The sequence below is a fragment of the Dyadobacter sp. genome, from assembly GCF_039919315.1.
Classification (GTDB): domain Bacteria; phylum Bacteroidota; class Bacteroidia; order Cytophagales; family Spirosomataceae; genus Dyadobacter.
Map to the genome: position 1 here is coordinate 1 of NZ_JBDSFX010000031.1, position 57,671 is coordinate 57,671.

At 44.9% G+C, this 57,671-nt stretch carries 52 protein-coding genes (1 of these 52 running past the window's edge); 26 read left to right on the forward strand and 26 right to left on the reverse strand.

Going from position 1 to position 57,671, the window contains the following annotated elements; all coding sequences use genetic code 11:
* Positions 1 to 1,691, reverse strand: a 1,691-nt coding sequence (locus ABIO93_RS08630) for a heavy metal translocating P-type ATPase (RefSeq protein WP_348066554.1), incomplete at its 3' end; no start/stop codon positions are given.
* A gap of 126 nt (positions 1,692 to 1,817) precedes the next feature.
* Complete coding sequence (locus ABIO93_RS08635; protein ID WP_348066556.1) at positions 1,818 to 3,269, reverse strand: PLP-dependent aminotransferase family protein; 1,452 nt, start codon at positions 3,267 to 3,269, stop codon at positions 1,818 to 1,820.
* 102 nt (positions 3,270 to 3,371) lie between these two features.
* Between ABIO93_RS08635 and ABIO93_RS08640 the strand changes: the two genes are divergently transcribed.
* The 6 genes from ABIO93_RS08640 (at position 3,372) to ABIO93_RS08665 (ending at position 8,885) form a co-directional block, all read left to right on the forward strand.
* Positions 3,372 to 4,304 (forward strand): EamA family transporter, encoded by a 933-nt coding sequence (locus ABIO93_RS08640; RefSeq protein WP_348066558.1) that lies wholly within the window; start codon positions 3,372 to 3,374, stop codon positions 4,302 to 4,304.
* On the forward strand, positions 4,297 to 4,758 hold the full coding sequence (locus ABIO93_RS08645; RefSeq protein WP_348066560.1) for a DUF1572 family protein: 462 nt from the start codon (positions 4,297 to 4,299) through the stop codon (positions 4,756 to 4,758). The genes ABIO93_RS08640 and ABIO93_RS08645 overlap by 8 nt, the downstream gene beginning before the upstream one ends.
* A gap of 15 nt (positions 4,759 to 4,773) precedes the next feature.
* A complete protein-coding gene (locus ABIO93_RS08650; protein ID WP_348066562.1) occupies positions 4,774 to 5,130 on the forward strand; it encodes a nuclear transport factor 2 family protein in 357 nt (118 codons plus the stop codon).
* A complete protein-coding gene (locus ABIO93_RS08655; RefSeq protein ID WP_348066564.1) occupies positions 5,131 to 6,525 on the forward strand; it encodes an aminotransferase class I/II-fold pyridoxal phosphate-dependent enzyme in 1,395 nt (464 codons plus the stop codon).
* 105 nt (positions 6,526 to 6,630) lie between these two features.
* Positions 6,631 to 7,080 (forward strand): hypothetical protein, encoded by a 450-nt coding sequence (locus tag ABIO93_RS08660; protein WP_348066566.1) that lies wholly within the window; start codon positions 6,631 to 6,633, stop codon positions 7,078 to 7,080.
* The gene (locus ABIO93_RS08665; protein ID WP_348066567.1) at positions 7,077 to 8,885 is read left to right on the forward strand and encodes a M64 family metallopeptidase; all 1,809 of its coding nucleotides are present in this window, start codon (positions 7,077 to 7,079) and stop codon (positions 8,883 to 8,885) included. The genes ABIO93_RS08660 and ABIO93_RS08665 overlap by 4 nt, the downstream gene beginning before the upstream one ends.
* Before the next feature lie 53 nt (positions 8,886 to 8,938).
* Here ABIO93_RS08665 and ABIO93_RS08670 read toward each other — a convergent pair whose 3' ends face one another.
* From ABIO93_RS08670 to ABIO93_RS08730, 13 genes are all read right to left on the reverse strand, one after another.
* Positions 8,939 to 9,238, reverse strand: a complete 300-nt coding sequence (locus ABIO93_RS08670; RefSeq protein ID WP_348066569.1) for a hypothetical protein — start codon at positions 9,236 to 9,238, stop codon at positions 8,939 to 8,941.
* A 4-nt stretch (positions 9,239 to 9,242) separates the two neighbouring features.
* On the reverse strand, positions 9,243 to 10,007 hold the full coding sequence (locus ABIO93_RS08675) for a ParA family protein (protein WP_348066571.1): 765 nt from the start codon (positions 10,005 to 10,007) through the stop codon (positions 9,243 to 9,245).
* Positions 10,008 to 10,317: 310 nt separating this feature from the next.
* The gene (locus ABIO93_RS08680) at positions 10,318 to 11,580 is read right to left on the reverse strand and encodes an MFS transporter (RefSeq protein ID WP_348066573.1); all 1,263 of its coding nucleotides are present in this window, start codon (positions 11,578 to 11,580) and stop codon (positions 10,318 to 10,320) included.
* 15 nt (positions 11,581 to 11,595) lie between these two features.
* A complete protein-coding gene (locus ABIO93_RS08685) occupies positions 11,596 to 11,835 on the reverse strand; it encodes a hypothetical protein (RefSeq protein WP_348066575.1) in 240 nt (79 codons plus the stop codon).
* A gap of 43 nt (positions 11,836 to 11,878) precedes the next feature.
* Positions 11,879 to 12,466, reverse strand: a complete 588-nt coding sequence (locus ABIO93_RS08690; RefSeq protein WP_348066577.1) for a TetR/AcrR family transcriptional regulator — start codon at positions 12,464 to 12,466, stop codon at positions 11,879 to 11,881.
* A 128-nt stretch (positions 12,467 to 12,594) separates the two neighbouring features.
* Positions 12,595 to 14,079 carry an N-6 DNA methylase gene (locus tag ABIO93_RS08695; RefSeq protein ID WP_348066579.1) on the reverse strand — a complete coding sequence of 495 codons (1,485 nt, stop codon included), beginning with the start codon at positions 14,077 to 14,079 and terminating at the stop codon, positions 12,595 to 12,597.
* A 5-nt stretch (positions 14,080 to 14,084) separates the two neighbouring features.
* Positions 14,085 to 14,534, reverse strand: a complete 450-nt coding sequence (locus ABIO93_RS08700) for a PIN domain-containing protein (RefSeq protein ID WP_348066581.1) — start codon at positions 14,532 to 14,534, stop codon at positions 14,085 to 14,087.
* Positions 14,531 to 14,791 carry a hypothetical protein gene (locus tag ABIO93_RS08705; protein ID WP_348066583.1) on the reverse strand — a complete coding sequence of 87 codons (261 nt, stop codon included), beginning with the start codon at positions 14,789 to 14,791 and terminating at the stop codon, positions 14,531 to 14,533. The genes ABIO93_RS08700 and ABIO93_RS08705 overlap by 4 nt, the downstream gene beginning before the upstream one ends.
* Before the next feature lie 53 nt (positions 14,792 to 14,844).
* Entirely contained in the window at positions 14,845 to 15,507 is a 663-nt protein-coding gene (locus tag ABIO93_RS08710) for a hypothetical protein (RefSeq protein WP_348066585.1), read from the reverse strand.
* The gene (locus tag ABIO93_RS08715) at positions 15,489 to 15,989 is read right to left on the reverse strand and encodes a hypothetical protein (RefSeq protein ID WP_348066587.1); all 501 of its coding nucleotides are present in this window, start codon (positions 15,987 to 15,989) and stop codon (positions 15,489 to 15,491) included. Before ABIO93_RS08715 ends, ABIO93_RS08710 begins: the two co-directional genes overlap by 19 nt.
* 103 nt (positions 15,990 to 16,092) lie before the next feature.
* Positions 16,093 to 17,115, reverse strand: coding sequence for a hypothetical protein (locus tag ABIO93_RS08720; RefSeq protein WP_348066589.1), 1,023 nt, complete (start codon positions 17,113 to 17,115; stop codon positions 16,093 to 16,095).
* A 62-nt stretch (positions 17,116 to 17,177) separates the two neighbouring features.
* A complete protein-coding gene (locus ABIO93_RS08725; RefSeq protein ID WP_348066591.1) occupies positions 17,178 to 18,191 on the reverse strand; it encodes a hypothetical protein in 1,014 nt (337 codons plus the stop codon).
* 18 nt (positions 18,192 to 18,209) lie between these two features.
* Complete coding sequence (locus tag ABIO93_RS08730; RefSeq protein ID WP_348066593.1) at positions 18,210 to 18,905, reverse strand: hypothetical protein; 696 nt, start codon at positions 18,903 to 18,905, stop codon at positions 18,210 to 18,212.
* A gap of 192 nt (positions 18,906 to 19,097) precedes the next feature.
* On the opposite strand from ABIO93_RS08730, the gene ABIO93_RS08735 reads away from it, so the two are divergent.
* Positions 19,098 to 20,018 (forward strand): sugar phosphate isomerase/epimerase family protein, encoded by a 921-nt coding sequence (locus ABIO93_RS08735; protein ID WP_348066653.1) that lies wholly within the window; start codon positions 19,098 to 19,100, stop codon positions 20,016 to 20,018.
* A gap of 48 nt (positions 20,019 to 20,066) precedes the next feature.
* Here the strand turns inward: ABIO93_RS08735 and ABIO93_RS08740 are convergent, their stop codons facing one another.
* Complete coding sequence (locus tag ABIO93_RS08740) at positions 20,067 to 21,068, reverse strand: alpha/beta hydrolase (protein WP_348066595.1); 1,002 nt, start codon at positions 21,066 to 21,068, stop codon at positions 20,067 to 20,069.
* A gap of 78 nt (positions 21,069 to 21,146) precedes the next feature.
* On the reverse strand, positions 21,147 to 22,310 hold the full coding sequence (locus ABIO93_RS08745; RefSeq protein WP_348066597.1) for an MFS transporter: 1,164 nt from the start codon (positions 22,308 to 22,310) through the stop codon (positions 21,147 to 21,149).
* A 365-nt stretch (positions 22,311 to 22,675) separates the two neighbouring features.
* Here ABIO93_RS08745 and ABIO93_RS08750 point away from each other — a divergent pair, with 365 nt between their 5' ends.
* From ABIO93_RS08750 to ABIO93_RS08760, 3 genes are all read left to right on the forward strand, one after another.
* Positions 22,676 to 24,157 carry a serine hydrolase domain-containing protein gene (locus ABIO93_RS08750; protein WP_348066599.1) on the forward strand — a complete coding sequence of 494 codons (1,482 nt, stop codon included), beginning with the start codon at positions 22,676 to 22,678 and terminating at the stop codon, positions 24,155 to 24,157.
* A 79-nt stretch (positions 24,158 to 24,236) separates the two neighbouring features.
* Positions 24,237 to 24,881: a hypothetical protein gene (locus tag ABIO93_RS08755; RefSeq protein ID WP_348066601.1), complete on the forward strand. Its 645-nt coding sequence runs from the start codon at positions 24,237 to 24,239 to the stop codon at positions 24,879 to 24,881.
* 169 nt (positions 24,882 to 25,050) lie between these two features.
* Entirely contained in the window at positions 25,051 to 25,668 is a 618-nt protein-coding gene (locus tag ABIO93_RS08760) for a DUF6134 family protein (RefSeq protein ID WP_348066603.1), read from the forward strand.
* A 24-nt stretch (positions 25,669 to 25,692) separates the two neighbouring features.
* On the opposite strand, the gene ABIO93_RS08765 is transcribed toward ABIO93_RS08760, so the two are convergent.
* The 7 genes from ABIO93_RS08765 to ABIO93_RS08795 all read right to left on the reverse strand — a co-directional run bounded on the left by ABIO93_RS08765 (position 25,693) and on the right by ABIO93_RS08795 (position 35,158).
* Entirely contained in the window at positions 25,693 to 26,832 is a 1,140-nt protein-coding gene (locus tag ABIO93_RS08765; RefSeq protein WP_348066605.1) for an efflux RND transporter periplasmic adaptor subunit, read from the reverse strand.
* A 24-nt stretch (positions 26,833 to 26,856) separates the two neighbouring features.
* Positions 26,857 to 30,117 (reverse strand): efflux RND transporter permease subunit, encoded by a 3,261-nt coding sequence (locus tag ABIO93_RS08770; protein ID WP_348066607.1) that lies wholly within the window; start codon positions 30,115 to 30,117, stop codon positions 26,857 to 26,859.
* 177 nt (positions 30,118 to 30,294) lie between these two features.
* Entirely contained in the window at positions 30,295 to 31,683 is a 1,389-nt protein-coding gene (locus tag ABIO93_RS08775) for a TolC family protein (protein ID WP_348066609.1), read from the reverse strand.
* Between the two features lie 154 nt (positions 31,684 to 31,837).
* Positions 31,838 to 32,749, reverse strand: coding sequence for an AraC family transcriptional regulator (locus tag ABIO93_RS08780; protein ID WP_348066611.1), 912 nt, complete (start codon positions 32,747 to 32,749; stop codon positions 31,838 to 31,840).
* Positions 32,750 to 32,941: 192 nt separating this feature from the next.
* Complete coding sequence (locus ABIO93_RS08785; protein ID WP_348066613.1) at positions 32,942 to 33,358, reverse strand: hypothetical protein; 417 nt, start codon at positions 33,356 to 33,358, stop codon at positions 32,942 to 32,944.
* A gap of 334 nt (positions 33,359 to 33,692) precedes the next feature.
* Positions 33,693 to 34,574 (reverse strand): bestrophin family protein, encoded by an 882-nt coding sequence (locus tag ABIO93_RS08790; protein ID WP_348066615.1) that lies wholly within the window; start codon positions 34,572 to 34,574, stop codon positions 33,693 to 33,695.
* The gene (locus ABIO93_RS08795; RefSeq protein WP_348066617.1) at positions 34,571 to 35,158 is read right to left on the reverse strand and encodes a 3'-5' exonuclease; all 588 of its coding nucleotides are present in this window, start codon (positions 35,156 to 35,158) and stop codon (positions 34,571 to 34,573) included. Before ABIO93_RS08795 ends, ABIO93_RS08790 begins: the two co-directional genes overlap by 4 nt.
* Positions 35,159 to 35,280: 122 nt before the next feature.
* Between ABIO93_RS08795 and nspC the strand changes: the two genes are divergently transcribed.
* Positions 35,281 to 36,438: a carboxynorspermidine decarboxylase gene (gene nspC / locus ABIO93_RS08800; protein ID WP_348066655.1), complete on the forward strand. Its 1,158-nt coding sequence runs from the start codon at positions 35,281 to 35,283 to the stop codon at positions 36,436 to 36,438.
* 125 nt (positions 36,439 to 36,563) lie between these two features.
* Here the strand turns inward: nspC and ABIO93_RS08805 are convergent, their stop codons facing one another.
* On the reverse strand, positions 36,564 to 37,463 hold the full coding sequence (locus ABIO93_RS08805) for a PIG-L family deacetylase (RefSeq protein WP_348066619.1): 900 nt from the start codon (positions 37,461 to 37,463) through the stop codon (positions 36,564 to 36,566).
* 383 nt (positions 37,464 to 37,846) lie between these two features.
* On the opposite strand from ABIO93_RS08805, the gene ABIO93_RS08810 reads away from it, so the two are divergent.
* The 5 genes from ABIO93_RS08810 (at position 37,847) to ABIO93_RS08830 (ending at position 45,643) form a co-directional block, all read left to right on the forward strand.
* Positions 37,847 to 39,511, forward strand: coding sequence for a CTP synthase (locus tag ABIO93_RS08810; protein ID WP_348066621.1), 1,665 nt, complete (start codon positions 37,847 to 37,849; stop codon positions 39,509 to 39,511).
* 85 nt (positions 39,512 to 39,596) lie between these two features.
* A complete protein-coding gene (gene yidC / locus ABIO93_RS08815; RefSeq protein ID WP_348066623.1) occupies positions 39,597 to 41,420 on the forward strand; it encodes a membrane protein insertase YidC in 1,824 nt (607 codons plus the stop codon).
* Positions 41,421 to 41,541: 121 nt separating this feature from the next.
* Positions 41,542 to 43,257 (forward strand): ABC transporter substrate-binding protein, encoded by a 1,716-nt coding sequence (locus ABIO93_RS08820; RefSeq protein WP_348066625.1) that lies wholly within the window; start codon positions 41,542 to 41,544, stop codon positions 43,255 to 43,257.
* 19 nt (positions 43,258 to 43,276) lie between these two features.
* A complete protein-coding gene (gene hemL / locus ABIO93_RS08825; protein ID WP_348066627.1) occupies positions 43,277 to 44,572 on the forward strand; it encodes a glutamate-1-semialdehyde 2,1-aminomutase in 1,296 nt (431 codons plus the stop codon).
* 60 nt (positions 44,573 to 44,632) lie between these two features.
* Positions 44,633 to 45,643 carry a glycosyltransferase gene (locus tag ABIO93_RS08830; RefSeq protein ID WP_348066629.1) on the forward strand — a complete coding sequence of 337 codons (1,011 nt, stop codon included), beginning with the start codon at positions 44,633 to 44,635 and terminating at the stop codon, positions 45,641 to 45,643.
* Positions 45,644 to 45,708: 65 nt separating this feature from the next.
* Here ABIO93_RS08830 and ABIO93_RS08835 read toward each other — a convergent pair whose 3' ends face one another.
* Entirely contained in the window at positions 45,709 to 46,488 is a 780-nt protein-coding gene (locus ABIO93_RS08835) for a class I SAM-dependent methyltransferase (RefSeq protein ID WP_348066631.1), read from the reverse strand.
* Positions 46,489 to 46,597: 109 nt separating this feature from the next.
* Here ABIO93_RS08835 and ABIO93_RS08840 point away from each other — a divergent pair, with 109 nt between their 5' ends.
* From ABIO93_RS08840 to ABIO93_RS08885, 10 genes are all read left to right on the forward strand, one after another.
* Positions 46,598 to 46,921 (forward strand): hypothetical protein, encoded by a 324-nt coding sequence (locus tag ABIO93_RS08840; protein ID WP_348066633.1) that lies wholly within the window; start codon positions 46,598 to 46,600, stop codon positions 46,919 to 46,921.
* Between the two features lie 414 nt (positions 46,922 to 47,335).
* Positions 47,336 to 48,703, forward strand: coding sequence for a histidine--tRNA ligase (gene hisS / locus ABIO93_RS08845; protein WP_348066635.1), 1,368 nt, complete (start codon positions 47,336 to 47,338; stop codon positions 48,701 to 48,703).
* A gap of 52 nt (positions 48,704 to 48,755) precedes the next feature.
* Positions 48,756 to 49,619 carry an ATP phosphoribosyltransferase gene (gene hisG / locus ABIO93_RS08850; RefSeq protein ID WP_348066637.1) on the forward strand — a complete coding sequence of 288 codons (864 nt, stop codon included), beginning with the start codon at positions 48,756 to 48,758 and terminating at the stop codon, positions 49,617 to 49,619.
* Positions 49,620 to 49,624: 5 nt separating this feature from the next.
* Complete coding sequence (hisD, locus tag ABIO93_RS08855) at positions 49,625 to 50,893, forward strand: histidinol dehydrogenase (protein ID WP_348066639.1); 1,269 nt, start codon at positions 49,625 to 49,627, stop codon at positions 50,891 to 50,893.
* Positions 50,894 to 50,962: 69 nt separating this feature from the next.
* A complete protein-coding gene (locus ABIO93_RS08860; protein ID WP_348066641.1) occupies positions 50,963 to 51,391 on the forward strand; it encodes an antitoxin Xre/MbcA/ParS toxin-binding domain-containing protein in 429 nt (142 codons plus the stop codon).
* A complete protein-coding gene (locus ABIO93_RS08865; protein WP_348066643.1) occupies positions 51,392 to 51,844 on the forward strand; it encodes an RES family NAD+ phosphorylase in 453 nt (150 codons plus the stop codon).
* A gap of 31 nt (positions 51,845 to 51,875) precedes the next feature.
* Positions 51,876 to 52,946, forward strand: a complete 1,071-nt coding sequence (gene hisC, locus ABIO93_RS08870) for a histidinol-phosphate transaminase (RefSeq protein ID WP_348066645.1) — start codon at positions 51,876 to 51,878, stop codon at positions 52,944 to 52,946.
* 47 nt (positions 52,947 to 52,993) lie between these two features.
* On the forward strand, positions 52,994 to 53,515 hold the full coding sequence (locus ABIO93_RS08875; RefSeq protein ID WP_348066647.1) for a hypothetical protein: 522 nt from the start codon (positions 52,994 to 52,996) through the stop codon (positions 53,513 to 53,515).
* Positions 53,516 to 53,607: 92 nt separating this feature from the next.
* On the forward strand, positions 53,608 to 56,934 hold the full coding sequence (locus tag ABIO93_RS08880) for a UvrD-helicase domain-containing protein (RefSeq protein ID WP_348066649.1): 3,327 nt from the start codon (positions 53,608 to 53,610) through the stop codon (positions 56,932 to 56,934).
* A 144-nt stretch (positions 56,935 to 57,078) separates the two neighbouring features.
* Positions 57,079 to 57,671, forward strand: part of the annotated coding region (locus ABIO93_RS08885) for a CHASE3 domain-containing protein (protein ID WP_348066651.1) (this coding region is incomplete at its 3' end). Its footprint extends 571 nt past the window's final position; 593 of its 1,164 annotated nt are in view.

Genomic DNA, 57,671 nt, shown 5'->3' on the forward strand with positions numbered 1-57,671 from the left:
ACACCATCGCCTGCAAAAGCAATCATCTTGCCCTCGTCTTTGAGTTTTTGAACAATATTGACTTTGTCCTCTGGTAACAGATTTCCAAAACGCTGATCGATGTTCAATTGATGGGCGACATGAGCAACCACGGCTTCTTTGTCGCCGGATAGCATGACGGTTTCGATACCCAGCTTTTTTAATTCCGCTACCGTTTGCGCAGCGTCGCTTTTTATTTCGTCCGCAATGATCACATACCCGGCGTAAGTTCGGTTAATGGCCATGGCGACAATGGTTTCGGGAATGTCAGTGATTTCTTTGGGGTAGGAAACTTCGAATTTATCAAGAAGTTTGAGGTTTCCGGCCAGCAACGCGTCTTCTCCCACTTTTCCTTTCAGCCCATGTCCTGAAATTTCTTCCACATCTACGGGTTTTTTCAATGCCAACTCCTTGGCATATTCGACCACTGCTTTGGCAACCGGATGCGTAGAGTAACTTTCCAGCGACGCCAGCTGGGTCAGAAAATGCTGTTGATCCAGTGCTGTCTCTACTTTTTGCACTTTGAAAACACCTTTCGTCAAAGTACCGGTTTTGTCCGATACGACCACATTGACCTTTGTGATTACGTCCAGAAAATTAGCACCTTTGATCAATATACCATTCCGGGAAGCCAGGCCTATACCTCCAAAGTAACCCAATGGAATGGAAATCGTAAGCGCGCAAGGGCATGCGATCACCAGGAATACCATCCCGCGATAAAGCCATTGATTGAAATCATAATCTGCTACGAAAAAGTAGGGTACCAGGATAATCATTACTGCCAGCAAAAACACAATAGGCGTATATATTTTGGCTAATCTGCTGATGAGCAATTGAGTAGGGGCCTTTCTTGCGGTTGCTTCCTGGACCATTTCCAGTATCCGGGATAGTTTGGAATCCTTAAACAATGCCTTAACCTCAATCTCGACGATTTTGTCGGTGTTGATCATGCCGGCGAGTACCGGCTCGTTCTGCAATTTAACATCCGGGCGGGACTCGCCGGTAAGCGCAGCGGTGTTGAATGTGCCGGTCGCAGATGCCAGTACACCATCGAGAGCGACTTTTTCACCTGCTTTTACGAGAATCCGCTCGCCTATGAGCACCGAAGCTGGCGCTACCTGCAAATTCTGATCATTGCGGATCACGGTCACAGCCTCCGGGCGGACATCCAGCAATGCCTTGATTGAACGTTTCGAACGGCTTACCGCGAGGTCTTGAAAAAGCTCGCCGATCTCGTAAAATATCATTACCGCAACTCCTTCGCTGAACTCGCCAATGAAAAAAGCGCCGAAAGTGGCAATGGTCATCAATGTAAATTCATTGAAAAAATCGCCCCGCATCACTTTGCGGAATGCGGTGGCAATCGTTTTGTTTCCCGCGAGCAAATAGGCAATGACCATCAGACCGATCTCCAAAGTACGGTCAACCTTTATTTTGAATATAAATGTGGTGACGAGAAAAATGGCCAGAATCGAAAGGCTCAGCCAGAGCATCCACCGACTTTTGAGAATACCCGAATCTCCATTGCCATGCTCATGATCTCCGTGGTCATGGTCGTGATCATCAGCCTGTTGCTTGTCGTGCTGGTGGGCGGCTTTGGTGTGATCGTGGGGTTCCGAGGAGCAGCAATCGTCATGCTTGTGTGCGATATTTTTGTTTTCGTCGAGTTTCATGTAAGCGGAATCAAAAGATAATGGGATCATTCAGCCGTACCGGTCTCTAAATCAGGCAGGTTGAAAATAGTATTACAAAGATACTCCCAAACAGCGTGCAACAGGGTTTCAAGTGCTGAAAATCAACTACTTGCAATGTTGTTGCAGTGAGATTAGTTCTCCCAAGCGTTTCAATCCGGCGTCGATCACACCGTCGAAAGGCTTGCCGAAACTGATGCGAATGTAATTGGTAAACCGAGCGTCAGTGCTGAAAATTTGACCCGGTGCAATGCTGATATCTTCTTTGATAGCACTTTCAAAAACGTCAAAAGCATTGATACCAGCGTTCAATTCGATCCACAAAACGTAGCCACCCTGCGGACGCGTTACTTTGATATCGGCTGGAAAATATTCGGAAATCGCCTGCATGTACCGCAGACATTGCGTGTGTAAGGCCTTGCGTAACTTACGCATGTGCAGGTCGTAACGGCCGGTTTCGAAGAAAAGCGCGATGGCAGCCTGGGTAGGAGTGGCCGCGGAGACGGTTTGGGTGAGCTTGTTACTCAGTACTTTATCCATAAATCTCCCCGGAATGCACCAACCAACCCGATAACCCGGCGCCAATGTTTTGGATACGGACGAGCAGAGCATGACCAGACCATTTTTATCAAAACTTTTGCAGGTTTTCGGACGGGTTTTGCCAAAATACATTTCGCCATAAATGTCGTCTTCGATCAATGGAATCTCCCGTGCGGCCAGCATTTCCACAAGCTGCTTTTTACGCTGTTCAGGCATCAGCGAGCCGACGGGATTTGAAAAATTGGGAACAAACAAACAAGCCTTTACCGGCACCGTTTGCAATGCATTTTCAAGATACTCAAGATCGGCCCCGTCTTCGGGATGACAGGGAACTTCCAGGACTTTCAAGCCCAGGATCTTTAATACATTGAAAATTCCGAAATATACCGGACTTTCAATGGCAACTGTATCGCCGGGCTCTGTTACTGCTTTCAAACAAAATACCAGCGCTTCCATGCAGCCCTGGGTTGTCACGATCTGGTCTTCGGTAATGTTGCCATTCCAGTTAAAAGTCTGTCGGGCTATTTGCTTGCGGAGCTCGCTATTACCTTGAATTTCTTCATATTGCGTGCAGCTGGACGGGCTTTTTCGAAGAGCCTCCATCATGGCTTTGTTCAATTTGGCTTCCGGGATCAGCTCTACCGAAGGCGCTGAAACAGAGAAACGAATCATTCCTTCTTTCGTCAACGTTTTGTAAACCGTCCGGATCATATCGTCCACATTCGTTTTCTGAATGACGGGTACAGTCATGAGCGCCTCGGGCCGTTTTGGATATTGCGCTTTCGAAAAACGCACAAAGTAGCCTGATTTGGGCCTTGCTTCTACGATTCCTTTGTTTTCGAGCTCTACATAAGCTTTGTAGGCGGTACTGAGGCTAATGCCCTGTTCCTTGCTAAGTGCCCTGAGCGACATTAGCTTGTCGCCCGCTTTCAATGTCTTGTTTTCGATCTGCAATTCGAGACGTTCTGCAATCCTGGAATACAAAAAATCCTCTTCTGCCAACATCGTTTCCTTGATCATGACTGGAATTTATTAAATCTGTTATGCTTCAAAATAACAAAACTGAATCTGTTTTATTAAATTTAAAAGCGAGAATTTTGTGCAGAAATTAACTTGAAAGCGATGAACAACCTTTTGAAAGCCTATATAGCCCTCGGACTTGTCTGTTTTTTCTGGGGAACAACCTATCTGGCGGCGCGTATCGGTGTTTCCGGCTTTCCTGCGTTTTTCTTTATGGGCATCCGGAATGTGATCGCGGGGTTGCTGCTACTGTCCTTTCTCGCAGTCCGACAACGGTCATTTGCCTGGAAATGGGCCGAGATCCGAATGCAGATCATTCCCGGATTGCTGATGATCACATTAGGAACAGGCGTGGTAGGCTGGTCGGTACAGTTCATTCCCAGCGGTTTGGCGGCGTTGATCTACTGTACCATTCCCATTTTTACCATTGCGATCAACATGGTTTTCCTTAAAAACGAAAAAGTGAACGCCTGGATATTATCGGGAATGCTGCTGGGCCTTGCTGGTGTTCTGTTGATTTTTAAAGATAACCTGGAATATGTGCGCCAGCCCGATTCCCTAGCCGGAATGCTCGCGGCGCTGGCATCGTGCATTTTCTGGTGTTTTGGTGGACTATATACCAAAATTTACGTCGCCAAAACAGATGCATTTTTCAATGCCGCAATTCAGATGATAGCGGGCGGGTTAGGGTTGTTTGTTCTTAGTCTAGTGGAGGAAGATTGGCATAATCTGCCGGTTATGACGACCCAGTCCCTGCTCGCCCTGCTATATCTGATTCTTTTTGGGTCCATTCTGGCATTCGGATCTTATATATACGCTTTGTCGAAACTCCCTGCGGGCCTGACTTCCATATATGCTTACATTAATCCGCTGGTTGCATTGCTGCTCGGTTTTTTGATATTGGACGAAAAAATCAGCTGGCTTACATTCATTGCATTTTTGGTGACAGTAAGCGGCGTGTTTTTAGTAAATTATGGGTACCGCATTCAAAAGAGAGGATTAGAGAAATTAACCATTACTATTAGCCATGAATAAAGAAGCCTTCCTCACATTGTATATCAGGGACCTGAAAAAACTGCGGGTCGAGATTGAAAAGTATCCGTCGGAAGAATCGCTGTGGGTGCCACTGCCCGGCACGATTAACACCGGTGGAAATTTATGTCAGCATTTGATTGGCAATCTCAGGACTTATGTAGGCCTCACATTGGGTGGGGTTGCGTATGTGAGAAACCGTGACGCAGAGTTCGCCGACAGGGTTTTTTCCAAAGACCAATTACTGGAACAGATTGAACAGCTGCTTGAAATTATTCCGGGAATATTGGAGAAATTGAATGAAGCAGAAATGCATTCTGACTATCCCAGGGAGGTTTTAGATATGTTTCCGGAACAGCATGTGAGCCTCATTCTTCAACATTTGCTGGCGCATCTATCGTATCACATGGGTCAGATCAATTACCACAGCCGATGGGTATCGACGATTTTTAATTAATAAATCACAAAGAAAATGAATGAACAAATTGCGCAATCCTTCGCTCAGGAGTGGATTGCAGCCTGGAACAGCCATGACCTGGCGCGTATCATGAGCCATTATTCGGAGAATATTCAATTTCACTCGCCGTACGTCATCAGGCTGGGCATGAATGAACAAGGGCTGATCTCTGATAAGCCAACATTGGAAGCATATTTTAAAAAGGCGCTTGATGTGTACGAAGACCTGTATTTTGAGCTACATGAAATTTTAACAGGAGCTGGTTCGCTGGTGCTTTACTACACAAGTGTCAATGGCCGAAAAGCCGCTGAATTCATGCAACTGGACGAAACAGGAAAAATTAGTTTAGTAAAAGCGCATTACAATCAATAAATGGAAGCAGTAATAAAGAATGATCTCGCTGATCTTGAAAAGATATTGGGCGACGTAAAAGACACGGGGGTAGCGTTTCTAAAAAACTTAAATGAATGGCCTAATGATGCATCCGAGCAGAATATAGCGGCCAGTATATTGTCGGAGGACGGCATAGGTACAGCAGGTAGTCTGGCATTTTTCCAAAAGCATTACGAAAAGTTGATGGTAGCAAGCCCGGGGCCGCGTTATTGGGGGTTTGTAACAGGTGGAGCTACTCCTGCCGGCATCGCGGGCGATTGGTTAACAGCAGTTTATGACCAAAATACGCAAACGACTGACGGGACCGGGGATGTTTCAGCTGCCATTGAAAAGGAGACGATCAAATTGCTGTGCGACCTTGTACACCTGCCTCAGGATTTTAATGGTGGGTTTGTTACCGGTGCTACCATGTCCAATTTTACCGGTTTGGCCGTAGGCAGGCAGTGGGCCGGTGAGAAAGCGGGCAAAGACATTTCCAGGGACGGAATGACCAACGACATGATAGTTTTGGGAGCTACGCCTCATTCGTCGGTGATCAAGTCATTGTCAATGCTGGGTTTTGGTAGTAACAATTTGTTGAAAGTCAAGACATTGACTGGGAGGGAAGCGATTGATATACAAGATCTTGAAGAAAAGCTGATTCACTTCAAAGCAAAATCGGTGATCCTGAATTGCAGCGCGGGTACCGTCAACACGGTTGATTTTGATGACATTCAGGCGATTGTTGCTTTGAAAAAGAAATACAATTTCTGGCTACATATCGACGCGGCTTTTGGGGGTTTTGCTGCTGCTTCACCGGCTCACCGCCATTTGCTCAATGGATGGGAGCAGGCAGATAGTATCACGATCGACTGCCATAAATGGTTGAATGTACCTTATGACAGTGCCGTGATTTTGGTGCGGAAAGAGCATGACCGCTTGCAGATCAAGACGTTTCAAAATACGAATGCACCTTATCTGGGTGATCCTTCCGACAATTTTTCATACCTCAATTTCCTTCCCGAAAACTCGCGACGCTTCCGCGCATTGCCAGCCTGGTTCAGCCTGACCGCGTATGGAAGAAATGGTTTTCAATGGATCGTTGAAAATAGTATTGCGATGGCGAATGAATTAGCTAACCAGATTTCAGGAAGTACATTCCTGGAATTAGCCGCTCCTATGCGACTCAATGTGGTTTGTTTCAAACTAAAAAATGATCCGGGCAAAACCACGGCCTTTTTGAACCTGGTCAACAAACGAGGTAAGGTATTCATGACGCCCACCACTTTGGAAGGGAATGTGTGCATTCGCGCCGCATTTGTCAATTTCAGAACTTCAAAAGAGGACATTCAAATTGCCATGCGGGAAATGGAGGAAACCTATCGTTCGCTGTGATTTTGATTGGCAAAAATGTATTTTTACAAAAAGCCACGAGAACAGCTGCATTGAATGTATAGACTAATTTTTAACCTGATTTGCATAACTATGGGTTTACAATTAATGAATTGCAAATCAGGTGAGTCTGTGCTAAATAAGGAGGATATAAGTAATTACGATATAAGCACGAAGGATCATATTCTATTTTTTGAATTCAAGATTACAGATGGTGGAAAAGGGAAGCCGGAGAAAGTCAAATTCATCAAAGCTGTTTCAGGGAATGGCAAAATGAAGAACTTAGGGCAGAAAGTACTTTACCCATATCAGATTCATGTGATTCCGAGATATAACACTGGATTTTTGGAAACCGAAATCGCACTTGAACATCCTTTGCACAGATCTGTGGAAGTGCCTGGTCAGGATGGAATCATAACAAAAGAAAACGTAGTCGCGGGGGAAGGTACTTTATCTTTTCGTTTGCAAGAGCACCGGAATATGGATCGCGTTGAATTGTTTAGCATTACACCGGAAAGCGGCTCGACCAAAATCTACACGCTATATTTGAAGCAATGAAAACAACATTTACCACACTATTTCTTCTTTTGCTAAGCTGTGCCGGTTTTTGCCAAACCTACCCGGTGGATACATTATATAAAACCGGTCCGCTTGGTAACCGTATCAATGTGGTGATCCTGGGCGACGGCTTCACGAAGGAGGAACTGCCAAAATTTACAGCTGAGGCCAAAAAGTTCGCGGACTTTTTCTTGTCCTACGAGCCTTACAGTCGCTACAAGGACTATTTCAATTTCTTTTCAATTCCAACACCATCCAAGGAAAGCGGCGTTACCAATCCGGGAACCGCTCCCGACGCATACCCTGATCAGCCGGTAGGGAAAAAAAACACGTTTTATAGTGGCACATTCGGTTCTTCCATCCACAGGCTGGTTACCATTAATTACGCGGTCGCCCTTAATGTACTTGCTTCCAATCTACCAGAATTTGACCTGACCGTTGTGTTGATCAATACTACTTTTTACGGTGGTTCGGGTGGCGCAGTAGCAGTTCACACTTTGCATCAGCAAGCCAATCTGATCGGCGTTCATGAAATCGGTCACACTTTTTCACAACTGAATGACGAGTACTGGGCAGGATCAGGTTACGGCTGGGAGGCTCCTAATATGACGTTGAACAGTGATCCGGCCACGATTAAATGGAAAAACTGGCTCAATTCGAATGGTATCGGCATTTATAAGCATGCGGGTGACGGGGACGCGGCCAGCTGGCACAAGCCTACGCAGGGAGCCTGCCTGATGGAATTTCTGAATCAGCCATTTTGTGCAGTTTGCAAAGAAGCTACTACGGAAAAAATATTATCGCTGGTGATGCCGGTGGAGAAACTGGAACCGGACGCTGAGGGAGTGGTTATGCTGGATGGGTCAAAGACTTTTAAACTGAATTTGGTCGATCCGGTCCCTAATACAATAAAAGTAGATTGGATGCTGGACGGCAAAGTTGTAACCGGCGGCCCCAGCGAAATCACGCTTTCTCCGGATGACATTAATGGGTTCGGTGTGTTGATAGCGACAGTGTTTGATTCCACCAGTATGAGCCGGAAGGACAATATCCGTGATGTGCGATCCTGGAAGTTTGAATGGAACCTGCAATCCGACTCACCACAAGTTTTCAAGATCCGCGCATCCGCTGACAGTATTTGCATAGGAGAGGAAAGCGTATTGACTGCCTCAGGATGCCCCGGCACAATTAGCTGGTCAACAGGAGAAGCGGGAAAAATCATTACAGCGAAACCTAACGCTACTACCACCTATGAAGCATCCTGCAAAGTAGACGGTCAGCCGGCATCAAAAATAAGCAAAACGATTACAGTACTTCCGCTTCCCGCAGCCACAGCTTCAAACACCGGCCCTTACTTTGAAGGGTCAACCATTGCATTGACTGCCACTGGCGGCACCGAATACGCCTGGACCGGCCCGCGTGGTTTCACAGCCAAAACGCAATCTGCTTCTATTCCCCAGGCTTTTAAAGGTAGCGCTGGAGTTTATGAGGTGAATGTGACGAATATTTACGGATGCACAGCCAAAGCGACGACGGAAGTGAAAGTAGAGCCGCTCCTGGCGGTTGGCACCGTGGAGGAGCAGTGGGTACAGGTATCGCCCAATCCGGCCAAGGACTATGTGAAAGTAGTCACCAAACTTCCGGGTGAGTCACAGATCGTGATTTTTAATCAGGCTGGTAAGAAAGTGGGTAGTAAAACTTTCACCCGGCAGACTGAACTGAAATTGAATGCAGGCAGCGGCTTGTATTTATATCGATTTAGCAATGGAGAAAAAGAAATGTCCGGCAAGCTGATCATTGAGTAGCACAGGAAAAATTAGGTCATAAAAAAAGTCTCCGCGAGGAGACTTTTTTTATGTTATTCGACTGACTTAGGTTTTCTGCCAACTTTGGTCCGGTTACGGATTTTGTCGGGGCGGGGACGAATTTCTTTGTCCTGAAAATACAGTTTCAAGGATTCCAAAATAATGTCCTTTTGTGTGAGACCTTCCCAGTAGCCATAGTCTTTCATGTTCTCCATTAAAATGTAATCACAATCAAAAGTTACTTTGGTAGGAGCTCCTTCCGCAATCTCGCTCGGTTTGTCGGTGTCAAGCTCTTCCTGTACGTCGGAAACCAAGGGGAGAGGTGCAAAATCAAATTTCCTTTCCTTTGCCATAGTGTCAGTTATTAATTCGTTCTAAAATCTCTTTGGTTAATTTGTAATAATCCTCCGCGCCGTTGCTGTGAGGGGCATACTCAAATATGGTTGTTCCGTTTGCCTGCGCTTCTGAAAGTGCTATGTTGTCGCGAATGTACGATTCCATAAATACATCACCAAGTTGTTCTCTGGTGGCACTGATCAGTTCGTGGCTGATCTTTTTTCTGATCTTAGGATTATAGCGTGTGGCGAATACCCCGCCCAGGTTTGTACTCGGGCTGATCTTCTTGATTTCGGCTGAGTAAACCAGAAAGTTGCGTAAACCTTCATAGCTCAAAAACTCAGCCTGCAATGGTACATAATATTGGTGACACGAAACCAGTGCCAATCTCGTATTTCCGTATAGTGCCGGCGGGCAATCAATGATCACAAAATCGTAACGATCCTTTACTTTTTCCAGTGCGATCTTTAAGTTGAAAGGAAAAATCGGTGCCGACTTAATGGTATCCTCCCTGTGAATCATTTCTGCTGATCCGGGCAAAACATCAACATCTCCAACTCTTTTAACGATCTCATCAAACTCGTATTCCCCGGTGATGAACGACCCGCTGTCCTTCTTAAGTCCCGCATGGTTAATGCCGAAACTTTTGGTAAGACTGGCTTGTGCATCCAGATCGATAACCAATACTCTTGCATTGGCAAATTTGCTGAGACCGGCAGCAATGCTCTGGGCAGAAGTAGTCTTTCCTACACCACCTTTGTTGTTGACAATACTGATGATTTTCATTTAAAAGTATTATAAGTATAAAAAGATAATAGTTTATTTCAAGTTTAATATGTAAATAAACGTAAAATATTTTTATACCTAATCCGGATAAATAAAAAGTCTCAAAAGTTTTTTTCTTTGTAAATGTATTAATCTTTTTAAAAGAACAATAAGTATAGAAAGGATATTTTTTGGATTATTTTTAAAGTGCTGATTGTCAGATTATTTTTTGCATTGCCTAAACGCATTGTCATCCTGAGCGGAGTCGAAGGGCTTCCAGCACGAAGTCCTTCGACTCCGCTCCGCTGACAATCAATTGTTCAGAAAGTTATTAAACAACCGGATCCGGCGCAGCTGCCGACGCCGTCATTGCCAACTTAGCAGTCACATATTTGTGAATGCGGTACATGAGCAATGCAGTAATGATGACCGCCACTACGACAACATTGCCAAGTGTCGGGTAGTTTTCAATGAAACCTGTACTGCTTTCGGAAACTATAAATCCTGCAATTAGCGCGGCAATGCCCCCTGCAATTTGCTGGATCGATGAGTTGATACCCATGAAAGCGCCCCGGTCCTGAGGCTCGGGAACGGCTGTCATCAATGCAGAGGCGGAGATCATCCGGCCTGTGATACCGATGAATAATAGAACATTCAAACCAATGATGATCCAGAGCGGAGTGACGCTGAGGTTGCAATAAATGAGTGTCATCACACAGGTGATCGCGGATCCCGCCAGGAACACTTTGTACTTGCCGATCTTATCGCTGAGCTTCCCAATAAATGGACTGAACACCAGCATACAGATCCCGGTGATCATATACAATGTCGGTAGTTCGGTTTCTTTAATCCCAAGATTATTGACCCCAAACGCCGTACCAAAAGGCATTAACATAAAACCACCGGTAGCCAGTAAAGTAGTCGCAGCAAAAGCTTGAAGATAATCTGGCCGGGTGAGGGTTTTGCCCAGGTGCTGGAATGCATTGCCCTTTGCCTGAATTTTCAAATGCGCGTTGATCGGTTTCATGTAGGTGACAATGAGCAGGCCCACGACGATACTCAGCCCGACGATCATCAGGAATGGCGCGTGCCAGCTGAATGCTTTTGCAAGATATAACCCGATCGGAATACCCAGAACCTGGCTGCTGGCGAAGGCCATTTGTACAAAACCCATGACGCGGCCGCGGACATTAATGGCAAATAAATCGGTAATGATCGCGAAACTAATGGAGCTGATTACCCCGCCAAAAATTCCGGTGAAGATTCGGGCCATCAGCAGAAAATTGTAACTGGGAGCAATACCGCATAGGAAAGTACCGATCACGAAACCGGTATAAAAGAATAGTAACAGCTTTTTTCGGTCAAATTTATCTGCAAATCCGGCCGTGATCAGCCCGGAGGCCCCCGCACTGAAAGCGTATGCTGAAACGACCAGTCCAAACTGGCTGGTGCTGATCGATAGTTTGTCCAGGAGGATGTATCCCAGCGGCGAAAGGACCATGAAATCCAGTACAACCGTGAATTGAAGCGTGGCTAATAGGGCAATGATGAACTTTTCATAACCTGTAAATGTGCTTGTTTTTGTTTCTGACATGTGGCTAGTTTTGGTTTAGTCTGTTAATTCTTCGCATGCATAACCCGCTTTTTGTACGAGTTCGATCACCGGTCCGCAATCGGAATGTGTTGCCTCAATGCGTAGCACATTGTCAATATCGGACAAATCGACGTTCCATCGTGTGATCCCTACGCATGCATTGAGCAGGGGAGTCAGTGATCTGACGTCTTTTTTTCGATTGATATTGGTTCGAAAAACCAGTACAAAATCCTCTGTAGTATAGTTATCTTTCATAGCTAGTGGATTGATCAGGAACATGTTACAGCAACTTTACCTGCTAAGGCTTCAATGCTTTGAGAACGAGTCCCAGTGTTAGATTGATTTTTTCTTCGTCGAATAGGAACGGAGGGCGTCCGGGCATACTCGTCTTGGAAATATGAAACTTTACCAATTGATACAGAGGAGCGAAGGCTATCGACCAATAAATTTCAACAGGTAAAGGGATAATTTCGTTTCGTTCAATGGCTTTATGTACAAATCTTGACATAGCATCCAAAAATCGCCGGTCAATGGTCGATCTGTCGACCAATGGCGAATGCTTCAACTGTTCCATAAAGGTCATACTGTATGGATTTTGAAAGCAATAATTCATCCGGTTGAGCCACTGGACTTTCAATCCTTCATCAAAATGTGATTCAGGGTCAAAGTTATGCAAGGTTGCGCTTGCCATCTTCTGACTTTCTTCGGTATAAAGTCTCTGTATAAGGTCCTCCCGGTCTTTAAAATAGATGTAAATCGTCGCCACCGAAACGCCCGCAGACTTGGCAAGCTTGTGCATGCTGAGCCCATCGAACCCATGATTTACAATCATTTCGATCGCTTTTTCCCGGATCAGCGCCTCCTTATTAACATCCCTGGTTCTCAAATATTTGTGTTTTTATCCTAATACAAATATAAATGAACGTTCGTTTATTTATGGTCAGAAATTTTCCCTTTTCTGGCGCTTCACGGACTTTTTATAAAAAATGAGGACAAGAATTCAGGATATCCATATTAGTCCGAGATGTCCGTTATGATAAAATTTTCAATGGCTTTTTTATTGTAACCTTTGTATCCTCCCTGAAAATCCCTGCCTGCAATGGCGATGAAATCGGCCATTCGTTGGGAATTGAGTTGCGTCAGTAATGCTTGATAATCACCATCATACTTAATAAAATAGCCCGAATATACCGTCACAACAGGGTTTTCGTACAGTACAAAATTGGGTGCCAGGTTCATGGGTGAGAAGATGATCTTTTTGCCAAAAGAGCTATCCAATCCCTGGGCACGCCCGAATGCATACCAGGCCACCGCATTGGGCTTCCCATTATCACGACGATCGAGCGCCGGTTTTACTTTAAGAAAATAGGAATAAGTTTTAGGGAATTGCTCCTGCAATGTATTCTCATCGATAATGCGCTGTTTACCAGTTAAATCCTGCGTATAAGGGAACAATATATATTCCGTGACAGGGTCGCTGGAAGTTTTGAGCTTGGAGCCCTTGATGATGGGTTTTAAGCGTGTTTTTTCAAGGTATACGGCCGTTCCATTTTTATTGACTGCCTGGACAATACCGTCTTTTTCATCGACAATGGTGAAGAGATAAAGGCCATCCGCAAGGGTAGTTAACCCAACGGAAATCTGACAGATGTCGCCTAACCGCTGGCCTATTTTGTCTTGCTGTGGCAGAAATGACAGGTGCCAGGGCCGGTTCGTTTCCAATTCTGAAATGGATATTTGTCGGCCGTTGTATTCAAAATCAGTGTTTAAGCATTGCTGAAAAGAAAATTCGTCAGCCATGTTTTTTCCAAAAATCGTGATCGCAGAGTAAGTAGCCGTATTTCCAAAAACAGGAATAGCCCCGTAGTTAGTAATGTGGGACAGGTAATGAGACTGTTCAAAATAAGCACGAAGTGGCTTGCCACTTTCCGATGTTAACCATGAATTGGGTGTAATAAACCCGCAACTTCCGTCTTCCGCCAGTAGCATTGACGCTAACTGAAAGAATGCAAGATAGGCGTCCGTGGAGCCGCTTTTGCAAAACGAGAATTCTTTTTGGATGAATTTTCTTTGTTCCTCAGGCAGGTGTTGTATGCGTATGTAGGGAGGATTTCCTACAATAAAGTGATAGCGTTTTTTAGTATTTTTTTGCTTTAATGCATCGCATCTTTTCAAATTCCAATGGATCGAAATTCCGAGCGGCATTAGCAAATCGTCCAGATTCTGCCGACATAATGTAATGGCTTCTTTGTCGATATCCCAACCATGAATTTGCTCTAATCGGCTTGCAATCTGGTTAGCTGGGGTATTTTTGATGATATATTCGACAATCGGTACGAGGAATCTGCCATCGCCACAAGCGGGATCAAGAATGATTTTATCAGTGAAGTCGGAATCGTAAAATCCAGAATCTTTTAGGATTTTATCAACAATGTGAAAGGGAGTATAAACTTGTCCTAGTAGTTTTCTCTTCTCGTACGTGCGTGTCTGCGAAGCCATTCAATTTATAAGTCCATGCCTGGTTTTTTGTTCAAAACATCATTAATAAACTGAGCAGGGGAAAGAACCTTAATCTCGCTATCAGCATAAGGTTTGAAATCAGATAAATTGGAAGTTAGTAGGTAATCACATTGTGAACCAATGCCGTGCATATATTGGAAAGAGTCTTCTAAATCTTTAAAACTGGACTTCAGTCCTTTCAAAAAAAGATCTTTGTTGGTATTGCAGAGGTTAAGGATCTGCAAGTACTGTTCTAAAATATGCCGTAGGCCATTGCCTCTAATGCCATTTTTATGAAGCACAAAAGTGATAGTGTAAATGCAGCAAGGTGATATGAAAATCTCAATGCCGTGCATATTAGCCCAGTACATAATGTAGGAAATCTCTATTGGTTGACCAGTAAGGCGCATTAATGCATGATCAATGAGAATATTAGTGTCGAAGAAAAGCTTCATAAGCCGTAACGCTCATTAATTCGCAAATCCTTGATTTCGTTGTCGGTCATATGCTCTAAAACACCATTCCGGGCGCAGCCCATCAGCAGAAAAGGGAGCGACTTCATGAACTCCATTTGATCTGATTCATTCGTCTTGATTAGATTCGATAGACTTGGCAGAGTAGTATCTACGCCAACATTGTTCTCACTATGCAAGGAAAGATCCTTCGGTAAAGTAGCCGTAAATTTCGATTTTGGCTCCCTAGTATGTCTCATTTTTTAGGTGTGTTAGTGAAGTTTAGAATGATAAATGTACATATAAAATCCATTTACCGCAACGCACAAATCCGAAAGCCTTTTAGCTTTTTTACGTGGTCAGTCAACACCGGGGGATCGATATCCCGGAATAAAACTTCGTAGGTATTTTCATTAAATACAAAGGAAGTGCTATCTGATCTTAGTCTCTTAGTCCCCGATTTGTATAGCTGGCCGGTCTCGCCTTTTTCCAAAGAATGCTTATCTATGAAGCCAAGTAGCGATGCAATGGTTCCTTCGGTTTCAGATTGATGGAACGATATGCAGAAATAATGGGAGGTTTTTGAATTGGGTTTGTGAAGTTGAGAGGAAGGAATGTTTAGCACGTAATCGGAAGCGAGCATTCCGGTCTTGCGTTTCATGGATTTGATGTCGACGGAAAAAGCCTGATCATCCGACCTAATAAGAAAGTCCTGTCCCCAATCCTGGCCATCAACTGCCCCGAAAGATCGGGTGGGGCGGGGAAGATGGTAGCAGTCGGCGAACACCACTTCACCCAGGCTCCCGGTGAACCGCATCATGCGCGTCTGAGAAAGTTTGTTTTCGTGTCGGTCCCAAATATTGGAGACATGATGATGCCGAAGCGAATGCTCAACGAGCTGACGGGCAAAAATCTTCTGTTCATCGCTCACAGAGATTTGAATATACGAGGCGTTGGTCAGAACAGTTTGCTCCATGCAAATCTAATCGCTATCAAAGTGAGGACAAAGCCAATTAAAATCACACTAAATGGAACGTAAGTGAATGCTACTAAGTGGATTCTGTCGAAGAACCACATCACTCCGATCAATGCTGCGATCAAGGTAAGAAATCCGGAAATTTTGCCAAAACCAGGTATCAGAGAGAAAGGGATCTTGCTTTTGATCAACATCAGGGTAATGGCCATCGAAATGACGGGCAAAAATTGTAAAATGATGTTAGCCTGCCAAACACTCTGACGTTCGAATAGAAAAAGGTAAATATTGAGGGTAGCAGCAAAAACCCCGGGAATACACACGGCGTAAACCAATATAGCATAAATGTAACTCCAAAATTTAACGTCCGTACTGCCATGTGCTGCATTGCCGACTATCCATGCAATAAGGGGTAGTGCAAGAAAGTAAATTGTAATAGGCCATGGGGTTTCGGATATGGATTGAAAGAGTTGGGATAGTGTCATCTTATTAAAACAGAATGAAGTTACTGCAATGATAATAAAAAAACAGGAACATTGATTTACATTTGTAAAATCAATGTTCCTGCAAATAATTTAATATTGTAATTTACAAACCGAGCAAGAACCCGATTGTAAAATTAGCGTCCCAGTCGAAGACAAATTGCTGGCAACCAGTAGCGTCGGTCACAGCTTTATAAATGTTAACACCAGCTTTCGACTTGGCATTAGTCAGTTTGGAATAGGCTAGTGGAGCGCTTAAAGTAGTGTAACGTTCCTTGCCTTTACGAACTTCTTTGGCCATTTCGAAAGGCACACCACCTATGATAAAGCAAGTGTTTCTGAGATCTGCCGGAATCTGTTTCGCTTTGGCGCTTACTTCCTGATACACTTTGGAGTCGTCCGTGCCGTCCTGGAAGTACTTGGCACCATAAGATTCCAATGCAGAGACCTTGCCGTCTTTCACCCAGGAGATCTTGGTGTTACCTGAGCCAATGTCCACTACAAATGCCTTACCTGCGTATTCAGCGGGAAGTACTGATTTCAGCGCCAATTGTCCTTCTTGCTCCGGAGTCACCTGATTGACTACATAGCCCAACGATTTCAATACTCGGGTAATCTTCTGGGTTACATCGGCTTTCGCTGCTCCTGAGCTCACTACGAAGTGAATGTCCTTGCTCCCTACGCCATAGTCCAGCATGCTGCCTATGTATTTTTTCAACCCGATGCGCACATCTTCGTCGGTAGCCATATTTTCGGTAACGAGACTATTCCCGAATTCTGATTTTTCCAGGTTCCAGCGTTTTTCTTTATCTACTTTAATGATGAACGAGTTAAAGCCACTGGCTCCTAATTCCACTACGCCACGCAATTTCCCGTCTACTGGTGCCGGGGGAGTGTAGGTGAAAGACGCTGCTTCTGTACTGGTTGCTTCTGAATTTTCGGAACTGCTTTCTGTGGAAGTTGCATCCGACGTGGTATCAGTTGTTGCTTCCGTTTGCGGACTCTGTGCCTGATCCTGGGCTATTTGATCCAGTGCTTTTTTGCCTCCGAGGTATTTATATCCAAGGAAAATGGCTCCTAGAATGATGGCAGTAATGATCAATCTGCCTGCTACTGTCAGTCTTTTCATTTGTATAGATTTGTAAATTATTAGTTTAATTTATTAATATGTATTTGATTTAATTTACTAAATCAATCAAGTAAGCCTTTATAGCTTGAATCTTTCGGAACTTCTGTAGGACGGCTGGAAGCCTGTGGTGATTCAAGCTGGATCAATTTGAACTGACCTGAGTTATACGCTTCCAGCATCGCCTGGCCTTTATCGGACAGCAACCCGTTTTGAACATCGACTCCATTGATGAAATCCAGCGAAAGGTCCATGGCGCGTTTCATTTCGCCCAACTTCTGGCTCATGTCGTCCTGAATGTACTCCATTGATTCATCGAAATAGAATTTCTTATCCGGATTACCTTTGAAGATACTGATCGCAGTACGCAGGGCATTGGAGCTTTCCTTAACAATTCTATACTCAGCTTCTTTGAGTTTAACCTTAATTTCGGTCTCTTTAATAATGTAATCAGCGCTTTTATTCACTTTTTCCATGAATTCGAGCACCGTTTTCATATTGCGCTGCAAGGGAAAAAGCTTTTCGTTCATCTCCTGCAAGCCGGCTCCTTCGATAGTTGCCAGAGACGCCGTCTCTTTCATACCAGGGCGATCGAGCATAGTGCTCGCCTTGTTGGCTTCTGCGAATTTCTGCTTGATCTGCTCGTTATTTTCGTTGATATTCTTATTCAGCTTCACCAGCTGACCCGCCAACGTATTGATCTGTCCCTGCATTTTCTCCCTTTTCTCTTTCAGGTCGTCAATGTAGATCTTCATGATCGCGATAGGATCGAGTTTGATGATCAGGCCTGTAATGTTGCGCATGAAGGTTTTGAACAAAAAGAAAACAGCCGTGCGAACGTCTTTGCTGGTAAAGAGAAAGATAACCAGCGCCAAAATGGCCATTAAAAAGCCCAGGTACAGGGTATTCTTGGTAACTTCAATGAGGAACGCGGCTATTTTGTTCCAAAAGTATAGCGCAGCAGCTCCTGCCGCGCCCATGAAAAGCAAAGATGTAACGCCCTCAGGCTTACTCCAGTACGATCGCTTGGAGCCATCTTCCTGTGAGCCGCCTATCTGAGTGAAATCTGGTGTTGCCATTGTTGGTTGAATGTTAGGTTATTTAAGGTATTGGTTAATTTTACTCAGGTCAGATTGGATCTGCTCTACAAAACTGGCGTATGTAATTTCAAAGCTGTCTTTATTGGCTGTGATCTTCGCACTTTGTTCGGTGACTTCGCCGGATATCTGACCCAGGCGGTTCTTGTTTTCATCGATTTTCTTTTGAAGATCGGCAATCTGCTGGGTAAATGCCGCATTCGAGTCTTCCAGCTTTTTGTGCTCGTCCTGTAATGCCCCGACACGATCTTTGATGGCCTTTTCCACGTCTTTAAGGAATGAAGCCCTGTCTTTGTCGAGGATAGCCAGGTACTGATCGGCGGAGGTGCGGAGGATCGTAGTGTCTTTGATCCCGCCCATCACTTTGAAACTGGCCCAGGCGGCTTGAAACTGTTTTTCTTCTCCAAGTCCAAGCCCTTCCATACTTTGCAGCGCTTGCTTGTATTCAAAATAATCAGGGCCTGGCAGGTTTGCTTTTTCGAGGAGGCCTACAAAATGTTCGACAAATTTCCGGTCTACATTAGCCGTACCTGCGACATTGGGAACAGTGGTAGGGGCGGTAACGGTAGGGGCGGCGGCAGGTTTCGATGGCCCCGGGGTTGAATTTGTAACTGTTTCCTGCCTGACGGGTTCGTCACTTTCGTTGATAAAAAAGCTGAGTATTTTCTTTCCAATACCCGGTTCAGAATCTGCCATAAGCGTCTAAAGTGTTTAGATTCATTGATTTTATTAGGTCAATATTAATGAATTTAAAAGGATTTCATACCGTATGATATTTACCAATGGTATCCTGAATTGATGAAGCCTCGGAAAATTTGGATGGAATTTTGGGCAATTCTTGAAAGCTGGCCGTTTTTTGTGGAAGTTTACCTGAAAAACTGGATCCTTATGCTTAAACTAGGTTTTAATAGTGCCATACTCGCTGATTTTGGCCTCGAACATGTCATTCAATTTGCGGGTAATCATGGTTTTTCGTGCGTAGAAATGATGTGCTGGCCTGCAGACAATGCGGACAGTCGCAGATATGCGGGCGTCACGCACATTGATGTCAATGATCTTTCTGACCAAAGAATAAGTTATATCCGCCATTTGCTCAAAGAGGCAAATATTTTCATTTCAGCATTGGGTTACTATCCCAATCCCCTCGATCCGGACCTGGGCCGCTCGGAATACTATATTGAACATATTAAACAAGTAATTAAAGGAGCTGCTAAACTGGACATTCCGGTAGTGACTACATTCATCGGACGGGATCCGTCTAAAAGTATTAAAGACAACTTGGCCCGTTTTGCGGATGTATGGCCCGCGATTGTGAAGGTTGCGGAAGAATGTAATGTAAAAATCGGGATCGAGAATTGCCCGATGTTCTTTACCGATGATGAATGGCCGGGTGGTAAGAACCTGGCGATCAGCCCCGCCGTTTGGGACAGGATGTTTGAAATCATTCCCAGTCCGATCTTTGGGCTGAACTACGATCCGTCCCATATGATATGGCAAATGATGGATGAGCTGAAACCTATTTACGATTATAAAGACCGCTTGCACCACGTGCATTTAAAAGATGCCAAAGTGTATAAAGATAAACTGGATAGGGTAGGAATTCTCGCCAATCCGCTTGAATACCATTCTCCTAAGCTACCTGGCTTGGGTGATGTAAACTGGCGTGGTTTCTTCGCCGCGCTTACAGACGTCCGTTATCGCGGGCCGGTTGTGATTGAAGTGGAGGACAAAGCTTACGAAGGAAATGTGGCGGATGTACAAAGCGCTATCCTGACCAGCCGTAATTATTTGAAACAGTTTTTGGGTTAACTAACCCGATTTTGAATGCGCTGGTAATCCCTGCTTTATGCAGGGTTACTAACGCTCCAAAAACTTCATTAATGGTTGAATAAATCTGTCAAAATCTTCAATGTGAGGCAAATGACCGATGTTATCCAGCTCGACTAATTCACTGTTCCTGATTTTTGCCTTGGTTTGTTTGCCTAGCTCCGGGTAATTTCCAAGTGATTTTCTGACAGTTTCTGGCGCTAGATTTTTACCAACAGCACTACGGTCACGCTGCCCTATAATGAGCAAAGTCGGGGCGGTAATGTTTTCAAATTCGTAGCAAACTGGCTGGGTGTAGATCATATCGTAAGTCAGCGCGGAGTTCCAGGCAATGCGGGGATAATCTTTATTCAATGTCCAGCCTGCAAGCAGATTTACCCACGGCGTGTACTGCTCTTTCCATTTTCCATCATAATAACTGTTCAGCTGATAGTTTTTGATTGAAGTGAAATCGCTTTTCAGCTCAGTCTGATACCATTTGTCAATGGACTGGAAAGGTACTTTCAATTTATAATCTTCCAGTCCGATCGGATTTTCCAGAATGAACATTTCGACTAATTCCGGATACATGATTGTAAACCTTGTGGCGACCATACCGCCCATGGAATGCCCCAAAACAGTAATTTTGGTCACATTCAAATGATCCAGTATCCTTTTTGTATTGGCAGCTAATTCATGAAAAGAGTACTGAAAATGAACTGGTTTGGTAGATTTTCCGAACCCGATCTGATCAGGAATAATGACCCGGTAACCTCTATTTGTGAGCGCCGTCGCAGTTTGTTCCCAATAAGCCCCATTGAAATTCTTGCCGTGCAGCAGCATGATACTTTTACCATTCGGCTTGTCCGGTTTGACGTCCATATAAGCCATTTTCAGCTTTTCTCCTTGTGATTCAAATGCAATGTAAGAGACGGGAAACGGATATTGGTAGTTACTAAGATCAATGTCCAGATTTCGTAATGTGTCTTTTTGGGCTTTTAATTGAGGTACAAAAACAATCAATACCAGGAATGATGCTAGTAGGTTTTTCATTGGAATGGGGCTAAAATGTAAAAAGGATAACCTTTCGATTATCCTTTTTGCTACTGAAAATAATGTACCAGTCTGAAACTACTGGATCAATTTTGCTTTGGTTGACAAAAATGCCGTCAATGAAGCGAGCATGCCTACGATCGCGAATGACCAGCGGAGATCTGCGAATTGCGCTACGATCCCGATTAATGGAGGCCCGATTAAAAAGCCGATGAAACTGATAGAGGATACTGCCGCAAGTGCCATTCCTGCTGACATGGTGTTTGACTTTCCGGCCGCGCTATAAACCAGGGGTACGACAGACGAAACGCCGAATCCAACCAGCAGGAAGCCAAATGTGGCGGGAACTAAATAAGGAAGGAATACTGCAATGGCTAATCCGGTACCCATTAAAGCACCGCTGATCTGTAACATTTTTTTTCTGCCCAAACGGTTTGCCAACCAGTCGCCGGCAAAACGGCCGCCAGTCATCGTACCCATAAAGGCTACGTAACCAAGGGTGGTCAGAGAGGCTGGGACTTTAACAGCTTCCTGGAAATATACGCCACTCCAGTCGAACATTGCGCCTTCACAAACCATGGCGCAGAAGCCGATCAGACCAAGCATTAAAAGGTCGCGGTCGGGTTTTACAAACATGGGCTGCGCCTCTCCTTCATTTCTGTCGCTATCTGGCATGGTGTGCTTGTAGGCGGTAAAAATGACGCCGAATGCTGCCACTGCAATGACTAAAAAGTGAATATGAGGAGGTATACTAACTGAAATAAAGAAGGAGCCGATCATAGCGCTCACGAAACCTGCAAGGCTCCAAAGCCCGTGAAAGGATGCCATAATGGACTTGCCGTAAACCTGTTCCACCGCTACTGCTTGTGTATTCACGGCAATATTGGTAAGGTTACCCCAGAGACCAAAGGCAAAAAGCACGATCACCAGCTGTTCTGTTCTCGTTACAAAACCAATGAAGGCCAGCGTCACAGCGTATAAAATAGCTCCGATGAGGACCATTTTCTTGCTTCCGTAATGGGTCACCATCCATCCTGATATCGGCAAACTGGCCATTAAGCCAAGTGGAAGCGCTAAAAGTACAGTTCCCAAACCGCCTTCTGTCAGGTGCAGCATGTTTTTAATGTCGGGGATACGGCTTGCCCACGCCGCAAAACTTAAACCCTGAACGAAGAAGAAAGCTGATACGGCAAGACGCAGATACTTTCGGGAGTCGGATGGGGCAAAAATTGAATAATTCATAGGAGTGAAAATTTTGGCGAACAACGTGTGTGACTGAGAGTTCGTATTTATAAATATGATTTTTTTAATTTCTTGTTGTTATACTCTTTTATGCCTGAAAATGGACTATTCTTTTATCAAAACACTTACAGATGCAAAATTAACGCATTGGGTACAGATTTAATTCAAAAAAATTGTACTTTTTAAATAAAATTAAAAAGTATGTGTTGTACAAAACTAAGAAAGTGGAATATTGTAATATGGAATTGCAGTAGAATACGGACCAATTCTAAAAAATGGTAGATAAAATAGTCTGGATTCACTAAATTCACCCATCACCTTTTCACCAAATAATTCCTACAATGAGACTGAGTTTTACTTTAGTCATGAGCTTTCTTGCCCTGACGGCTTCTGCCCAGCAGGTTGAAACGGAGCGTATCAAAAAGATCAAGGCCACTTTGCCAGTTATTGAAAAACTGTATCAGGACTATTCGGAAAAGAATCATTTTCCCGGTCTGGCTTTCGGGCTGGTGGTCGATGGGGAACTGATACTTTCGGGGGCTAATGGTTTTTCGGAAATCGCCACTTCCGTGAAAGCGACACCCGGGTCATTGTTCAGGATCGCGTCGATGTCTAAAAGTGTGACGGCGATGGGCATTCTGGCACTAAGGAGAGAAGGGAAGCTAAAACTGGACGATCCCGCGTACTTATATATCCCTGAACTGAAAACAATGCCCTCGCTAACAACTGACGCTCCGCCGATTACAGTCAGGCATTTGCTGACCCACGCCGCTGGCTTTCCGGAGGATAATCCATGGGGCGACCGGCAGCTGGATACCAAAGATGAAGAGCTGATCGCGTTGATCAAAAAAGGAATATCGTTTTCCAATGTGCCCGGAATCACTTACGAATATGCCAATCTGGGCTTTGCTATGCTGGGAAAGATCATTACCAATGTTTCCGGTAAGCCGTATCAGGAGTATATTAATGAGGTGATTTTTAAACCGCTTGGGATGAATAATACAATCTGGGAATATTCCAAAGCGCCAAAAGAGCTGCTGGCGCACGGCTATCGCTACGAAGATGATGTGTGGAAAGAAGAGGAGCTTTTACACGACGGTACTTATGGCGCAATGGGCGGGTTGATCACGTCTATTGATGATTTTGGTAAATATGTAGCTTTTCATTTGTCGGCATGGCCACCCAGCTCTCTACCTGAAACGGGCCCGGTCTTGCGCAGTGATGTTCGGGAAATGCAAATGCCCTGGAATTTCAGTGGTTTGAATGCCTCGTACAAGTACCCAAGCGGCCGGGCCTGCGCAATGATGTCTGCGTATGGATATGGCCTGCGGTGGAGCAGGGATTGTGCTGGCAGGACTGGAATAGGGCATACAGGCGGGTTACCGGGGTTTGGAAGCCAGTGGCAGATCCTGCCGGAATATGGCATTGGAATCATCGCACATGCAAACCGTACCTATGCGGGTATGGCGACCATTAACACGGCTGTTTTGGATACGATCATTTCAATGGCGGGGCTCAAACCACTTCCTGTGAAAGTTTCCAATATTTTGAAACAACGCAAAGAACAACTTGTGAAGCTGGTGCCGGACTGGAAGAATGCTGAGCAAAGCGGTATTTTTGCTGAAAACTTCTTTCCTGACCGTTCTGTATCACATCGTAAAAAGGAGCTGGATGCGCTACTGGCCAAAACGGGAAACATGACCGGATCTACTGATATGAATGCCGAAAATCAGTTGCGTGGCACATTCCTGCTCAAAGGGACTAGCGGCGATATTCGGGTATATTTTACATTATCGCCTGAAAACCCCGCATTGATCCAGCAGCTGGACTTTTCATTGGCCAAATAATCACAAGTATCAAAAATTTTAAGAAAGGAATAGGGGGGATGTTTTTCTGAATTGTCTGAGAACAAAACAATCAGAAATCATGAAAAATATCTTCTTATCATTCACTTTCATTTTATGCCTTGCGGCGGTAACAGATTCGGCTGCGCAGGAAAACCAGACCATTTTCAGAAACTCCGGTATCCGCAGGTCTGGCGGCTATGCTGCCATCTCCAATAAGTTTACAAAGATCAATGGCGACTTTGCCAATATGGCTGAAATTTACGGAGGCTGGTTTGTGAATCAGCGTTTCATGTTGGGAGTGGGTGCAGCTGCTACCACTAATTACATCCCGGTACCGCTTGAAAGTCAGCAGTTTCCAGGTAGAAAAATGACTTATCAGTATGGACAGTTGGGTTTAATGACCGAGTATGTGGTTGCCTCAACCAAAATGGTCCATGTTAACGTAAATCTATTGACAGGTACTGGATTTACAGTACAATATGACCGCCACGATACGGAGAACTGGGATGATTTTGATTGGGACGAACGCTATGATGACGATGATGTCAAATGTTTCTTTGTGATGGAGCCGGGTGTTCAGGTTGAATTTAATGTATTAAAATGGATGAGATTCAGTCCTGGCGTATCTTATCGTAAGGCTTTTAATGCAAAAGCAAATGGTTTGACCGACAGCGATCTGAGCAATATCTCGTACAATCTTACATTGAAATTCGGCAGGTTCTGAAACGGTTAGGGGGAACTGATGATTTGTGGTATATTATGTCTCAATTGATCCACAGTTCCCAAAATAGAGGTTGGGTAAAGTGTTGATAATGTTGATCAAAGGCAATAGGAATAAAATTTGTACTGTTATATAAGTATTGCACACTATTTCCCGACTAAACCGTAATAAGATGAGCATTTCAGGATTTGTAGTTTTTGGATGTTTACTCCTATCTGCATGGGCCGCCAAAGCTCAGAATGTGTATGATGTGATCGTTGCTGGCCGTACGATAGGTTCATTAAAAGTCTTTGACGACAAGGGAAAAGACAATACCGAAACCCATCGAATCGAGTCAGATTTCAAGATTATGTTTTACAAAGGCAAGTATTCCACTCAGACTAACTATTCGCAGGGGAAACTGGTTTCGGCCACTTGCGCGCACCATGTGAATGGGGACCTGAAAGAGCGGACGCAAACCAAAAGCAGCGTCAAATCGCTGTATGAGGTATGGTTTTCGGGAGAGGATGCGAAGGATAAGCCTAAAATTGAGTTCAACAGCCCCATTAAAAGTACGATTACCGGCCTGTATTATAAAGAGCCAATCAATATCAGCGAGGTGTATTCTGAGCGGTATGGCAAAATGTGCAGCGTGAAAAAGCTGTCGGAAGGCAAATACGGCGTTTCATTACCGGACGGAAAAGAAGGAATATATTCTTACAAAAACGGCCTTTGCCGCGAGGTAAAGACCGATCTGGCGGGGTTTAAACTGCGCATCGTATTGAATGAAGGAAAAAATAGAGTGAACTAAGCTTACAGCTGGTTCACTCTATTTTTATAATGAAACCTGCTTCGTATTTTTCACCTCTGCATTATTCCTGATTTCTTCATTAGCAACTTTCACGAGCACGTCACCTTCCTGAATGTCTCCAAAAATCTCCGTCTTATCGTCGCTGCTCGTTCCGGTTTTGATCGGTACCCACAATGCTTTCTGATCAACCACCTTAATGACATAAGTTCCCTGTGTTGAATTGAGAACAGCTGACTTTGGAATAGCAAATGAGTTCGCATCACCAGTCAATGGGATAGAAACTTCGGCAATCATACCGGGTAAAAGTTTTCTATCGCTGTTAACTACGTCCATTTCTGTTCTTTGCGACCTTAAACGAAGGTCGAGCGCACCTGCCAGGCGGGATACTTTGGCAGGAAAGTTCTGATTGGGTAACGATTTTACGCTGAAAGTTACCTCACTTTTGTTCTTCAAATAACTGGTATACGCTTCCGGAACGCTCACTACCAGCCTCAATTTGCGTTGCTCGACCAATGTAAACAATGGAAATTCCGAACCTTTGCCCGACGGGCCTACATACGCGCCTGTACTCACATTACGTGCGGTGATCACGCCGCTGAATGGTGCGCGGATTTCCAGGTAATTTCTGGTATCCGTAATTTCTTTACTGGTTGATCTGGCCGCATCTAATTGCGCGAGGTCAGAGTTCTTTTTGGCCAAAGCTACGTCCAGGTCGTTCTGTGAAACGGTACCCGGTGTTTTGCTGGTTTCCAGCAAACGGTCGTAGTTCGCTTTGCTTGCCTGGTAAATAGCCTCCTGCGATTTCAGCCGCGATTCACTACCTATCAGCTGCGACGTAAGCTCAGGCGCTTCCATGGAGGCGAGTAGCTGGCCTTGTTGTACTTCTGAGCCCACGTCGGCATGAAGCTTCTTGACAAAGCTGCTCACTTTGGCATACAAATCGACTTGCTGAAAAGCGATCAGCTCGCCTGGGATCTGCAAATTGGATGCTAGTGAATGCTTGTGCAATGCAAATGTTTCCAAAGCGGTAGTCTCAACGGACGCAGTTTTCGCTGTTGCCTTTTTATTTTCCTCTTCCTCCGCTTTGGAAGAACCGCAGTTTTGTAATACCGGCGCGGTGGCGGCGACCAGTACGGTCAGGGCGATGTGACGTATATTTTTCATTGTCTTATCAGTTCGATTCTTAGATTATTTGGCCAAAGGAACATAAAACTTGCTTTCTTCATCTTCGGGATCAAGCGAAACACTTTGGGTCGTAGCCTTGCCCTGTCCCCATGCGAAAGCCAGCGGCAGGATAAACAAAGCTGCAAAAGTAGATGCAACCAGCCCTCCAATCACTGCCCTTCCAAGCGGAGAAGACTGATCACCCGCTTCTCCCAACCCGCTCGCCATCGGGATCATACCTGCTACCATGGCCACAGCCGTCATGACAATCGGACGGAGGCGCAAGCCAGCAGATTCCTGCGCCGCTTCAATGGCATCACCGCTATGTCTTCTGAGCTGCTCGGCATTGGTAATCAGCAACACCGCATTAGAAATTGAAACGCCGACTGACATAATAATGCCCATATAGGATTGAAGGTTCAATGTGGAGCCGGTTAACAGTAGTAATGTAAGAGAGCCTAAGATCACAGCCGGAACGGTTGCCAGCACAATCGCGGATACCTTGAATGACTGAAAGTTAGCGGCTAGCATTAAAAATATCACTATAATGGCTACCACCAGCCCATTTTGCAAGCTGTCCAGGGTGTCGGTCAGGGTCTGGCTCATACCGATCAGATCCACTGTCAATCCCCTCGGAATTTCGCCCAGTGACGCTAACGTTTTCTGAACATCCGCTTTTGCAGTTCCTAAGTCAATGTTGTTGAGGTTAGCCGTCACAGACAAAACAGGCATAGATCCCAGGTTATCATTTTCCCCGTAGGTAGTATCTGGTGTGATGGTGGCAACGTCGCCTAGTACCGGACGATTGGAATTACGAAGCAATGAAATTTCGCTTATGTCATTGACACTATTCATCTTGCTCTCTGGAATCTGAACCTGTACATTGTAGCTGAGGCCTGCTTTTTCATCTACCCAAATATTTTTATCGGTATATCGGGAGGAAGAAGTTGAAGCAGTCAGTGATCTGGAAATATCATTCATATCTACACCCAATTGCGCCGCCCGGATGCGGTCCACCTCAATTCGTATAGCCGGATATTTGTTGGATTGGCCAAGCTGGATATCCCGGAGATAACTGATTTGTCTCAAACCTTTCATCACTTTCTTGGCATACTCTTCATTCACCTGCTTGTTACGGCCAGACATCCTTACTTCGATGGGAGTTGAAGAACCCTGACTTAAAATTTTGTCTGTCAACTCAATCGGTTCAAATGAAAGCGCAACATCCGGTTGTGTTTCTTTAACCCTATGCCTGATTTTTTCCTTTAATTCGTCGAGGTTGGTATGGAAGCCTTCATGCAAACCCACTTGCAATACAGCTTCCTGAGGTCCTGCCATCCACAAATAAATCGGGCTCGTTGAGAAAAGGGACGGATGCTGACCTACGTAGGCTGATGTGATCGCTACATTTTCCGGACCCACAATTTCTTTGATGATTTGGATCGTCTTCAATGTTTTCTCCTCCGTTCTTTCAATCCTGGTCCCTTCCGGGGCACGGAGGCGTACCTGGAACTGACTGCCATTTACTTTTGGCAAAACATCTTTTCCGATCATGTTCAGTAATACCCCCGCCAATGCAGTGGTGATCACCAGATAACCAATCACAATCGGTTTTCGGAATGGGATCATTCTGGCCATAAACCTCATAAAACGTAGCCTGATGCGGTCAAAGCGGCTTAACTTCACACCATTTGCATGATCAGATTTGTGAAGCAATGCTTCTTTTTGTTCTTCCTTATTTTTGCTCAGATGCGCAGCCGCAAACTCTTCAGCATCGGTCATGTCGGTACCATCGCTTTTTTTGTGATGCTTACCTTTCATGATCCAGTTGGCCATGACCGGCACGAAAGTTTGCGCCAGAAAGTAAGAAATGATCATACTGAAACCAATGGCCAGCGCCAGAGGCAAAAACAGTGAGCCCGGTATGCCGCCCATTGTGAACGCCGGCGCAAATACGGCCAGGATACAAAACAGGATCAGCAGCTTTGGAAAGGCAATTTCCTGACAGGCATCCCAAATCGCGAGTGCTTTGGGCTTGCCCATATCCAGGTGCTGGTGAATATTTTCAATGGTAACCGTACTCTCATCCACCAAAATACCAATCGCGAGTGCCAAACCGCTCAACGTCATAATGTTGATCGTTTGCCCAAAAAGATTCAGGAACAAAACGCCGGAAATGATGGAGGTAGGAATAGTCAGGATCACAATCAATGCGCCGCGGGCATCTCCCAGAAACAATAAAACCATCAAGCCAGTCAGTATTGCACCAATCGCGCCTTCTGTCAGCAAGCTCATCACCGAGTTCATGACGTAAGTCGACTGGTCGAACTCGTAGCTAATATTTACGTCCTCCGGCAATGTGCTTTTAATGCGCGGTATTTCCTTTTTAAGATTTTGAACAACTTCCCAGGTGGAAGCATCAGCACTTTTCGCAATACTCAGATAAACCGACCGCTTTCCATTTACCAAGCCATAACCAACCGTAATGTCCGCGCCATCCTCCACTTTTGCCACGTCGCGCAGGTACAGGTTCTGGACCTGGCCTTTGAACAGCGGGAGACTTTCAAAATCCTTAATGCTACGAACCGTGGTATTGGTAGGCGTAATGTAGTTTTTGTCCCCGATCCGAACATTACCCGAAGGTGCAGTCTGGTTATTAACCTTCAATGCCTCCACCAGCTGATCAGCTGAAATGTTGTGCGAACGCATGAGTTCCGGGTCCGCTTTGATAACGACCGTTCTGATGTTACCTCCAAAAGGCGGGGCCGAAACAAGTCCGGGAATGGATGTAAATGTAGATCGTACATATACGTTGGCAAGATCCAGCAATTCATTGTTCGAACGTTTGTCACTGCTGATCACCAGCTGACCAACCGGTAGGGTAGACGCATCAAAACGGATAATGAACGGCGGGTTGGATCCTGGCGGGAAGATGGCCTGGGCGCGGTTCGTGAATGAACTGAGCTCCGCAGAGGCCTGGGCCATGTTGGTACCCGGGTAAAAATTGATCTTCATCAGCGTAAGCCCTTGTATATTTTTTGTCTCAATGGTCTTAATACCATTGACATACAACAAAATATTAATGTACTGCTTCGCAAAGAACGTCTCCATCTGCGTAGGCGTGTACCCGCCAAACGGGTGGGCAATGTACATCACAGGCAGGTCGAGCTTCGGGAAAATATCCACCTTGATATTCCGAACCGCATTGATACCGAAAAAGAGTAAACCGGCCACCAAAACCATGATGGTGATAGGTTTACGTAATGCAAAACGTATTAAATCCATGTTACTGTTATTTGTAATGTCAATGGGTGCGTGTTAAGGATTATCATTATTGTCATTTATGGTCAGGCATTGTCATTTATGGTCGGGAATTGTGATTTTAAAGTAATGACTACCAATGACAATAAATGACTACATCTGACCACACTACCACTTTCCCGTTCAAGCCGCCACAATCCATTATTGATTCAGAAATAGGTTAAAATCGCCGGCTGCTGCTGATTTAAGCAATAAAGCCTGCCACAAATTACTAAGCGCGACGTCACGATTGGTTTCAGCGCGCACCAGGATGTACAAGGCCTGCGTCACATCCACAATGTTACTAAGGCCGTTTTTATATAAAACACTCTTTTGCAGGTAAGCATCTGACGCTGATCTTACCTGTACGGGCGCTTCCTGAAAATTGGAAACTGCATTCCTGATCTTGTTTTCGGACAAAAGAAGTTGATTGCGAATTTGCTGGTCTACCAGGTTATATTCCTCTTTCAATGCGCTGGAAACGAAATTTTGTGCTGCTACCTGTTGCCTGGTACGCAGAATGCTCGTCATATTCCACGTTGCACCAATACCCAGCAGGTAATTGGCCCGGACGGGTTTAATACCCTCGAAATAGTTTTGAGTATATGCATGCTGATCCGTAGCATAGGAAGAAGAAAAACCAGCGCCACGGCCTTGAAAAACACCAAAAAGGGAAAAAGTAGGCATTCCCAATGTCTGGTAATACTTCGCCTGACGGTCGCTTACGGCAATCCGGTTGGAATAATATTTCAGTAGCGGGTGAACTCCTGTTTTGGAAATGGTATCGGAAAGAGAGCCCGGAATTCGGGTAATGAACAAGGTGTCGAGCACAAATTGCTGGTCAGTAGTACCCATTAACCGCGCCAGGTTATTAGCTTGTTCCTGCTCAAAATCCCTGGCTTGGGTAATGCTGATCTTAGCATTGGAAACTTCCGCATTGGCCAATGATGAGTCTACACCAGGTATCAGGCCGTTTTTCGCGCGGGTTACGACCACATTCTTCAAAGCAGTTGCGCGTTCCAGGTTATTTTCCCAGGATTTGGTCAATCGTTGCGCTACTAACAAGTTGAGATAAGCGCCCGCCACTCTCACGCTATGCTGAAATTGCTCTTGTTCCAGATCACTCTGATCACGGGAAACAATGGATTCTGACACCTGTATCCGCTCGCGAGCACGGCCGAATGCAAAGAAATCCCAGTTGACATTAGTAAGGTACAGCGCCCCGAAAGCCGAATTCCAATTTTGCTTGGGCAGCGGCAAGCCGGAAGATGCTACTGAAAGACCTAGCCCATATAACGGACCATTCTGCCCATTGACGGTCCCATAATCCTGCTGGGCCGATAAGTTGAAGTTAGGCAGGTATTCTTTTTTGCTTTGCAGTACTGTCGCTTTGGAGGCGCTCAGATAGTTATTTTTTGCCCTAATCGAAGCATAATTGGAGAGCGCCGTCTCAACAGCATCATTTAAAGAAAGAACCTGGGCCGAGAGTTTTTGACTGGCAGGGATCATTGCCATGGTTAAAAACAGGATGGAGAAACATCTAGTGAGCATAATTTCAATCAAATTACCTTACAATGTAACCGAACCGACCACTTTTGAAATATTCTCAGATGATGGTATGGCTAAATCGCTTTGCAAAGGTAGTTGGGTGGTGGTGAGCAATATTTACTACTTTCAAATAATATCTTATAAAATTCAAACATCATTACCTTTCGTGAACGCGATACGACTTGGGAGTGACGCCAATTTGTTTTTTGAACAGATTGTTAAAGTAGGCCGGATATTCGAAACCCAGACAAAAGGCGATCTCGGCGACGCTCCAGTTGGAATGCCTGAGCATTACCTTGGACTGGGATAAAATTCGGTCGATAATGTGCTCGGTCGTTGTCTTGCCGGTATTCTCTTTGAGTGCCCGGTTCAGGTGGTTTACATGCACACCGAGTTTGGTGGCATAGTCCTTGGCCGTTTTCAGTTTCAGTTTATGTTCCGGCGACTCGATCGGAAACTGCCTTGCCAGTAATTCCTGAAAAGCGGAGGAAAGTCTTGCGGAACCATTGCTATGAGGATCAGTCACTTCCGACGACTGCATTTTCATAGCTTCGTGCGCGATCACATTCACATAATTCCGCATCAGATCATACTTGTGAACGTAACCGGAATCAATGTCTGCCTGCATTTTACCAAAGATCCCCAGCAGGTATTCCTCTTGTTCTTTATTAATAAAATAGACGGGAATGCAGTCGCTGCGCAGAATAGGGCAGTTGCTCACTGTTTTTGCACGGGTCATGGTGCTCAGAAACTCGTCGGTAAAAAGACAGAAGTAGCCAGCCTGGTCATCGGAAACCGCTTGCCAGGAATAAGGAACATTGCGGTTGAAGAAAACCAGCGCGTTTTGATTGATCTCGATCTGGTGATCGCCGTGGGAAAGAATGCCTTTTCCGATGATGAGGGAGATCTTGTAAAAATCCCTGCGTGCGTAGGAAGTGTATTTGTTGCAAAATACCCGTGAGAACACATTGAAATGCCCCTCGTCGCCGGTTGATTTGTCCGGGCTTTTTAGACCTTTAGCGGCTGGATGCGTCAGGTAGAAATGTGCTATACTCTCACTTGGTATCATGCGTTGAAGTTATGAAATTCAAATATTCAGCGCAAAAGGAATTGGTTAAAATGTAATTAAATGGTCGGCTAACTTGCTATTATTCTATTTTTTAAAATTATAATAATCTTTATAGAGAGAGATATAGCATGGGCATATAAAACAAAAGCCAGCTACTAGGAGCTGGCTCTGCATTGTCCGGCAATTGAGGTACTAGTCGACTGTGGGATAAGGAGAACTATCAATACCGCTCTTGTCAGCGAGTTGAGCAGTATCCTTAATCACAAAATTATTAGGCGTTTTATAATTCCTAGGCGATACTAATGGGTTAATGTCGATCCCTTTCACCGCGTAGTCCCTCGTGACGATCAAGGCGACAGGCCTTGGAGCATACTTGGGTGTTGAACTGGAATAGCGGCTGCGTTGCTGCTTTCCATACCTTTCAATGGTATTGAAATTGGCAACTTTTATGGTATTATCGGCATTTTTCGCTTTTGCCTGTGCAGCTTTATTTGGATGCTTATAATTGTGTACCGACACTCCCGGATCCACAATGGACTGCGACTTTGCTGTAAACGCTATCATGACTGCGGAGAGTATGAAGGCGGCTGTGAAATTGATTTTTCTCATCCTTCATCATTGTTTTTATGGAACATTAATGCCCCTTTTTGAAGGGATGCACGGAAATTAATAACTTTTTCACTCTTACAACCCTGGCCATTTTTGGTGCAGAAATGGCAATTTGGCTAAATCAGGCTCGATTATGACAGCTATAAGACCGGACTTATGGTAGTATTGAAAAATTAGGTTTCACTTCAAACTTTATTCGTCTGAAAATTTGAAAAAATCCTGAAAGAAGGTTTGGATCGGTAAGGGGAAAAAAAATCAAAAAAACTGAAATTCTAATGAAGTTCTGATATCATTCTAATGAGTTTCTAATTTTTAAAGCGGTTTGTTCGGAAAATCATTTCAGCAAAGCCTGTGCAGACGTATGAATGCCTTTGCAGATTCGCTCGATAGGTAGGTCGTTGCTGTCTTCGCCAAATGGGTCCTCAATTTCCTCCGCAATGACTTCGAGACTGGCCAGAATGTAGAACACGAACATCACGAAAGGAATGACCAGAAAGTGCAGACTAAAAACGTAACCGATCGGAAGCGTAAGGCAGTAGGTAAAGATGAATTTCTTGATGAATGAGCTGTATGAAAGGGGTATAGGAGTATTTTTAATCCGTTCGCAAGCTCCGCAAATGTCGCTTAGCGATTCCAGTTCACCATTGAGCAGAATGGTATGCTCTGGTAGCAGAATTCCCTTTTTCTGTAATTCAATGACCTTACTAAACAGCGCGGAAGCAATCTGATTGGGAATGTGATCGTGCATATTGAGGGCGCTTTTGGTAAAAAAGGCAGAATCCTCAAACTCTTCGGGCTGAAAGCGATTGCGCAAATGGTTCTTTAATGCAAAGCCGTAGTTAGGGATCATTTTTTTGAAGAAGTCGCGCTCCTGAACGTGCTCCTGATCCAGCAACCCGTTGATCTTCAAGGCCAGGTTTAGGCTGCTGTTCATTAAGGTACCCCATTGCTTGCGGCCTTCCCACCACCGGTCATAAGCTGTATTGGTCCTGAAAACGAGTAGCATGGAGATTACAAACCCGAGCAGGGAATGCATCAGCGAGATGTTTTTGAGATCGGTATTATCGCCCAATTTTAGATACACGATGAGTATATAGGCAACGATCGCGGAGTAAACGCCGATGGTAAGTATCAGGGGCGTGAGCTTTCGAACCGTGTCGGCCTTTTGGAAATAGAAGATGTATCGAAACCACTCCTTCGGGTTGTAGTCTATCATACAAGTTTTACCTGTTCAATAAGCTTGAAGAATTCTTTGAAACATTTGGCGGTCAATCGGGCGTCTTCCAATGCATTGTGCGTTTCTTCCTCTCTTTCAAAACCGAAGTAGCTGGCCACGGAACCCAGGCTGAGGGAGCGCGGAACCGTTTTGCCATTCTTTTCGAGGATTTGAAAAAACAAGTAAGATACGGTGTGCAGATCGATCATTTTGTTGGAAAACGACCATTTCATCTTTTCGTTACGGTAGGCATAGCGCAGGAAATTAATGTCATTGATCACGCTTTGTCCGCAAATGATCACATTGGAAAAATTCGGCTTGCCGGCATTCAGTTTTTTGATCCATTTTTCTAATTCAGGGAGTACGTCGTAAATCATCGGCGCATCTTCCAGGTCAGTCATCGACAGCCCGTGTACTTCTTCCGATTTGACCGAAAAAGCCTCTTCATTCTCCGGATACACATTTTGCAGGTAAGTACCGAGCGATCGCCAGTTGTCGTCAAAAAGCTCAGCACCGATCTGAATGATCTCATTCCAGCCCGGTTCTGGACCAGTCATTTCAATATCTAATACGAGGAAGGACATAGGGTATGCGTAGTGGTGAGTAAAAAATTGATCATGCTTTGAAACTCAAACTTATACTTTTGTGTACAAAATTAGGCAAACATTACATTTTAGGAGATCCATTCATTATTCATTTATATAAAATGCCCATCGAATACAGTCAAATACCGTCGCCGTGCTTCGTTCTGGAAGAGGAGTTGCTCCGCAAAAACCTTCGTCTGATCGATTCGGTGCAAAAGTCGGCAGGTTGCAAAATCATTCTGGCCTTGAAAGGTTTCTCCATGTACAGTGCCTTTCCGATTGTGAAAGAGTACCTGAGCGGAGCTACGGCAAGCTCACTGAACGAGGTGAAGCTGATCAATGATTTCATTGGGTATCAGTCGCACACTTATATGCCTGCGTACCTGGATCAGGAATTTGGCGAGATTATGGAGCGCAGCAGCCATATTACTTTCAATTCACTGAGCCAATGGGAGCGGTTTAAGGATAGGGTAGAGGCTTTTAAGGAAAGTAATCCATCGCACGAGCTTTCCTGCGGGATCAGGGTTAATCCGCAATATTCGGAAGTAGCTACGGACATGTATAACCCGTGCGTACCGGGGTCCAGGCTGGGCGTCACGCGTGACAAGTTACCGGATGTACTTCCCGACGGAATAGATGGCATTCACTTCCATACTTTGTGTGAGAATGGATCGGATACATTGGAACGAACGTTGCAAGCGCTGGAGTCCCGATTTGGGGACCTGCTGCATCAGGCCAAATGGTTGAATATGGGCGGTGGACATTTGATGACAAGAGAAGGATACGATCTTGATAAACTAATATTTTTAGTTAGTACCATAAAGAAGAAATATAACCTGGATGTGATACTAGAACCGGGCTCAGCCATTGCATGGAGAACGGGAGAGTTGGTGACAACGGTACTGGATGTCATGGACAGCCAGGGTATAGATGTGGCCATACTGGATACCTCGTTCGCGGCCCACATGCCCGATACTCTGGAGATGCCTTATAAGCCCGTTATCAAGGGAGCGCACCAGGAGGCGATTGCAGGCAAGCCTACTTACAGAATGGGCGGAATGACCTGTTTGGCAGGCGATTTCATCGGGGACTATTCATTCGATCGGCCTTTGCAAATAGGAGATAAAATCATATTTGAAGACATGATCCATTACACCATGGTTAAGACCACTACATTTAACGGTGTTAATTTACCTTCCATTGGTATGTGGAAGGAGAGCCAGGAATTCAGACTGGTGAGATCTTACGGTTATGAAAGTTTCAAAGACAGGTTATCGTAGTGAATCATATATAAACGTTGAGAGGCGGTTAAAAAAAACAAAAACGGTTATCTTGGAAAGATGATATTCTTCCATGATAGCCGTTTTTGTTTTTGATGCTTTTCGTTTAGGGAAAACTTAGAAAATCAGTTGGTAGGGAGCATTGGAAAAAGACGTCTTATTTCTTCCGCAGAAGGCTGCTTGCCGTACTCGGTGATCTCGAAAACTTCAACAAAACGGATCTTTTCAGCCTGCTCTTTCCCGTACCATTTCTCCAATGTCAGTTTGATTTCAGGTGTTACGGAAGAGCGTCTTTCGGTAGCGGCTAGCAGCCATTTTTTTCTTTCTTCCAAACCCTTGGGAACGTTAGCAAGATCCTGACTTGTCCATGGTAACCATTCATAAAATTGGGAAACGTGTGCATCCAATCCATGCACTTTTTTAGTAATTGCCTCAGTGATATCGATCGCAATGTCAGGACGGAATGGATTAGGCCTTTGGAAGCGGTCACGGAAGTAGAGAAAAACAGGGTTTTTGACCAATGGCGGCACACTGCTAAGAATGTTGGGCACTATAACCAGGTAGGATGCGTCTTGTACCACAACGCCCGTGTTGCGGTGATCAGGATGGTAATCGTTGGTTCTGGGCGCGATCACCACGTCTGCATTCCATTCGCGAATTTTGCGGATTACCGCCAGTCTGTTTTCTAATGTCGGAAACAGTTCCCCGTCGTGGTTGTCGAGCACGTCGTACTCGATGTTCAGGCGTTTGGCTACTTCTTTGGTTTCATTGAGCCGGCGTTTGGCTAACTCTCCGCCGCCGATATCCTGGTGGCCTGCATCTCCATTGGTGAGCGAAACGAATTTCACTTTGTGACCCATCGAAGAATAAATGGAAGCGACACCCCCCGCTCCAAGGTCGCAGTCGTCGGGATGAGCGCCGAATACGATAATTTTCAAGGGTAATTTGGCTGTTTGGCTTGCTGTTTGCGCGAAAGCGAAGGATTGTAACAGCAAAAACGCCGGGAGAAATATAAATTTCCTCATGGTTAGAAAAGTGGTTTGAAAGGTTTAGCAAGAATGCAAAATAGGAATTTATATTCGCTTATAAGCGAAAGAGCCTTGGTTTAAAGCGTTTACACACTTGGGAACCGCGTTTTGCCAGCCCGTACCGTGAAAGAAATCCAAATTTTTTTTTAAACACTTTTTTAAATCAGATTAATTCACATATTTTGAAGGAGAATGGGCGGCTATTTTATGCAAAAATGCCCCGTGGAGCTTTCCTGAGCAGAAAAAATATGTTTGGCTAACCTGCCAGAGTAACAAGACCTTAATACGTTCGCGCCAAATAATTCAACCAGGCCTGATAAGATTCTTGTAATATTCCTGTACCTTTGTATCCCGTAATCATAGAAAAAAAGCAACGTCTTATGGCTTCCAAAGCACGAAAGACCGCGAAGTACATTTTCGTTACGGGCGGTGTTACATCTTCACTTGGCAAAGGAATTATTGCCTCATCATTAGCTAAATTACTGCAAGCCAGAGGGCTTTCCGTCACAATTCAAAAATTCGATCCCTATTTGAATATTGATCCGGGTACCATGAATCCATACGAGCATGGAGAATGCTACGTAACGGACGACGGAGCCGAAACGGATCTTGATTTAGGACATTACGAGCGTTTCTTGAACGTCCGTACTTCTCAGGCCAACAATGTTACGACTGGCCGCGTATATCACAATGTGATCACAGCTGAGCGCCGTGGTGACTTCCTTGGAAAAACCGTTCAGGTTGTTCCGCACATTACCGACGAACTTAAAAGAAACATGCTGCTGCTCGGGCAATCCGGTGACTATGACATCGTGATTACTGAAATCGGCGGTTGCGTAGGGGACATCGAGTCGCTGCCTTTTCTGGAAGCGGTTCGTCAGGTGAAGTTTGAAATGGAAGAGCACGATACATTGGTGATCCATTTGACATTGATCCCTTATTTGAATTCGGCAGGCGAGCTTAAAACAAAGCCAACCCAGCACTCGGTAAGAATGCTTCAGGAATCGGGAATCCAGCCGGATATCCTCGTATGCCGCACAGAGCACCCACTACCTTACGACCTCCGCAAGAAAATAGCATTGTTCTGTAATGTTCAGGTTAATTCTGTCATTGAAGCGATGGACGCCGATACGATTTACGCGGTACCTCTTTTAATGTTGAAGGAAAGACTGGATCAGCGTGCATTATATATGCTCGACATTTATAATGATAAAGATGTTGATCTGGATTCCTGGAAAACATTTTTGTCAAGACTGAAAAATCCTGTTGATTCGATCCGTATCGGGTTAGTGGGTAAGTATGTGGAACTTCATGACGCTTACAAATCGATAGTAGAGTCCTTTATCCATGCCGGTGCTGCCAATGAATGCAAGGTCAACATCGAATGGATCCATTCCGAAAGTCTTACCGCTGACAATGCCGTTGAAAAACTGGAAAACCTGGATGGCGTGCTGGTAGCCCCTGGTTTTGGAGAAAGAGGAATTGAAGGTAAAATTGCAGCGATCCAGTACGTTAGGGAGAACAGCATTCCTTTCTTTGGTATTTGTCTCGGCATGCAAATGGCCGTGATCGAATATGCCCGCAATGTGATCGGCTGGCAAGGGGCTCATTCCGTTGAAATGGATACCAACACGGACCATCCTGTGATCCACCTGATGAGAGATCAGAAAGATGTTTCCAATAAAGGTGGTACCATGCGTTTGGGAGCTTACCCTTGCCGCATTAAGAAGGATACACTGGCCAACCGGATTTATGGCAAGACCAACATCAGCGAACGCCACCGTCACCGGTATGAGTTTAATAACAAATACCTGAAAGATTTTGAAGAAAAAGGGCTGGTTGCCACAGGTATCAATCCTGATAATAACCTGGTTGAAATGATGGAGCTTCCTGGTCATCCGTTCTACATTGGTGTACAATTTCACCCTGAGTTGAAAAGCACGGTCATGAACCCGCACCCGCTTTTTGTCAATTTCGTGGCTGCCGCCTTGTCATATTCTCTCGAAAAAAGGTCGGTAGAATCGTTAAACCCATCAATCCACTGATCACAATTAGAGACCGATAAGGAAAAAACTTATTACCTTTGCCACCCCGCAAGGGATGAACTATTTCAACAATTTTAAGTAAATAATGGATAAAAATTTTATAATCGGCTTAGTACTTATCATGCTAATGCTGATAGGCTACCAGATCCTGGTTCCGAAACCTGTGGAACCAACCCCTGTAGCGCAAGTAAAACAAGATACTTCAAGAGCATCTGTTTCTTCATCAATAGTTTCGGATTCTACTCAGTTACCCTCTCAATCAAGTGATTCTGCTGTTGCACAAATGGCTCCCCAAGAGCTGGTTATAGAGACGAAAGATACCAAGGTGGTGTTCACCAGCAAAGGTGGTGTGATGAAGGAGGTTATGTTGAAAAAATACAAAACCTACGACCAGAAGCCGCTCTACCTGATTGCTGAAAATCACAATAGTTTCCGCATCAATTTCCCTACTCCGACAGGTGACGTAAAGCTAACAGACCTGTTCTTCACTACGGACGCGCAGAGCCAGGCGCTGGGAGAAAAGGATTCTGTGATCGTCACTTATAAGGTAAACCTGAAAAATAACCAGACCGTCGAGCAGACTTACGTGGTTCGCGGTTCAGGTTACGTGATCGATTACGGTATCAAATCCAATGGACTTGGATTGGGCGATAAGTCGGTACAGCTGGATTGGAACAATGATTTGCTTCAATTGGAAAACGATATGAAGAAGAACCGTGAGGTAGTAACCATCAACTACTACACCGACGATCTTCAAAGCCTTGCTACCAGCCCTACATCGGTTGAAGAGGCCAAAACGGCTGATCCTGTCAAGTGGTTTACGATCAAACATAAGTACTTCCTTGCCGGGCTAATCGCTGACAAGCATCCATTCGGCAATGTGACGCTCCGAGCTGACGTGAATCCAGCTGATTCGACCATTGTAAAAACAATGCACGTTTCGGCTGGAATTCCAATGTCGGCCATTCAAAAAGGAGAAGCTAATTATCAGTTCTTCCTCGGCCCTAACGACTACCACCTGGTAGACAAAGTAAAGGCAGAGAATTTTGACCAGAATGTTTACCTGGGCTATGCGTTTTTGAAGCCTATCAACAAATTTTTCCTGGTTCCTCTTTTTAATTTCCTTGAAAAATTCGTGACCAACTACGGCTTGCTGATCGTATTGCTGGTATTATTTGTCAAAACGCTTCTGACGCCATTGACATACAAATCGTATATCAGTATGGCTAAAATGAAGTTGCTAGCTCCTGAACTGGAACAAATCCGTAGCCAGAACCCGGATGATATGGCGAAGCAGCAGCAGGACCAGATGAAGCTTTACCAGCAGGTAGGAGTAAGCCCGCTTAGCGGCTGTATTCCCGTACTCGCTACCATGCCGATCCTGTTTTCTCTCTTTTTCCTTTTTCCAAACCTCATAGAGCTGAGGCAGCAATCTTTCCTCTGGGCAAGTGACCTTTCAACTTACGATTCATTTATAAAGCTTCCGTTTATCATTCCGTTTGGAGTAGGAAACCACATCAGTTTGTTCACTGTACTGATGACCGCTTCCAGCATTGGTTACGCCTATTATAATAACCAGATCACGCCTACGCAGCCGGGACCTGTTAACATGAAAGTGCTTGGTTATATCATGCCATTGATGTTTATGTTCGTTCTGAACTCGTTTCCTGCCGGTCTTACTTTCTACTATTTTGTTTCCAACGTCGTAACCATCGCGCAGCAATTGCTGATCAAACGCTTTGTGAATGAGGACAAAATCAGAAATATTCTGGAAGAAAACCGCAAAAAGAATGCGAACGGTGAGAAGAAACAAACCAAGTTCCAGAAATACCTTGAAAAGTCGTTACAAGCAGCAGAAGAGGCTAAAAAGAAGCAGGCTGACTTAGAGAAACGTTCTAAAAAGAAATAAAAGATTTATTGTAGCGTAGTATATAGGGCAATGTTTCCGTCAGGAAATATTGCCCGTTTTTTTCTCTTTGAACGGTTTTCGTAATTTGTCCGATCAAAATCAATTTGACCCCACTAGTCTGATGAGAGTTATCGTTTCTTTGATTTTAATTATCCAGTTAGGTTTACAAAATGCTTCATTCGCGCAGGATGTACAATTGGAAAGCAGATATAGATCAGCTGTTGCAGATTACAAACAAGGTAAATACGCGGCTGCAATGGGGAAGTTTTCTCCGCTGACGAGCGTCAATGCCCAAACCCGGTATTCGGCCTATTCTCATTACTATTATGCACTTTCTGCTTATCAGTTAAAGCGTTTTAAAGAAAGCAAACAAATGCTGGTTCAGCTGCAAAGCCGGTATCCGGGCTGGAACAAGATCAATGACGTTCATTACCTATTGGGAGCGATCAGCTTTGAAAATGGCCAGACCAATGAGGGGCTCGGTTATCTGGAAAAGATTAAAGATTCGTCATTTGCCAAGGATGTTCAGGCTTTGAAGCAGCATCATTTAAGCGGCCTGAATGATCTTCCCAAATTGATAAACCTGCAAAAACAAAATGCTTCGGACCGTGACGTCGCATTGATTTTGGTCCAATACATTCAAAGCTCGCCGTCTTCCACACAGACTGATATGCAGCTTGCAGACCAGTTGGACAAGCAATTTAAGTTCAGTAAAAAGGAAAAGATAGCGATCGCCGAAGACAAGCCGGTGCGCAGCGCTCCGAGGGCGGAGGGACAATGGACAAAGGGATATCTGGACGTTTCAGTGATGCTTCCTTTTCGGTTAGACGAGTTCAGTACTTCCAAACGCCGCTCCAATCAGTTTGCCTACGATTACTACATAGGCCTGACGATGGCAAAGGAGCAGCTAATGATTGAAGGAATCAATGTAAACCTCTGGGCTTATGATGTCAGCAATGATGCCAAATCTGCGGAGGCGATCGTGGATAATAAGAATTTTCAGTTGTCAGATGTGGTGATCGGACCATTGTATCAAGGAACATTTGATGTGACGGCTAATTATATTTCCAAAGCCAGCACCCTGATGCTTAACCCACTTTCGACGGACGGCCATTTGTTGACGTCAGCGTCCAACATTTACCTGGCGCATCCATCTGTGGCTTTTCAAACTCAAAAGGCCGCACAATGGATGAAAACGATCGCCGTCGGGATATCCGGGCCGATCGTGTATTACGGCAATACCCCAAAAGATTCTTCCATGGCTTTTTCCTACGCCAATGAGTGGAAAAGCAAGGGTGGTAAGGTGATGGCCATGGTCAAAATTCAACCGGACCGTGAATGGATGGAAAGCAATATTCCATCATTTGAAACGACGAAGCCTTCACACATCGCATTGTTTGCCGCAGACGCTTCGGTGGGCGGTACCTTGGTGGAAGTGATCAACAGCCGTAAGCTGACGACACTACCCATTATCGCGACATCAACAAGTTTCAATTCTCAAAATTCCAGACTGTCGAGATATGGTTCAAGGCTGTACCTGATCGATCCTGATCATGTGGACCGGGAGAAGGAGAGTATCCGCCAGTTTCAGAAAAATTATTGGAACAAAACCAGCACATTTCCGTCGGTATATTCCTACCAGGGATACGATCAGTTGCTATTTTTCGCAAGAATTCTTTCAAAATATAAGGACAAATACATCAGCGGGCTTCAAACCAGAAAGTACGGGGAAGAAGAATTTCTGCTGAATGGATTTGACTATACCAAATCAAATGACAACCAGATTACGCCTGTTTTGAAATACAGCGGTTCCAAATGGGTCCCTGTGGACAGGTAGTATCAATTGCCCCATATGTATGAATACTTCAACGAGCCAGAGTTTATTTGAAAAAGCGCAGCATTACATTCCGGGTGGGGTCAATTCCCCGGTAAGGGCATTCAGGGCTGTCGGTGGGACGCCTATTTTTATTAAGTCTGCCAAAGGGCCTTATGTGTACGATGAGGACGGCAATGAATACATTGAACTGATTAATTCCTGGGGGCCAATGATCCTCGGGCATGCGCATGAACTGATTCAAAAGGCTGTTTATGACGCGATACAGCATTCTTTTTCTTTCGGGGCACCTACCCGAAAAGAGGTGGAAATGGCCGAACTGATCGTCAGCATGGTTCCCTCCATTGAAAAAGTGAGAATGGTGAACTCGGGAACGGAAGCGACCATGTCGGCGATACGGGTTGCGCGGGGATTCACAGGACGCGATAAGATCATCAAATTTGAAGGTTGCTATCATGGTCACGGCGATAGCTTTTTGATCGCTGCTGGTAGCGGAGCTGTTACATTCGGAACGCCAGACAGCCCGGGAGTGACCAAAGGAGTGGCTAATGATACATTGACCGCACCTTTCAATGATCTCGCAGCTGTTCAGCAATTGGTTGACTCTAATCCTAATCAGATCGCAGCATTGATCCTTGAACCTGTTGTAGGGAATATGGGATGCGTGCTGCCTGCGGATGGTTTCTTACAAGGTCTCCGCAAGATCTGCGACGAAGCTGGGATCGTATTGATTCTGGACGAAGTAATGACCGGTTTTCGGTTGTCGAAAGGCGGAGCTCAGGAAAGATTTGGAATCACACCTGACCTGACCACATTGGGAAAGATTATAGGCGGGGGAATGCCCGTAGGAGCATACGGAGGCAAGGCTGAGATCATGAACTGGGTTTCTCCGGTAGGTCCGGTGTATCAGGCAGGCACCTTGTCCGGTAACCCGATCGCGATGGCGGCTGGTCTTACCATGCTAAATTACCTGAATGATCACCCGGAAGTTTATACGCAACTGGAAGAATCCGGCCGTAAGCTTACGTCAGGTTTTAAAGCATCGATGAGTAAGCTTGGACTGAATTATACATTGAATCACATTGGCTCGATGTACACATTGTTTTTCACCAATCAGGCGGTGACAGATTTTCCATCGGCAAAGTCTTCGGATCTGCCACTTTTCGGTAAATATTTCCATGCTATGCTCAATAGGGGTATTTACATGGGCCCGTCACAATTCGAAAGTATGTTCCTTTCGACTGCGCTCACCGATCAGCATATTGATCGAATCATCACTGCCAATGAAGAGGCATTAAAAGAAGTGCTAACCCTCTAACTCGTCACCCGGAAAAGGTCATTCACTCATTCATTCATTCAAAATTTTCACATTAACCAAATGCGCCAATACTCCATCATCATACCTGTTTACAACCGTCCCGACGAGTTGCAGGAATTGCTGGAATGTTTGGCCAGTCAAACGGTTAAGCGTTTTGAGGTGATCATCGTGGAAGACGGTTCTAAAATTAAGGCTGATGAGGTAGTGAATGCATTTACGGGCCGTTTGGAAATTAAATACTTCTATAAAGAAAATGGTGGTCAGGGATTTGCCAGAAACTATGGTTTTGAAAGAGCTGCGGGGGACTACTTCATTCTCCTGGATTCGGATGCATTGATTGAGCCGGATTACCTGGCCATTGTTGATCAAAAACTAAACACGGATTACGTAGATCTGTACGGCGGACCTGATACCGATCATCCGTCATTTTCTCCGATACAAAAAGCGATCAGTTACTCGATGACCTCTGTCTTTACGACAGGAGGAATTCGTGGGAAGAAGAATAATATGGGCGGTACATTCCATCCGCGGAGCTTCAATATGGGCCTTTCCAGAAGTATTTGGGAGAAAACCGGCGGCTTTCTGACGAGTAGAATGGGGGAGGATATCCTGTTCAGTATCGGCGCAATGCGGCTGGGTTTTCGATCCGCATTGATTCCGGAGGCATTTATTTACCACAAAAGACGGACGCAATTTGGTCCGTTCTTCAAGCAGTTGAAGTTTTTTGGACGCGCCCGCATTAACATAGCCCGTTTTTATCCCGACGAGCTGAAATTAGTGCATACTTTCCCGCTGCTGTTTACGCTCGCAGTTTGCAGCATTCCATTCTGGTTACTGATCTTTAAACCGTTTTTTTATCTGGGATTGATTGGTCTGGGGACTTATGTTACCCTGCTTTTCATTGATGCATTGAGGCAAACGAAGAGCGTTGAAGTTGCCTTTTTAGGCATTGGAGCCGCTTTTGTGCAGCTTTTTGGATATGGTACCGGTTTTTTGCAGGAGGGATGGAAGAGGATCTGGGAGAAAAAATCGCACCGCGAGACAGGCGCCGCCATCGAATACCCTTCCTGACATCATCCCCCGATCGATATCCCCAACCCAGGACTTAAGTCCTGGGCTAGTGGTGCTGACCTGGGCTAGTGATCCAGCTTCTGGCAGAAATATACAATCTCTTCGCCGGGCAATGCGTAACGATGAACTTCTTCTTTGGAAAGCTCATCCATGACAAATCGATCCTCCTTCACAGTGAAGCCACCTTTTTCCAGTTCACGGCCGTAGTTTCTTCCAAAAAGCCTTAAATGGTCATTTTGTAGAAAATGCTTTTCACGTTCGCGCGGATCTGTGATGGTTGCATCTTCATAAGTGGTTTCGTATTTCATGTCCTGCGGCGACTGAATGAGTGCGTAACCTCCTGGTTTCAGCACGCGATGCAGCTCACTCATGGCCAATATATAGTCATCCACGTGCTCCATGACGTGGTTACAGAATGCGACATCAAATGTATTGTCAGGGAAAGGTATCTGATGAATGTCCATTTTGACTTTGGCCAATGGAGATTCAATGTCCCCGGTAATGTAGTCGAGGTTTTTCATATGCTCAAACCTGTCGATAAAGCAGTATTCCGGCGCGACATGTAGCACTTTCAAATTGGCTGTAAAGAAATTGGTTTTCCTTTTCAGGTACAGCCCCATTAAACGGTGGCGTTCCAGTGAAAGGCAACTTGGGCAAAGTGCATTTTCTCGGCTGGAAGTGTTGCGGCCGTATGGAAGGAACTTTCGGTACTTACTTTCGCAAACCGGGCATTCCACTTTATTACCAATGTAGAAGATGCTGAGAAAACGGGCAACCCAATGTCCGATCAATTGCAGATAGGGGCGGGGAATATACCTTAAAACTAAACTTATGATGGCTTTCATTAACTCAATTAACTAAAAATTAATAATTTTAGGATCATAACAAGGAAAAAGTTCATAAATGATTCCATCGATTGATCCAAAACCACCTGGTAAAAGGCTGATTAAAAGAATGTCAACGCGTACCAAATGGATGATTCTCGCTCCATGCGGTTTGTTGCTGTTCAGTTTCGGCCTGACTGTCCTGAGCCAAGCTGCGCATGAGCGACGCACGGGGGAGCCTACTCAGGTATGGGTTGTGCTGGGTTTGTACAGCCTGGCCCTGATCAATGGTGGGTTAATCATGTTCGGTGAAGCGCTCCGGTTTCGCATTCTTTTGCATATCCGCCGTGAAACCCGTCGTAGCATGCGCCAGCTGACCCGGAAAGTCAATACCAAATCCCCAAGCAAATCCAAATCCGGTAAAAAAGCAAAAAGCCCTACCAAAACAGATTGACAGGACTAGTTGAATAACATTCCGGAGAGGCTTTACTTATTTTTTGTTAGCTTCAAACTGAGCCTTTATTGCCTCAACGTCGACGTTGCGTACTTCTGGTTTGCGTAAAAGATCTTTAATTTTCGCGGTACGATTATTTGCTACTGCCTTGTTTCTGCGACCTTTACGTTTTAATTCCGTAACTCCCATTGTAAATATTGTTTTGTGAAAGAGCCGCAAAATTAAGCATTTCTGTGTAAATAATGCAGACAATAGTCATAAATATTGCACAAGCTCTCCTAACTTTACGGTTTAATCGGCCTTTAAGCCGTACTTTTTTTCAATTCTGACATCAATGGCGCATCGTTGCCGGCTTACATTATGCCGGCGACCTGCTGCCGGTAAGGTCAGGGCTTATTTGACAGCATCCATATAATGAGTAAACCATCACTTGCCCGCGGAACCCGTGACTTTGGTCCCGAACAGATGGCTAAGCGTACCTTTATCTTTGACACCATCCGACGCTCTTTTCAACGATATGGTTTTTTGCCATTGGAGACACCGGCTTTCGAAAACCTTTCTGTTTTGATGGGAAAGTATGGAGAAGAGGGCGATCAGCTTTTGTTCAAACTTTTAAATTCAGGTGATTTTAGCGGAAAGCTAACCGATGAAGATTGGAAGGAAGGCTACAAACCGTTGACGACCAAGATTTCTGAAAAAGGCTTACGCTATGACCTTACCGTCCCTTTTGCACGTTACGTAGTGATGAACCGCGGTACTTTGGCCATGCCATTTAAGAGGTATCAGATCCAGCCTGTGTGGCGTGCGGACAGGCCACAAAAAGGACGTTACCGGGAATTTTATCAATGTGATGCCGATGTGGTGGGTACGGATTCATTGCTATGCGAGGCGGAAATTGTAACGCTTTTGCATGACATTCTTCCGGCATTGGGTATTATGGATTTTACGGTCAAGATCAATAATCGCAAGATTTTGACCGGCATTGCGGATATGGTAGGGGCGCATGGGATGGAAGGGCCGCTTTGCGTGGCGATTGATAAATTGGATAAAATTGGAAAAGATAAGGTGGTTGAAGAACTTCTCGAACGTGGCTTTTCCAATGAAAGTGTAGAGAAATTGGATCCGGTGTTTGCGCTTGCTAACGAGAAGGAGCCTTTTTCAGAATTAAAAAGCTGGCTTAGCGGCTCTGAAATAGCCATGAAGGGTATTCAGGAGTTGGAGGAGGTTTGGGATATGGTGAAACTATTGGGACTTGAAAACCCTAAAATTCAGTTTGACGTTACCTTGGCCAGAGGGCTTTCGTACTATACAGGTGCTATTTTTGAAGTGAAGGCCAATAATGTGCAGATCGGTAGTATCTCGGGAGGCGGGCGCTATGATAACCTGACGGGGACTTTCGGTGTTCCGGGTATTTCCGGCGTTGGAATTTCATTGGGTGTGGACCGGATTTATGATGTAATGGAGGAATTGAACCTCTTTCCTGAAAGCCGGAAGACGAGTACCAAGGTGATGATCTCTAACTTCGATACGGACGCATTCAGGTTTGGATTGTCCATTTTGCCCAAATTACGGAACGCGGAAATTAACGCGGAAATTTATCCTGATTCTGTGAAATTGAAAAAACAATTGGACTATGCAGACCGGAAAAGTATTCCATTTGTAATTTTGATCGGTTCAGATGAAATGCAATCCGGACTTTTAACTTTGAAAAATATGCATACCGGCGAGCAGCAAAAATTAGACATTGACGGCGTCATATCCTTAATTTCGGCTGAAATTTAATAACCCTTTTCCAATATACTGACTAACCAGCTGCTTACAGAAGCTTAACAATATGAATGATAATATTTTAAGAATTGCAATACAAAAATCAGGAAGGCTGAGTGAGGATTCTTTAAAACTGATTAAAGAGTGTGGAATACGTTTTGATAATGGTGCCGGAAAACTTAAAACCGATGCTACCAATTTTCCTGCACAAATTCTTTTCCTGCGGGATGATGATATTCCGGGCTATGTAGAAGATGGCGTGGCTCATCTGGGTATTGTCGGTGAAAATGTTTCGGAAGAATCGAATAAAAATGTAGACACGGTTCATAAGCTTGGTTTTTCAAAATGTCGTTTGTCAATTGGCGTTTTGAGGGAGCATGATTATGCGGGTGTGCAGGATCTGGAAGGAAAAAGCATTGCTACTACTTATCCGCGTTTGTTGGGTAAATATTTGCAATCCAATGGCGTCACTGCACAGATTCATGAGATCAGCGGGTCGGTGGAAATTGCGCCTAGCATTGGTTTGGCTGATGCAGTTTGTGACATTGTGAGTTCCGGGAGCACACTTTTGAGCAATGGTTTGAAAGAAGTAGAAACCATTTTCAAGTCAGAAGCGGTTATGATCGCTAGCAAAAGTCTTTCTGATGTGCAAAAGGACCTGCTGGATCAATTGCTTTTCCGTATTAAATCGGTTCAGGTTGCAAAAAATAATAAATACATTTTGCTTAACTGCCCGACCAGCGCGGTTGAGAATATTACCAAATTTTTACCCGGAATGCGTGCCCCGACTATCTTACCTTTGGCGACGGAAGGCTGGTGCTCACTACATTCTGTGATCAATGAAAATGAGTTCTGGGAGAACATTGAGAAGATCCGTCAGGCTGGGGCAGAGGGTATCCTGGTGATTCCAATTGAAAAAATGATCTTGTAATTGATATGAATATTATTCCATTTCCTGCCAGGGACCAATGGCCGGCATTGCTGGCGAGGCCCGTGCAGGAAGCTCAGGATATAGAAGCAAAGGTGATCCCAATCCTGGAACAAGTTAAAAGTCAGGGTGACGAGGGAATAAGGCAACTAGCCCGGCAATTTGATAAAATCGAACTGGCTGATCTTGCGTTTTCAGACGCAGATATGGCAGCGGCGGAGGCTAAGCTGGATGATCAGCTGAAAGTTGCTATCCAACAGGCATACCGGAATATTTATAAATTTCACGAGGGGCAATTGCAGCCTGTTGAAAAAATAGAAACGATGCCTGGCGTCACTTGCTGGCGTAAAAGTGTGGGTATTGAGAAAGTTGGTATCTACATTCCAGGCGGGACTGCACCATTGTTCAGTACCGTTTTAATGCTTGGCATTCCTGCACAAATTGCTGGTTGCAAAGAGGTGGTTTTATGTACACCTTCGGATCACCCTGCTATCCTGTACGCGGCGAAACTGGTCGGTGTGACGAAGGCTTTCAGGATCGGTGGAGCGCAGGCGATTGCAGCATTGGCTTACGGTACCGAAAGCGTTCCCAAGGTTTACAAAATATTTGGGCCTGGAAATCAATATGTTACTACTGCCAAAATGCTGATCAGCAAAGAAGGTGTTGCGATTGATATGCCGGCAGGTCCCTCGGAAGTGGCAGTTTATGCGGATGATACTGCTGTGCCCGCTTTTGTAGCTGCTGATCTGCTTTCGCAAGCGGAACACGGGCCGGACAGTCAGGTACTGCTGATTTCGACGAGCAAAAAACTACTTTCTTCCGTTAATCTTACGTTATCTTCTCAAATGAACAACCTGCCACGGCGTGATCTTGCGGCCCAGTCCATTGGAAATAGCAAGGCGATTTTGGTTGAAAATGAAGAAGATGCGATCGACCTGCTGAACCAGTATGCGGCGGAACATTTGATATTGAGTGTTGCAAATGCAGAAGCAGTTTCAGAAAAAATAATCAATGCGGGATCCATATTTTTGGGCAATTACACGCCAGAATCATGTGGAGACTATGCATCCGGAACCAACCATACGCTTCCTACCAATGGCTATGCAAGGGCATACAGCGGTGTTTCGGTTGACAGCTTTGTCAAGAAAATTACGATCCAGAAAATTACCGAGCAGGGCATTAGGAACATAGGGCCGACTGTTGAAGCCATGGCGGAAGCGGAGTCACTGGATGCGCATAAGAAAGCAGTTAGTATCAGGTTGAAAAGTCTTTTGTGAAAAAATTTTTTAGACCGGAAAAATGTCGTAATTTTGAGGACATATTTCTGGGGTTAAAATTTAGAAACGATGACAGCATTTATGGTCAATGAACGTTTGGGAGGCTATGGAATTCTCAAACATGCAGTAAAAAATGATTTTGATCTGGCATATCTTGCTGCAAATGGTGTTCCCAAAGCCTCCATACAGCATCTTTCCGATTCCGTAGGCATGGACGCCAAAGATGTGATAGCGCTATTGCCAGTCACGCCCAGGAACCTGCAACGCTACGATGATAAAGATCTGCTCAGTAATGTTGTTTCAGATCATCTGATCGCATTAGCGGACCTGTTTTCCGTAGGTACCAGGGCTTTGGGAAAAGAATATTTCAAAGATTGGCTGAACGGAGAGATTCCCGCACTCGGCAAAGAAAAGCCAGTTAGCTTCCTGCGCACACATGCCGGAATAGAATTGGTCAAAACGGAACTGGGTCGCATTGAGCACGGTATCTTCGCCTAAATGGAGCTGTTCAGGATTACAAAAACGGAGTACCAGGATGACCTGACGGGTATCGGCGCATTTTATCACGGAGGACGATGGAACTCTCCGAGAAATGCCATGCTCTATACCTCATCCCATCGCTCTCTGGCTATGCTGGAGGTGTTGGTTCATTGGAACAAAACGATACCACCTCCCGATTACGTCATCGTGGTCCTGTTTGTCCCTGACGCCAAAGCACATTCCACCTCGCCGTATCTTCTTCCTGAATGGCAGGAAAACCAGCAATGGAGCAAGGAGGTGGGTGACGACTGGCTCAAAACAGGTAAGGATATGCTACTAAGAGTGCCCTCAGTGCTGGCCAAATCCGAATACAACTACCTGATCAATCCCTTACATACCGATGCCGGCTCTGTTAAAATCATTGATGTAGAGCCTTTTACTTTCGATAATAGACTGTTCTTTTATAAATAGTACCCAATAAGCGGCATTTTGCCGTCATAGCATGAGCAATTTTGATTTAAGTAAAATACTTCGCCCGCACATCCTTTCCCTGGCTCCTTATTCTTCCGCAAGAGACGAATATACCGGGCACGTGGGGATATTTCTGGATGCGAATGAAAACCCATACGGATCGGTTACCGATGCTGATTATAATCGCTATCCAGATCCATACCAGGCCGACATTAAGCAGAAACTGGCCCCGATTAAGAATATCGCAGCCGAACGGATTTTTCTTGGAAATGGAAGCGACGAACCCATTGACCTTCTTACCCGCGCTACCTGCACACCCGGACAAGATCGCGTGATGATACTTCCGCCAACATACGGCATATATGAGGTAAGTGCCTCCATACACGATGTGAAAATAGATAAGGTATCATTAACAAACGATTACCTGATCGACACGGATGCGGTTCTTGCTGCCATAACCCCGAATACCAAGATCATCTGGATATGCTCGCCTAACAACCCGACTGGGAATGTAATGCAGCATGAAGCGATTCAGACCATTCTGAAAAACTTCGACGGCCTGGTTGTGGTGGACGAAGCCTACATTGATTTTACGGAAACTCCATCGTGGATCCAGCATCTGGATCAATACCCTAATCTGGTCGTGTTGCAGACATTCTCCAAAGCTTGGGGACTTGCTGGTATCAGAATCGGAATGTGCTTTGCTTCTGTGGAGCTGATCCGCATACTGAATAAGATCAAACCACCTTACAATATTAGTCTCCCTGCTCAACAGGCCCTTTTGACAGGTTTGGATTCGATTGAAAAAAAGAACAAAATGGTGGCCGATATTCTTAAAGAAAGAACTTCTTTATGTAACATGTTAGCAGATTTATCGTTGGTGATTAAGGTACATCCGTCGGATGCTAATTTTTTATTGGTTCAATTTGAAGATGCAAAGGCGGTAATGGATTATCTAATCAAAGAGACCATTATCGTACGGGACCGCTCTCGTGTACACCTGTGCGATGGCTGCCTGAGGATCACAGTCGGAACGCAGGAAGAAAACGAAACATTAATTGAAACATTAAAGAAATTTCAGCTGAACGGCATTATGGCCTAGCACTGTTTTTAAGCACTCAAAGAAAAATTCCCCGAGAAAAATTCACTATGAAGAAATTAGCCTTAACATTTATCTGTACGCTTTGCTTTGGATTTGCACATGCCCAATACGACAACTGGGCCGTCGGTTTTAAACTGGGTGAACCAACGGGTATCAATATCCGGAAATATTTTAACAACATCCATGCATTAGACGTGACGATCGGAACATACGGTGGTGTTTTGTCCAATAACCGTAAGTATAGGGGCGACGAGGGAATTTACAAGAATGCAGGATTATCACTTCAAGTGCATTATTTATGGCATACGCCGGTATTCAACTCGGAAGCGGTTCACGTTTATTATGGACTGGGAGGGCAGGTTAACAGTCGCCGGTCGTATCCAAAACGGTTGAATGGCAATTATGAAAAAGACATTTCACTTGGTGGTTCTGTCCTGGGAGGTTTTGAGTATTACATTCCCGACAACCGTATGTCGGTCTTTCTGGAAGGTGGAACGTATCTGGAACTGATACCAAGGCCATTTTATCTGAGTCCCAATATTTCAGCGGGTGTCCGTTTTAATTTGTAGAACAGAGTTTAAATTCATGAAGGAGAAAGCAGGTGCGAGCCTGCTTTTTTTGTGTAAATTGATTCGGATTCACAACAACTCACTACCATTACGTGTTTCAAGTTTATAGTTCATCAGCGGGATCAGGTAAAACCTACACACTCACCAAAGAGTATCTCAAACTCGCCCTGCATTCCAATTCGGACACTTATTTCAGGAATATCCTGGCGGTAACCTTTACCAATGCGGCTGCCAATGAAATGAAAGACCGGATTTTGCTGATGCTCCGGGTGTTTGCCAATTCAATGGATTCGCATGAAACGCCACATCCGATGATGCGGGATGTGGTTACCGAGCTTTACCCAGACACTGAAAACGATCCTGATCTGTTTGAAGGCGCCCGTCAGCTGATAGCTGGTCGTGCACAATTGGTTTTCCGACAAATTCTGCATCGTTATTCCGATTTTTCGGTGATGACGATCGATAAGTTTACGCAAAGGCTGATCAGTAGTTTTACCGATGAACTCGGCATTCCCTTTATTTTTGAAACCCAGCTGGACAGCGATTTGCTTGACGACGCCGTGGATCGTTTGCTGGCGCGGATCGGGCAGGAGGGAGAGGAGGTGCTCACGGACATTGTAGAAAAATATTACCGGGAGAATGCCGAGGAAGGAAAAAGCTGGGGCGCGTTACCCATGCAGATCCGTGAAACTGCCGGTACCTTACTGAGTGAGCAGAGCTACATGCAATTGAAGCGCGTCGAGGACCTGAAAATGGAGGATTGGATCACCATCCGGAACCAGATGCGGGCTTTTGTGAGAGAAAGAGAAGCATTTTTGATCAAGCAATCGAGCCATGCATTACAGCTCATTCAATCCACATTTCTTACTGAAAAAGACTTTCACCAGGGCGGAAGGGGAATTTACGGCTACTTTCGAGATCGGGCAGACGAGAAAAAACTGTGGGCTGAACCCAATTCCTACGTTTACAAAACCATTGGCGAAGGGGTTTGGTATGGCGCTAAAACGGCATTAATCATCAAAGACGAGATTGAGAAGATCAGGACGGATCTCGAAAACTACTTCCATGAGATCGAAAACATCCGCCTTACTGAAAGCCAGAAGATCACGTTGTACAACCAGCTGGACAGGCATATTTATAATTTATCATTATTAGGAGAAATCAGGAAGGAATTTGATGCACTCTTAAAACAAAATAACCAGGTACACATTTCTGATTTTAACAGAAAAATTGTTGAAATCGTGGCCAGGGAACCTGTGCCATTTATTTTTGAAAGGCTGGGAGAGAAGTACAATCATATCCTTGTGGATGAATTTCAGGACACTTCCAAATTGCAGTTTGCCAATTTGCTGCCGCTCATGGAGAACGCATTGGCTGGCGGATACTTCAATCTCATTGTGGGTGATGCCAAGCAGTCTATCTACCGTTTTCGGGGCGGTGATATGGATTTGATCCTGCATTTGGCTCAAAGCCAGGTCATGGAACTGGCTTCGGTACTGGGCAATAGTTCGTATAATGCAGAGCGACTCCTTAGCATTGATCATTATTTGCAGGTTAATCATTTGAAAATCAACCGGAGAAGCCAGCGGGAGATTACGGAATTTAATAACCAGTTTTTTTCATTCATTGCCCAAACATTGGGAGATGAGTATCCGCTTATCGCCCAGGTTTATGATCAAAATTTTCAGCAGGAAATACCTGATACCGTACCAACAGGTGGGCATGTTGAAATAGAATTTGTAGAGTTGAATGAGGAGGCGGACGAAGTAACCGGCGATGAAAATTCAACAGACGGGATAGTGCGGCGCTCACTGGAATTGGTTTCGGAGCTGCGTGGAAATGGGTATCATTGGCGTGACATTGCCATTTTGTGCCGAAAAAAGAGGGAAGCGACGGCGCTGGCCAATGCATTAAAAGAAGCAGGCTTCCCGCTCATTTCGGATGACGCATTGTCACTGGGATATTCGCGCTCGGTGCATTTTATAGTGTCTTTCATGAAGGTACTGCTCAGTTCCGATCACCGCCTGGCGCGGTACGAGGCGGCATATCTTTTTCACCATGTGATCAGACGCGAGAACCCTGCTGCACACGAGTATGAGCAGATCCGCGTGCTATGTGAGGAGCGTGGACTGGATAGTTTTCTCGAATATTTCAGGAAGTGGGACATTAACCTGACCTCATTCCGAATGCGGCAATTGTCTGTTTTTGAACTAAGCGAACAGTTGATGCAGCGTTTCGGCATGTTTGAAAATCACTTTGAAAACGAGTACCTGTTCCGGTTTCTCGATGTGGTACTGGAATTTGGAAACAGAAAGAGTAACCATTTGGGCGATTTCCTTACCTATTGGGAAACGGCCAGGCATAAGCTTTCCATTACCATTCCGGATGGAACCGACGCGGTCCGAATCACGACTATCCACAGGTCGAAAGGGCTGGAATATCCGGTAGTGATCGTGCCTTATGCGCATTGGAAAGTAACCCCGAATGCGAAGCTGGACCGACTGTGGCTGGATCTCGATGATGTTGACTATGAAGAACTTATTTTACAAAATCATTCGTCAGATTCTAACCTAAAATTGAGAAGCTCTTTGGTATCGGTGGTGAAAGACCTAGAAAATACGCCGGTGGGAGAGCAATACAAGGATGAAAAAACAAGGACGCTGGTTGAAAACCTAAATCTTTTATATGTAGCATTTACGAGACCCGTACAGCGTCTTTACATTCTCGCTAAGCGGGAAAGAAGGTGGGAATCGGGGCAGCAGGTGAGTAATTGGCTGAAAGAGTTCCTGGATCAGCAGGATTTTACGCCGGCTTGGGATGATCAGGTTTCGAAATACGTGATATCCAATGGTACCGGCACGTTACGGCATGCGCATGTCAAATCCGACGCGCAGCCATTCGTACTCAAAGAGGTTATCAGCAATGACCGGACTGAGTCGCTACGGCTGCGGAGAATGGCGGAGCGGATCTTTGATGTACAGACATTTGAACCAAAACACGACCGGTTGCAGAAAATGCGTTATCTGCTTACCCGCCTGAAAACCATTTCAGATCTGCCTGACGCTTTGGAAAAACTGGTTATAGAAGGGATTTTTACCAAAAAAGAAACTGGTGAGATCGCTGTATTGGCCACATCACTTCTAAATGACCCTTCCTTGCACAGCCTGTATTTAGATGACAACCACATTCAGATCAACAAAGAACTACTGATTCCTGGCGGGAAACTGCTGCATATAGACCGGGTCGTTCAGCGGCACGACGGCGAGTTTATTTTTATGTCTTTTGTTGGCGGCAACAGTACCGATGAGCCACGGCGACATTTGAAGAAATTGATCAGGGCATATACTGGCACCGGTAAAAAGTCAAGAGGCGTGATGATCACCCTTGAGGATGAAATGGTTGAGTGGGTGGAGGCTTGAAAGTAGAACTAGTTTTAATTCAATTATAGATATAACTTAAAAAAAAGGTATAGCGCCGCGCCCAAATGCTGCCGAAATGAATTTTTTTTGCTGATATTCACGGAAATATCCAGTCCGCAGTATTTTCAGTATATTCATTTTTATATGCGCCTATCCTTTCAGCAGCAGGTTTTATTTGGCATCCTCTTTTCAATCATTCTGGTAGTAGTTGTTGGCGTTACTTCTTACAATGCAATTATGGTACAGCAGCAAAATGCGGGCTGGGTTAACCATACGAGAGAAGTAATTGGCGTTGCAGCTTCTGTCAGAAGCCACTTATTGACCGCGGAGGCCAATGTCCGTGGTTTTGCGATTACCAATAATGCTTCTTTTGAAGCCAATTACCTGCAGGCATCTGAAGGTATCTTGAAAGAGTTGGACGCATTAAGGAAATTGGTAAGAGATAATAAGGCGCAGGTCACCAGAGTAGATGCGCTTTCGATGCTGTTGCAGTCTCGCCTGGCGGTGATGGGACGGCAGTACGACTTGCTCAAAGCCGGAAATTACAAAGTCGATACCATCCAAGCCATTGTTCTTCAGGGGAAAAATATTTCATCGCAGATCGATTTTAGTTTCAAAAGCATCGAAAATGTAGAAGAAGGGTTGCTGATGGAACGCGAGCAAAATGCGCAATCCAGTTCGGTTGAGGCCAAGCAATACATTCTGCTGGGTACCTCGGCCTTCTTTTTGGTCATTTT

Bases quoted from the DNA above. Each gene is read 5' to 3' on its own strand.
- ABIO93_RS08635 (WP_348066556.1), bottom strand. From the start codon at position 3,269: ATGATCAAGGAAACGATGTTGGCAGAAGAGGATTTTTTGTATTCCAGG.
- ABIO93_RS08640 (WP_348066558.1), top strand. From the start codon at position 3,372: ATGAACAACCTTTTGAAAGCCTATATAGCCCTCGGACTTGTCTGTTTT.
- ABIO93_RS08645 (WP_348066560.1), top strand. From the start codon at position 4,297: ATGAATAAAGAAGCCTTCCTCACATTGTATATCAGGGACCTGAAAAAA.
- ABIO93_RS08650 (WP_348066562.1), top strand. From the start codon at position 4,774: ATGAATGAACAAATTGCGCAATCCTTCGCTCAGGAGTGGATTGCAGCC.
- ABIO93_RS08655 (WP_348066564.1), top strand. From the start codon at position 5,131: ATGGAAGCAGTAATAAAGAATGATCTCGCTGATCTTGAAAAGATATTG.
- ABIO93_RS08660 (WP_348066566.1), top strand. From the start codon at position 6,631: ATGAATTGCAAATCAGGTGAGTCTGTGCTAAATAAGGAGGATATAAGT.
- ABIO93_RS08665 (WP_348066567.1), top strand. From the start codon at position 7,077: ATGAAAACAACATTTACCACACTATTTCTTCTTTTGCTAAGCTGTGCC.
- ABIO93_RS08670 (WP_348066569.1), bottom strand. From the start codon at position 9,238: ATGGCAAAGGAAAGGAAATTTGATTTTGCACCTCTCCCCTTGGTTTCC.
- ABIO93_RS08675 (WP_348066571.1), bottom strand. From the start codon at position 10,007: ATGAAAATCATCAGTATTGTCAACAACAAAGGTGGTGTAGGAAAGACT.
- ABIO93_RS08680 (WP_348066573.1), bottom strand. From the start codon at position 11,580: ATGTCAGAAACAAAAACAAGCACATTTACAGGTTATGAAAAGTTCATC.
- ABIO93_RS08685 (WP_348066575.1), bottom strand. From the start codon at position 11,835: ATGAAAGATAACTATACTACAGAGGATTTTGTACTGGTTTTTCGAACC.
- ABIO93_RS08695 (WP_348066579.1), bottom strand. From the start codon at position 14,079: ATGGCTTCGCAGACACGCACGTACGAGAAGAGAAAACTACTAGGACAA.
- ABIO93_RS08700 (WP_348066581.1), bottom strand. From the start codon at position 14,534: ATGAAGCTTTTCTTCGACACTAATATTCTCATTGATCATGCATTAATG.
- ABIO93_RS08705 (WP_348066583.1), bottom strand. From the start codon at position 14,791: ATGAGACATACTAGGGAGCCAAAATCGAAATTTACGGCTACTTTACCG.
- ABIO93_RS08710 (WP_348066585.1), bottom strand. From the start codon at position 15,507: ATGGAGCAAACTGTTCTGACCAACGCCTCGTATATTCAAATCTCTGTG.
- ABIO93_RS08715 (WP_348066587.1), bottom strand. From the start codon at position 15,989: ATGACACTATCCCAACTCTTTCAATCCATATCCGAAACCCCATGGCCT.
- ABIO93_RS08720 (WP_348066589.1), bottom strand. From the start codon at position 17,115: ATGAAAAGACTGACAGTAGCAGGCAGATTGATCATTACTGCCATCATT.
- ABIO93_RS08725 (WP_348066591.1), bottom strand. From the start codon at position 18,191: ATGGCAACACCAGATTTCACTCAGATAGGCGGCTCACAGGAAGATGGC.
- ABIO93_RS08730 (WP_348066593.1), bottom strand. From the start codon at position 18,905: ATGGCAGATTCTGAACCGGGTATTGGAAAGAAAATACTCAGCTTTTTT.
- ABIO93_RS08735 (WP_348066653.1), top strand. From the start codon at position 19,098: ATGCTTAAACTAGGTTTTAATAGTGCCATACTCGCTGATTTTGGCCTC.
- ABIO93_RS08740 (WP_348066595.1), bottom strand. From the start codon at position 21,068: ATGAAAAACCTACTAGCATCATTCCTGGTATTGATTGTTTTTGTACCT.
- ABIO93_RS08745 (WP_348066597.1), bottom strand. From the start codon at position 22,310: ATGAATTATTCAATTTTTGCCCCATCCGACTCCCGAAAGTATCTGCGT.
- ABIO93_RS08750 (WP_348066599.1), top strand. From the start codon at position 22,676: ATGAGCTTTCTTGCCCTGACGGCTTCTGCCCAGCAGGTTGAAACGGAG.
- ABIO93_RS08755 (WP_348066601.1), top strand. From the start codon at position 24,237: ATGAAAAATATCTTCTTATCATTCACTTTCATTTTATGCCTTGCGGCG.
- ABIO93_RS08760 (WP_348066603.1), top strand. From the start codon at position 25,051: ATGAGCATTTCAGGATTTGTAGTTTTTGGATGTTTACTCCTATCTGCA.
- ABIO93_RS08765 (WP_348066605.1), bottom strand. From the start codon at position 26,832: ATGAAAAATATACGTCACATCGCCCTGACCGTACTGGTCGCCGCCACC.
- ABIO93_RS08770 (WP_348066607.1), bottom strand. From the start codon at position 30,117: ATGGATTTAATACGTTTTGCATTACGTAAACCTATCACCATCATGGTT.
- ABIO93_RS08775 (WP_348066609.1), bottom strand. From the start codon at position 31,683: ATGCTCACTAGATGTTTCTCCATCCTGTTTTTAACCATGGCAATGATC.
- ABIO93_RS08780 (WP_348066611.1), bottom strand. From the start codon at position 32,749: ATGATACCAAGTGAGAGTATAGCACATTTCTACCTGACGCATCCAGCC.
- ABIO93_RS08785 (WP_348066613.1), bottom strand. From the start codon at position 33,358: ATGAGAAAAATCAATTTCACAGCCGCCTTCATACTCTCCGCAGTCATG.
- ABIO93_RS08790 (WP_348066615.1), bottom strand. From the start codon at position 34,574: ATGATAGACTACAACCCGAAGGAGTGGTTTCGATACATCTTCTATTTC.
- ABIO93_RS08795 (WP_348066617.1), bottom strand. From the start codon at position 35,158: ATGTCCTTCCTCGTATTAGATATTGAAATGACTGGTCCAGAACCGGGC.
- nspC (WP_348066655.1), top strand. From the start codon at position 35,281: ATGCCCATCGAATACAGTCAAATACCGTCGCCGTGCTTCGTTCTGGAA.
- ABIO93_RS08805 (WP_348066619.1), bottom strand. From the start codon at position 37,463: ATGAGGAAATTTATATTTCTCCCGGCGTTTTTGCTGTTACAATCCTTC.
- ABIO93_RS08810 (WP_348066621.1), top strand. From the start codon at position 37,847: ATGGCTTCCAAAGCACGAAAGACCGCGAAGTACATTTTCGTTACGGGC.
- yidC (WP_348066623.1), top strand. From the start codon at position 39,597: ATGGATAAAAATTTTATAATCGGCTTAGTACTTATCATGCTAATGCTG.
- ABIO93_RS08820 (WP_348066625.1), top strand. From the start codon at position 41,542: ATGAGAGTTATCGTTTCTTTGATTTTAATTATCCAGTTAGGTTTACAA.
- hemL (WP_348066627.1), top strand. From the start codon at position 43,277: ATGAATACTTCAACGAGCCAGAGTTTATTTGAAAAAGCGCAGCATTAC.
- ABIO93_RS08830 (WP_348066629.1), top strand. From the start codon at position 44,633: ATGCGCCAATACTCCATCATCATACCTGTTTACAACCGTCCCGACGAG.
- ABIO93_RS08835 (WP_348066631.1), bottom strand. From the start codon at position 46,488: ATGAAAGCCATCATAAGTTTAGTTTTAAGGTATATTCCCCGCCCCTAT.
- ABIO93_RS08840 (WP_348066633.1), top strand. From the start codon at position 46,598: ATGTCAACGCGTACCAAATGGATGATTCTCGCTCCATGCGGTTTGTTG.
- hisS (WP_348066635.1), top strand. From the start codon at position 47,336: ATGAGTAAACCATCACTTGCCCGCGGAACCCGTGACTTTGGTCCCGAA.
- hisG (WP_348066637.1), top strand. From the start codon at position 48,756: ATGAATGATAATATTTTAAGAATTGCAATACAAAAATCAGGAAGGCTG.
- hisD (WP_348066639.1), top strand. From the start codon at position 49,625: ATGAATATTATTCCATTTCCTGCCAGGGACCAATGGCCGGCATTGCTG.
- ABIO93_RS08860 (WP_348066641.1), top strand. From the start codon at position 50,963: ATGACAGCATTTATGGTCAATGAACGTTTGGGAGGCTATGGAATTCTC.
- ABIO93_RS08865 (WP_348066643.1), top strand. From the start codon at position 51,392: ATGGAGCTGTTCAGGATTACAAAAACGGAGTACCAGGATGACCTGACG.
- hisC (WP_348066645.1), top strand. From the start codon at position 51,876: ATGAGCAATTTTGATTTAAGTAAAATACTTCGCCCGCACATCCTTTCC.
- ABIO93_RS08875 (WP_348066647.1), top strand. From the start codon at position 52,994: ATGAAGAAATTAGCCTTAACATTTATCTGTACGCTTTGCTTTGGATTT.